At 59.4% G+C, this 54216-nt stretch carries 63 protein-coding genes, 1 tRNA gene and 1 pseudogene (2 of these 65 cut by a window edge); 19 read left to right on the top strand and 46 right to left on the bottom strand.

From position 1 onward, the window contains the following. Positions 1-22 carry the beginning of a hypothetical protein gene (locus PYH37_RS26095; RefSeq protein ID WP_280734352.1) on the bottom strand. Its footprint begins 371 nt before the window's first position, so the window shows 22 of its 393 coding nt (coding positions 1-22); it begins with the start codon at positions 20-22; its stop codon lies beyond the left edge, outside the window. A 194-nt stretch (positions 23-216) separates the two neighbouring features. On the opposite strand from PYH37_RS26095, the gene PYH37_RS26100 reads away from it, so the two are divergent. The 3 genes from PYH37_RS26100 to PYH37_RS26110 are packed head-to-tail and all read left to right on the top strand — an operon-like array spanning position 217 to position 1676. Beyond that, complete coding sequence (locus PYH37_RS26100; RefSeq protein WP_280734353.1) at positions 217-669, top strand: hypothetical protein; 453 nt, start codon at positions 217-219, stop codon at positions 667-669. 43 nt (positions 670-712) lie between these two features. Then, positions 713-925 carry a hypothetical protein gene (locus PYH37_RS26105; protein ID WP_280734354.1) on the top strand — a complete coding sequence of 71 codons (213 nt, stop codon included), beginning with the start codon at positions 713-715 and terminating at the stop codon, positions 923-925. A 40-nt stretch (positions 926-965) separates the two neighbouring features. Next, complete coding sequence (locus PYH37_RS26110) at positions 966-1676, top strand: SOS response-associated peptidase (protein ID WP_280734355.1); 711 nt, start codon at positions 966-968, stop codon at positions 1674-1676. Positions 1677-1831: 155 nt separating this feature from the next. On the opposite strand, the gene PYH37_RS26115 is transcribed toward PYH37_RS26110, so the two are convergent. Then, positions 1832-2005 carry a DUF3606 domain-containing protein gene (locus PYH37_RS26115; RefSeq protein ID WP_280734356.1) on the bottom strand — a complete coding sequence of 58 codons (174 nt, stop codon included), beginning with the start codon at positions 2003-2005 and terminating at the stop codon, positions 1832-1834. Between the two features lie 344 nt (positions 2006-2349). Here PYH37_RS26115 and PYH37_RS26120 point away from each other — a divergent pair, with 344 nt between their 5' ends. Further along, positions 2350-2796: a hypothetical protein gene (locus PYH37_RS26120; protein ID WP_280734357.1), complete on the top strand. Its 447-nt coding sequence runs from the start codon at positions 2350-2352 to the stop codon at positions 2794-2796. A 247-nt stretch (positions 2797-3043) separates the two neighbouring features. Further along, the gene (locus PYH37_RS26125; protein WP_280734358.1) at positions 3044-3700 is read left to right on the top strand and encodes a hypothetical protein; all 657 of its coding nucleotides are present in this window, start codon (positions 3044-3046) and stop codon (positions 3698-3700) included. A gap of 34 nt (positions 3701-3734) precedes the next feature. Here the strand turns inward: PYH37_RS26125 and PYH37_RS26130 are convergent, their stop codons facing one another. The 8 genes from PYH37_RS26130 to PYH37_RS26165 all read right to left on the bottom strand — a co-directional run bounded on the left by PYH37_RS26130 (position 3735) and on the right by PYH37_RS26165 (position 12558). Then, positions 3735-4055 carry a hypothetical protein gene (locus tag PYH37_RS26130; RefSeq protein ID WP_280734360.1) on the bottom strand — a complete coding sequence of 107 codons (321 nt, stop codon included), beginning with the start codon at positions 4053-4055 and terminating at the stop codon, positions 3735-3737. A 14-nt stretch (positions 4056-4069) separates the two neighbouring features. Continuing rightward, on the bottom strand, positions 4070-4456 hold the full coding sequence (locus PYH37_RS26135) for a hypothetical protein (protein ID WP_280734361.1): 387 nt from the start codon (positions 4454-4456) through the stop codon (positions 4070-4072). A gap of 298 nt (positions 4457-4754) precedes the next feature. Beyond that, positions 4755-5681: a glycoside hydrolase family protein gene (locus PYH37_RS26140; RefSeq protein WP_280734362.1), complete on the bottom strand. Its 927-nt coding sequence runs from the start codon at positions 5679-5681 to the stop codon at positions 4755-4757. A 125-nt stretch (positions 5682-5806) separates the two neighbouring features. Then, a complete protein-coding gene (locus PYH37_RS26145; protein ID WP_280734363.1) occupies positions 5807-6466 on the bottom strand; it encodes a hypothetical protein in 660 nt (219 codons plus the stop codon). A 96-nt stretch (positions 6467-6562) separates the two neighbouring features. Then, positions 6563-9235 (bottom strand): hypothetical protein, encoded by a 2673-nt coding sequence (locus PYH37_RS26150; RefSeq protein ID WP_280734364.1) that lies wholly within the window; start codon positions 9233-9235, stop codon positions 6563-6565. Between the two features lie 72 nt (positions 9236-9307). Next, a complete protein-coding gene (locus tag PYH37_RS26155) occupies positions 9308-11506 on the bottom strand; it encodes a phage tail protein (RefSeq protein WP_280734365.1) in 2199 nt (732 codons plus the stop codon). Beyond that, positions 11503-11925 carry a DUF6950 family protein gene (locus PYH37_RS26160; protein WP_280734366.1) on the bottom strand — a complete coding sequence of 141 codons (423 nt, stop codon included), beginning with the start codon at positions 11923-11925 and terminating at the stop codon, positions 11503-11505. Before PYH37_RS26160 ends, PYH37_RS26155 begins: the two co-directional genes overlap by 4 nt. A gap of 33 nt (positions 11926-11958) precedes the next feature. Continuing rightward, positions 11959-12558: a hypothetical protein gene (locus tag PYH37_RS26165; RefSeq protein WP_280734368.1), complete on the bottom strand. Its 600-nt coding sequence runs from the start codon at positions 12556-12558 to the stop codon at positions 11959-11961. Between the two features lie 107 nt (positions 12559-12665). On the opposite strand from PYH37_RS26165, the gene PYH37_RS26170 reads away from it, so the two are divergent. Beyond that, on the top strand, positions 12666-13031 hold the full coding sequence (locus PYH37_RS26170; protein ID WP_280734369.1) for a hypothetical protein: 366 nt from the start codon (positions 12666-12668) through the stop codon (positions 13029-13031). A 39-nt stretch (positions 13032-13070) separates the two neighbouring features. Here PYH37_RS26170 and PYH37_RS26175 read toward each other — a convergent pair whose 3' ends face one another. Both PYH37_RS26175 and PYH37_RS26180 read right to left on the bottom strand, forming a co-directional pair. Beyond that, the gene (locus PYH37_RS26175; RefSeq protein WP_280734370.1) at positions 13071-13799 is read right to left on the bottom strand and encodes a hypothetical protein; all 729 of its coding nucleotides are present in this window, start codon (positions 13797-13799) and stop codon (positions 13071-13073) included. A gap of 3 nt (positions 13800-13802) precedes the next feature. After that, positions 13803-16895 (bottom strand): phage tail length tape measure family protein, encoded by a 3093-nt coding sequence (locus PYH37_RS26180; RefSeq protein ID WP_280734371.1) that lies wholly within the window; start codon positions 16893-16895, stop codon positions 13803-13805. A 57-nt stretch (positions 16896-16952) separates the two neighbouring features. On the opposite strand from PYH37_RS26180, the gene PYH37_RS26185 reads away from it, so the two are divergent. Next, positions 16953-17438 (top strand): YbjQ family protein, encoded by a 486-nt coding sequence (locus PYH37_RS26185; RefSeq protein ID WP_280734372.1) that lies wholly within the window; start codon positions 16953-16955, stop codon positions 17436-17438. Here PYH37_RS26185 and PYH37_RS26190 read toward each other — a convergent pair. The 15 genes from PYH37_RS26190 to PYH37_RS26260 form a co-directional block, all read right to left on the bottom strand. After that, on the bottom strand, positions 17435-17605 hold the full coding sequence (locus PYH37_RS26190) for a phage tail assembly chaperone (protein ID WP_080726150.1): 171 nt from the start codon (positions 17603-17605) through the stop codon (positions 17435-17437). The two genes, PYH37_RS26185 and PYH37_RS26190, sit on opposite strands and share 4 nt — an antisense overlap. Before the next feature lie 32 nt (positions 17606-17637). After that, positions 17638-17970 (bottom strand): hypothetical protein, encoded by a 333-nt coding sequence (locus PYH37_RS26195; RefSeq protein WP_280734373.1) that lies wholly within the window; start codon positions 17968-17970, stop codon positions 17638-17640. 24 nt (positions 17971-17994) lie between these two features. Beyond that, positions 17995-18426 (bottom strand): phage tail tube protein, encoded by a 432-nt coding sequence (locus PYH37_RS26200; RefSeq protein WP_280734374.1) that lies wholly within the window; start codon positions 18424-18426, stop codon positions 17995-17997. A gap of 89 nt (positions 18427-18515) precedes the next feature. Beyond that, the gene (locus PYH37_RS26205; RefSeq protein WP_280734375.1) at positions 18516-18863 is read right to left on the bottom strand and encodes a DUF3168 domain-containing protein; all 348 of its coding nucleotides are present in this window, start codon (positions 18861-18863) and stop codon (positions 18516-18518) included. Between the two features lie 65 nt (positions 18864-18928). Continuing rightward, the gene (locus tag PYH37_RS26210) at positions 18929-19408 is read right to left on the bottom strand and encodes an HK97 gp10 family phage protein (RefSeq protein ID WP_280734376.1); all 480 of its coding nucleotides are present in this window, start codon (positions 19406-19408) and stop codon (positions 18929-18931) included. Next, entirely contained in the window at positions 19408-19764 is a 357-nt protein-coding gene (locus PYH37_RS26215) for a head-tail adaptor protein (RefSeq protein WP_280734377.1), read from the bottom strand. Before PYH37_RS26215 ends, PYH37_RS26210 begins: the two co-directional genes overlap by 1 nt. After that, on the bottom strand, positions 19748-19927 hold the full coding sequence (locus tag PYH37_RS26220; RefSeq protein WP_280734378.1) for a hypothetical protein: 180 nt from the start codon (positions 19925-19927) through the stop codon (positions 19748-19750). Before PYH37_RS26220 ends, PYH37_RS26215 begins: the two co-directional genes overlap by 17 nt. Then, positions 19927-20331, bottom strand: coding sequence for a hypothetical protein (locus PYH37_RS26225; protein WP_280734379.1), 405 nt, complete (start codon positions 20329-20331; stop codon positions 19927-19929). Before PYH37_RS26225 ends, PYH37_RS26220 begins: the two co-directional genes overlap by 1 nt. Positions 20332-20347: 16 nt before the next feature. After that, positions 20348-20920, bottom strand: a complete 573-nt coding sequence (locus PYH37_RS26230; protein WP_280734380.1) for a head-tail connector protein — start codon at positions 20918-20920, stop codon at positions 20348-20350. Between the two features lie 245 nt (positions 20921-21165). Further along, positions 21166-22410 (bottom strand): phage major capsid protein, encoded by a 1245-nt coding sequence (locus PYH37_RS26235; RefSeq protein ID WP_280734381.1) that lies wholly within the window; start codon positions 22408-22410, stop codon positions 21166-21168. A gap of 72 nt (positions 22411-22482) precedes the next feature. Continuing rightward, positions 22483-23097 (bottom strand): HK97 family phage prohead protease, encoded by a 615-nt coding sequence (locus PYH37_RS26240; RefSeq protein WP_280734382.1) that lies wholly within the window; start codon positions 23095-23097, stop codon positions 22483-22485. After that, positions 23094-24302: a phage portal protein gene (locus PYH37_RS26245; RefSeq protein WP_280734383.1), complete on the bottom strand. Its 1209-nt coding sequence runs from the start codon at positions 24300-24302 to the stop codon at positions 23094-23096. Before PYH37_RS26245 ends, PYH37_RS26240 begins: the two co-directional genes overlap by 4 nt. 62 nt (positions 24303-24364) lie before the next feature. Next, a complete protein-coding gene (locus tag PYH37_RS26250; RefSeq protein WP_280734384.1) occupies positions 24365-26062 on the bottom strand; it encodes a terminase large subunit in 1698 nt (565 codons plus the stop codon). A gap of 163 nt (positions 26063-26225) precedes the next feature. Beyond that, a complete protein-coding gene (locus PYH37_RS26255; RefSeq protein ID WP_280734385.1) occupies positions 26226-26615 on the bottom strand; it encodes a hypothetical protein in 390 nt (129 codons plus the stop codon). Positions 26616-26725: 110 nt separating this feature from the next. Then, positions 26726-27022, bottom strand: a complete 297-nt coding sequence (locus PYH37_RS26260) for an HNH endonuclease (protein WP_280734386.1) — start codon at positions 27020-27022, stop codon at positions 26726-26728. Between the two features lie 89 nt (positions 27023-27111). Between PYH37_RS26260 and PYH37_RS26265 the strand changes: the two genes are divergently transcribed. Further along, positions 27112-27462: a hypothetical protein gene (locus PYH37_RS26265; protein ID WP_280734387.1), complete on the top strand. Its 351-nt coding sequence runs from the start codon at positions 27112-27114 to the stop codon at positions 27460-27462. Positions 27463-27544: 82 nt separating this feature from the next. Here PYH37_RS26265 and PYH37_RS26270 read toward each other — a convergent pair whose 3' ends face one another. From PYH37_RS26270 to PYH37_RS26300, 7 genes are all read right to left on the bottom strand, one after another. Next, positions 27545-27910 (bottom strand): hypothetical protein, encoded by a 366-nt coding sequence (locus tag PYH37_RS26270; RefSeq protein WP_280734388.1) that lies wholly within the window; start codon positions 27908-27910, stop codon positions 27545-27547. Next, positions 27907-28362, bottom strand: coding sequence for a Panacea domain-containing protein (locus PYH37_RS26275; protein WP_280734389.1), 456 nt, complete (start codon positions 28360-28362; stop codon positions 27907-27909). Before PYH37_RS26275 ends, PYH37_RS26270 begins: the two co-directional genes overlap by 4 nt. Positions 28363-28931: 569 nt before the next feature. Further along, positions 28932-30107, bottom strand: coding sequence for a hypothetical protein (locus tag PYH37_RS26280; protein ID WP_280734390.1), 1176 nt, complete (start codon positions 30105-30107; stop codon positions 28932-28934). Then, entirely contained in the window at positions 30104-30328 is a 225-nt protein-coding gene (locus PYH37_RS26285) for a hypothetical protein (protein ID WP_280734391.1), read from the bottom strand. Before PYH37_RS26285 ends, PYH37_RS26280 begins: the two co-directional genes overlap by 4 nt. Further along, on the bottom strand, positions 30325-30735 hold the full coding sequence (locus tag PYH37_RS26290) for a hypothetical protein (protein WP_280734392.1): 411 nt from the start codon (positions 30733-30735) through the stop codon (positions 30325-30327). The genes PYH37_RS26285 and PYH37_RS26290 overlap by 4 nt, the downstream gene beginning before the upstream one ends. Beyond that, positions 30732-31040 (bottom strand): hypothetical protein, encoded by a 309-nt coding sequence (locus PYH37_RS26295; RefSeq protein WP_280734393.1) that lies wholly within the window; start codon positions 31038-31040, stop codon positions 30732-30734. Before PYH37_RS26295 ends, PYH37_RS26290 begins: the two co-directional genes overlap by 4 nt. A gap of 244 nt (positions 31041-31284) precedes the next feature. Further along, positions 31285-33339, bottom strand: a complete 2055-nt coding sequence (locus PYH37_RS26300; protein WP_280734394.1) for an AAA family ATPase — start codon at positions 33337-33339, stop codon at positions 31285-31287. A gap of 115 nt (positions 33340-33454) precedes the next feature. Here PYH37_RS26300 and PYH37_RS26305 point away from each other — a divergent pair, with 115 nt between their 5' ends. From PYH37_RS26305 to PYH37_RS26315, 3 genes and pseudogenes are all read left to right on the top strand, one after another. Continuing rightward, on the top strand, positions 33455-33832 hold the full coding sequence (locus PYH37_RS26305) for a hypothetical protein (RefSeq protein WP_280734395.1): 378 nt from the start codon (positions 33455-33457) through the stop codon (positions 33830-33832). Between the two features lie 507 nt (positions 33833-34339). After that, positions 34340-34483 carry a hypothetical protein gene (locus PYH37_RS26310; protein ID WP_280734397.1) on the top strand — a complete coding sequence of 48 codons (144 nt, stop codon included), beginning with the start codon at positions 34340-34342 and terminating at the stop codon, positions 34481-34483. After that, positions 34480-35532: pseudogene (locus tag PYH37_RS26315) on the top strand (recombinase family protein); the annotation flags it as partial. The gene PYH37_RS26310 and the pseudogene PYH37_RS26315, both read left to right, overlap by 4 nt. 198 nt (positions 35533-35730) lie before the next feature. Here the strand turns inward: PYH37_RS26315 and PYH37_RS26320 are convergent. From PYH37_RS26320 to PYH37_RS26335, 4 genes are all read right to left on the bottom strand, one after another. Further along, complete coding sequence (locus PYH37_RS26320; protein WP_280734399.1) at positions 35731-35985, bottom strand: hypothetical protein; 255 nt, start codon at positions 35983-35985, stop codon at positions 35731-35733. Between the two features lie 52 nt (positions 35986-36037). After that, a tRNA-Met gene (locus PYH37_RS26325) sits at positions 36038-36114 on the bottom strand. A 135-nt stretch (positions 36115-36249) separates the two neighbouring features. Then, positions 36250-37446 carry a tRNA 2-thiouridine(34) synthase MnmA gene (gene mnmA / locus PYH37_RS26330; protein ID WP_280734400.1) on the bottom strand — a complete coding sequence of 399 codons (1197 nt, stop codon included), beginning with the start codon at positions 37444-37446 and terminating at the stop codon, positions 36250-36252. Between the two features lie 196 nt (positions 37447-37642). Then, positions 37643-38389: a helix-turn-helix transcriptional regulator gene (locus PYH37_RS26335; protein WP_280734401.1), complete on the bottom strand. Its 747-nt coding sequence runs from the start codon at positions 38387-38389 to the stop codon at positions 37643-37645. A 455-nt stretch (positions 38390-38844) separates the two neighbouring features. Between PYH37_RS26335 and sciP the strand changes: the two genes are divergently transcribed. Both sciP and PYH37_RS26345 read left to right on the top strand, forming a co-directional pair. After that, positions 38845-39120: a CtrA inhibitor SciP gene (gene sciP, locus PYH37_RS26340; protein WP_003527546.1), complete on the top strand. Its 276-nt coding sequence runs from the start codon at positions 38845-38847 to the stop codon at positions 39118-39120. Between the two features lie 209 nt (positions 39121-39329). Continuing rightward, positions 39330-39611 carry a GNAT family N-acetyltransferase gene (locus tag PYH37_RS26345; protein ID WP_280734402.1) on the top strand — a complete coding sequence of 94 codons (282 nt, stop codon included), beginning with the start codon at positions 39330-39332 and terminating at the stop codon, positions 39609-39611. A 187-nt stretch (positions 39612-39798) separates the two neighbouring features. On the opposite strand, the gene PYH37_RS26350 is transcribed toward PYH37_RS26345, so the two are convergent. Next, the gene (locus PYH37_RS26350; protein WP_280734403.1) at positions 39799-40149 is read right to left on the bottom strand and encodes a flagellar export protein FliJ; all 351 of its coding nucleotides are present in this window, start codon (positions 40147-40149) and stop codon (positions 39799-39801) included. Between the two features lie 543 nt (positions 40150-40692). On the opposite strand from PYH37_RS26350, the gene ctrA reads away from it, so the two are divergent. Continuing rightward, positions 40693-41394, top strand: a complete 702-nt coding sequence (gene ctrA / locus PYH37_RS26355; RefSeq protein WP_280734405.1) for a response regulator transcription factor CtrA — start codon at positions 40693-40695, stop codon at positions 41392-41394. Between the two features lie 305 nt (positions 41395-41699). On the opposite strand, the gene PYH37_RS26360 is transcribed toward ctrA, so the two are convergent. Both PYH37_RS26360 and chpT read right to left on the bottom strand, forming a co-directional pair. Next, positions 41700-42062 (bottom strand): response regulator, encoded by a 363-nt coding sequence (locus tag PYH37_RS26360; RefSeq protein WP_280734406.1) that lies wholly within the window; start codon positions 42060-42062, stop codon positions 41700-41702. A gap of 362 nt (positions 42063-42424) precedes the next feature. Continuing rightward, positions 42425-43069 carry a histidine phosphotransferase ChpT gene (gene chpT / locus PYH37_RS26365; protein ID WP_280734407.1) on the bottom strand — a complete coding sequence of 215 codons (645 nt, stop codon included), beginning with the start codon at positions 43067-43069 and terminating at the stop codon, positions 42425-42427. Between the two features lie 348 nt (positions 43070-43417). Between chpT and PYH37_RS26370 the strand changes: the two genes are divergently transcribed. Both PYH37_RS26370 and PYH37_RS26375 read left to right on the top strand, forming a co-directional pair. Next, on the top strand, positions 43418-44020 hold the full coding sequence (locus PYH37_RS26370; RefSeq protein WP_280734408.1) for a DUF1134 domain-containing protein: 603 nt from the start codon (positions 43418-43420) through the stop codon (positions 44018-44020). Between the two features lie 163 nt (positions 44021-44183). Beyond that, positions 44184-45341, top strand: a complete 1158-nt coding sequence (locus tag PYH37_RS26375; protein ID WP_280734409.1) for a coiled-coil domain-containing protein — start codon at positions 44184-44186, stop codon at positions 45339-45341. Between the two features lie 51 nt (positions 45342-45392). Here PYH37_RS26375 and PYH37_RS26380 read toward each other — a convergent pair whose 3' ends face one another. Both PYH37_RS26380 and PYH37_RS26385 read right to left on the bottom strand, forming a co-directional pair. Then, a complete protein-coding gene (locus PYH37_RS26380; protein WP_280734410.1) occupies positions 45393-46229 on the bottom strand; it encodes a TrmH family RNA methyltransferase in 837 nt (278 codons plus the stop codon). Between the two features lie 4 nt (positions 46230-46233). After that, on the bottom strand, positions 46234-46617 hold the full coding sequence (locus tag PYH37_RS26385; RefSeq protein WP_280734412.1) for a hypothetical protein: 384 nt from the start codon (positions 46615-46617) through the stop codon (positions 46234-46236). Between the two features lie 28 nt (positions 46618-46645). Between PYH37_RS26385 and PYH37_RS26390 the strand changes: the two genes are divergently transcribed. Together PYH37_RS26390 and rpoH are read left to right on the top strand one after the other, a co-directional pair. Beyond that, positions 46646-47686: an RluA family pseudouridine synthase gene (locus PYH37_RS26390; RefSeq protein ID WP_280734413.1), complete on the top strand. Its 1041-nt coding sequence runs from the start codon at positions 46646-46648 to the stop codon at positions 47684-47686. A 198-nt stretch (positions 47687-47884) separates the two neighbouring features. Beyond that, positions 47885-48790 carry an RNA polymerase sigma factor RpoH gene (gene rpoH, locus PYH37_RS26395; RefSeq protein ID WP_280734414.1) on the top strand — a complete coding sequence of 302 codons (906 nt, stop codon included), beginning with the start codon at positions 47885-47887 and terminating at the stop codon, positions 48788-48790. Between the two features lie 132 nt (positions 48791-48922). Here the strand turns inward: rpoH and PYH37_RS26400 are convergent, their stop codons facing one another. After that, positions 48923-51217 (bottom strand): hypothetical protein, encoded by a 2295-nt coding sequence (locus PYH37_RS26400; RefSeq protein ID WP_280734415.1) that lies wholly within the window; start codon positions 51215-51217, stop codon positions 48923-48925. Between the two features lie 65 nt (positions 51218-51282). Then, positions 51283-52581, bottom strand: coding sequence for an adenylosuccinate synthase (locus PYH37_RS26405; protein WP_280734417.1), 1299 nt, complete (start codon positions 52579-52581; stop codon positions 51283-51285). 198 nt (positions 52582-52779) lie between these two features. Here PYH37_RS26405 and PYH37_RS26410 point away from each other — a divergent pair, with 198 nt between their 5' ends. Beyond that, positions 52780-53670, top strand: coding sequence for a DMT family transporter (locus tag PYH37_RS26410; RefSeq protein WP_280734418.1), 891 nt, complete (start codon positions 52780-52782; stop codon positions 53668-53670). Between the two features lie 91 nt (positions 53671-53761). Here the strand turns inward: PYH37_RS26410 and serA are convergent, their stop codons facing one another. Next, positions 53762-54216: the 3' portion of a phosphoglycerate dehydrogenase gene (gene serA, locus PYH37_RS26415; RefSeq protein WP_280734419.1), read on the bottom strand. 1141 nt of this gene lie beyond the right edge of the window; 455 of the gene's 1596 nt are visible here — the last part of the coding sequence; the start codon falls outside the window, past its right edge; its stop codon occupies positions 53762-53764.

Consider the following 54216-nt stretch of genomic DNA (forward strand, 5'->3'; position numbering starts at 1 on the left):
CGCTGAGGTTCGCGTTTTCCAAGCCTGTTAAACGCCTTGGCGCTTCAGAGGGTCCCTGCCGGCTGCAGACATTCGGCCTGCTATACGATCAAATTGACGCCATTGACTCCCTGAATGATGAGAACATAATAAGAACATTCACCGGCGCTGCGGCGCGCCACATCCGAAACTTAGGGGGACCGGACATCCGCTCATGCGGCATTTGAAAGGTGCGCCATGCGAACATTTGAAGATGAAATCACAAACCTGATCGCGGTCGACTTTGCCGTTCTCAAGCCCTTTCAAAGGCGGGCCATCGCCGGGCTCGATCAATATGGCCGCACGATCGAGGTTCGCGGCATCGAGGACATGGCGACGAAGATAGCCGCCTCTTTCGCGCCCTTTGCCATCTGGGATGGCGATCAGGTGCTGCGCTATCCGGCGATGACACCGCTCATCACGCAAACACTACATGCGATCCCGATCGAGCTGCGGCGCGAAGCCTGCGCCAGGGACCGGCTAAAGGCATCGGCCGCGCGCGACCGCATCGCCAGGCTGATATCGTCGGCGCTGCTCGGCCGCTATCGCTTCGAGCCGCTGAGCCGCACCAGCGCGGCATGCTACATCGACTGGGAAGCAGCCTTCGAGGCGCAGTTCGGCAGCGACGGCAAGAAGGTTGTCGGAGATTGACGCGGATCCGTTACGCCATAGCTTTCGCGATGGAGGACCGAATATGAGTGACGAGAATGGCGCCAAGCCGCACTTTGAAGGCGGCCCCTATCTTCACTACTGCGAGCATCCTGGCTGCAACAAGTGGGGCGGCTTCGGCTTTGCGACCGGGAAGGCCAAGCCGAACTGGTTCTGTTTCGAGCACCGGCCGGAGTGGAAACCGCGCGATGCGACGTCAGCGGGTGGTCGTCTAAACAATGAACACTTGAACAGCTAACGCCGGCGGCACGAACTTGTTTGGGTGAGAGAGGGAACATATGTGCGGACGTATCTATATCAAGACCAATCTGGACGGACTGTTGCGCGAGTTCTCTTTCGCGCAGCGCCAAGGCGTCGAAGGGCTGGCGAACCAGTTCCCGCGCTACAACGGCGCGCCATCGCTCGATTATCCGATCATCATCCGCGATGTGATCCGGGAGCCGAACCTCTTCGGCCCGGTCTTCGTCAGCGCCCGATGGGGCCTCATCCCACGCTGGATCAAGGGGAAACCCAACCGGCCGCCACCGGTCAACGCCCGCTGCGAGGGCATCTCAACCAGCGGCATGTTCAAGGACGCCTACCGCGTGCGGCGTTGTCTCATACCGATCGATGGTTTCTTCGAATGGAAGGACATCTATGGCACGGGCAAGAACAAGCAGCCCTACGCCATCGCCATGAAATCCGGTGAGCCGTTTGCGCTGGCCGGCATTTGGGACACCTGGCGCAACCCGGAGACGGATGAGGATATCCGCACCTTCTGCGTCATCACCTGCCCGCCGAACGAAATGATGGCGACAATCCACGACCGGATGCCAGTGATCCTGCAGCGCGAGGATTACGCGCGCTGGCTTTCGCCGGAGCCGGACCCGTTCGATCTGATGAAGCCGTTTCCGGCCGAGTTGATGACGATGTGGCCGATCGATCGGAAGGTCGGCTCGCCGAAGAACGACACGCCCGATATCCTCGATCCGACCGAACCTGTTGCATGAGTGTTCGCGAACCGATGGTCACGTGGAACCAAAACGCGCAGCTTAAGTTAACTTGATGCCGAGCAATTCGGCGTTCAGGTCCCCCAACCTGTCAGGAGTGCCCGTTCCAGTCCCCCTGCGCGGGCACTCGCATTTTTAAAGCCGCCTCGCCGCCCCTATTTCTTGCCGAGATATTCCATCACCTTGTCTCGGTTCGGCCCGGCCTCGCGAATTGCTTGAAGAGCCTTCTGCCTCGTCACCTTCGCCGTCCTCATGAGGTAGGCCACCTCGTGCTCCTGTTCGGACACCAGCTCGCGATCACGGCCTTTCTTCTTCGGATTATCCGCCATGCTCTCCTCCATGAATGAACAATGAAGGATAGAGGCGATTTACGTCGCGGCAAGATGACCACCCCAGTCTCACCCTAATGGTTCCCTACTCGTGCCGGACCTCAAACTACAACTTCCGACAGTAAAGCGGCGCTCACTATTAAAACGTAGGGTAGTTTTTGGGTGCGCTAGCGTGATAGCTAGGTGACGTTCGTGAGCGTGACTGAAAGGATTGTCAGGCTCGGTGAACTATCGATGCCAGCAGACGACCACGCCGCACCCCTTTTTGGACGACCTGACGCCGGCTCAACAGAGAAGCCGGGGTCCGCCTTACCCAATCCAACCGCGCAACAGTGGAGATCGTCATGACAGAAAACTCTAAGATTCCTCCGGCCAAGAGGACAATCGAAGATCCCCCCGAATACGCGGCCGCCTCCGGCGAAGCCACTTGGTCTGGCAGGGGTAAGGCTGCCGAGGCAGAATCTCAAGAAGGTCTTCGGGGCCAGCTTAAATGGAATGAGCAGCGTAGCGGCGAGACCGAAGCCGCTCCTTCCAGCTCGGATGCGGTCACCCAACCCAATTCGCCTCATGCCAGCGAAGCCACCATGCGATATAACCCACGTGACAGCGCCGAGGATCGGGCTCAAGAAGATCCCCCGGTTGCAGGTGATCCGATTAACCAGGCGGACCCGGCGGCTGGACAAAGCAGAGCGACGTCCGATGACCACCATCCGTCCACTAAGTTTGAAGCGGTCACCTCCGAGGCAGGTCATGTTGCCAGCGGCGGGATTGGTGGCATTAAGAATACGTAGAGCGCCGCGCTGATTGCGCGATTGTCCCTGGGAAGGGAGCATCCGGTAGCGCGAAACGGAAGTCAGGCGCCTTTTAGCCGTCCTCCTGGGAACCAGAACGAAGCGAAAGGTTGGGCATTGCGCAGGGTAGTGCGCAATAACCCGCCCTCCTCCACGAGGTGGCGTGTTTGCTAGGGGGTCTATCGCCCGGGAAGCGAATAGGCGGCAGTTCAGTGGCGACCAATATTGAAGGACAAGCGAGGAAATCATGACAAACGTCGATCAAATTGGCGCATCCGGCAATCACCTGCTTCTGATGGCGGGTCTTTCTAAGGATGATGTCGAATGCGTGACAATGACAGACCTTTGGATTCAAAGCGTTTTCCGCGCGACGCTTGCACGGCAGGGCTGGAGCGATGACAAGATATACGATCCTGCGATGCAGCAAAGCGATGAATACATCGCTACTCTGATGGCCTCTATCGCGGAAGATACGCGGTGGACATCAGTAATGGACTCCCCTCAGAAGTTCTCTGGAGAATGCAATAATCAAACTGCGGTGCAATTGTTGGAATTCTGGCTTGGGACGCTGGGGGAACCACTCGCCTATGTTTCAAGCACAATACACTCTGCTGGACCAGAAACCTATTCCGTTGGTGATCGTTTTTGGAAGAACAGCCGGAACAATTGCTTCGGGATGTCTGCTGCCATAAAGCCCGGCCCAATTCAGTACGCCTATACGGCTATGTCACTGTCGAACCCGATTGGAAACTGGACGGAGCTATTTAGCCCCTCTACTAATACAATTCAGGCAACATGCATTCAGATCACCATCGATCCAATCCTTTTTTCCGAACTGCGGCAAGATGTGGAAGAGCAGCTCGGTGACCGTGTAAACGCGATCATGACAGCCCCGTACCCATAGGTTTCCCAGTCTTGCTCGAACAGTTTAGTTTTTGTTATGTTCTGGTTGAGCGGCTTGATCGTTGTTCGAAAACGCGGTCGAGCCTTTCGCTGATCGCATCTACTCGGCTGCCGACGCCCTCGATCGCGCGCATAATCTGCGCGGTTTGGGCTTCCATTCCCGCCTTCGTGGCGTAGGTCTCAGCGGCCCGCAGCTTGAACCCTGCCAAGTCTTCGGCCACCTTGCTGGCCCGCTCCTCCGCCTCCCTAATCCGCCCCTCGGTGGATTTCTCGCCTTCCTTGACGCGGCTGTCGATCTTCCACCAAATGCCCCATCCGGCGCCCGCCACTGTAAGGAAGAAGAGAACTGCCTTCATTATTTCTTCTGGGGTCATCGCCGCCCCCTAATAGCCGCAGCGATCGACTGGATGCCGGCTACGCCAGCGCCTGAACCAAACACCGCGGCAATGATCTGCGTGGCGTAAGGCTTCACGCTCGGCGGCAGGTCGGTAATATGGCCAGAGAACAGGAAGACGCTATCAAGGCATATCGCCCCGAGCCAGAAGCCGACGGGGGCGGCGAAGAGCGCCCACACGCACCAGAACACGCGAGACTGCATCGCCGCGGCGCGCGTCTCCGCTTCGGTGGCGATGTATTTGGCGATGACGTCGCCCGCGACTTTCTGCCGTTCCGTTTCGTTGTCGATCGACTTGTCGAGCGACGTAAGGATGCGGTCGAGCGGGCCGTTTGTAGCCCATTTTAGTAAGAGGCTAAGCATTGCACCTCGATGTAGGTTGTGCTGCTATCTGCACTCAACCTGAGTGCTGCTATGTTCGATAGTGAAGAGATCGATATCCCCTGCCCCGAATGCGGCCACGAGGTCAGCAAGACGGTCGATTGGGTAAAAGAAAACGATGAACTCTCGTGCAGGAGATGCGGGAGCATCGTCGAGTTGGAGAACGAGAAACACTTTCTCATTATTGAGCACGTGACGCAGAGCATCACGAAACTCAGACGATCGCTCGCCAACTTTCCCAAGGACGCTCGAGGCACGCGGCCGCGGTGAGATTTATCCGCTAGACCGCAGCCTCCTTGCCGCGCCAGGTGTTCCAACGGCGCTGGATAAGGTCGCGATTTCGGTAAGCCACGTAGCCGAGCGCCAGCGCCAGCGCGCCAAGCGCAATCCACCCCCACGGCAAGCCAGCAGCGAACGCCAGTGCGCCAGAGCCAACGGCAGAGCCTGCGCCCTTGGTCGCTGCATCGCGGAGCGCTTTTGCGTCGCGCCGTAGCTGGCTCAAAGTTGCCGGCCCAAGAATGCCATCCGCTTCGAGGTGCGGGTGCGCCTTCTGGTACGCGATGATGGCGTCGCGCGTTTTCTCGCCCATCCAGCCGTCGATGGCGCCAGGATTGAAGCCCTTGCTGGTGAGAATTTCCTGCGCTTCCTTGACGACTGCGTCGGGCTTGCGAGGCGGCTTGTCGGTCGCCTCCTTCACTGCGCCGCCAACGGACGCGTAGCGCCCGCTCAGGAACAGGTCGGCCTCTTCCTTTCGACGCCGCACAAGGCCCGGCAGCCTCTTGCCGCCAGCCGTGTTGTAGTGGTTGCCGAGATAGGCTGCGGCACCCTTGATGTCGCCGGCACGCCAAAGATCGGCCCACGCCCACTGCATCGCGCCAGTGCCTAGGTTGTAGATTGCTGATACAGCGGCGTCCATCTGGTGCTGCGTGCGGCTCTTTGGCGACGACGCAACGACGGCAGGCTCGAATTCTTCAGCAAGCACCGCGGCGAAGATGGCGTCGGACTGCGCGGCCGTGATCTTCGTTTTGCCTGGCACGAGCTTGGTGATGCCCAAAGCGGCGAGCGCCTTGCGTACCGAGGCACTGCGCATCGTGAAGCCAGTGCCAATCGTGGCAACGCCGACAGGATCCAGATAACAGGTCAGCGGGTTTCCTTCGTGGCCACGCATGAAGGCAAGCCCACGCGGTGACGTGGTGGTGATGGTCATGGGGATTCCTGTAAAAGAAAACCCCGCTCAATGGCGGGGCTGGGTAGCGGTTCGTCGCCGACTAGTAAGGTTGTAAAGTTACGCGTGGATACCTTTTACAAAAGCCGCTGTTGGATGGCCGGCAGCTAGTGGGTCAACCAAAATATGAAGTCACTTTCAAACTTCTTCAGTTCGTCAAGGTTGCCATCTAACATAAGATCAGCAGCGCATGAGAGATAGCTGGCCACGATCTCGGGATTTTGCTCCATACCGGCCGCGACGTGGAAGGGCGGTCGCTCCAGCTTGGTTAGCGTAGCAAGGATGCGCAAATCTCTTAGAATGTCAGAACGGTGAACGCTCATGAACCCCAAGTAAATGCGGCGCTCTATGTCTCTTTTCTTGGTCCAATGTCTTGAGGTTGCTTCACTACCGCCCTCAAAAAAATCCGGAGTTTCCAAGTCAAAAAGGCCGTGTCTTTTTCTCAGGCTTTGAATGGTCTCTAGCATCTCCTGGGCCGACCTCTTCATGCGTGCGGCTGTTCGGGGAATGTCTATGGTTTGTGCCTTCTGCCTTAATACAATCGTGTGGACCGTATTGAGAAGATGCATGACCAATACTAATGTCGCCAGTCCTACTAAAATAATTGCCCACATAGGCAGCTGGGCTTGAAGCCACATCCAGCCGCCAAAAACAACTGCTCCAGCCACACTGGCTCCCACTGAAAGATATTGCCACAATCCCCACTGCGTCAGGATCGTTTTGATGGTGGTGGCGAGCTTTGCGTGTTCGAGTAATTTCTTAAACATACTTCGAACATGGACCAACCCTGAAAGGTTGTGAAGTCGCTCTGAAGCACTCTTCACAACCTTTGGGCATCGGGCCGGCGCTGTCGGCACTGATAGCTAGATTCGATACCATCCAGCCATCTTTAGAACGTGCTCCGCGCCAGACGTCATGTTGGTAGCGCCAATCGGTGACGTTCCGACGGCAGCAGCCAGACCGCGTATTTCAACGAACGTCTGCCCGTTCTGCACCGTCGGGACCAGCTCAACGCGGCTGTTCCACGAGGAGAAGTCGGCATCAGTTTCAATGATGCAGATGTTGTTGACGCCCCCATTACCGGCATAGGGCAAACCTGCGATACGAAGGTTGCCAGAACCTGTGCCGATCGTTGGCGTCATGGCGATACTAATCTCAACGAAGCAGCGGTCACCCTCTACCCAATAGCGGCCGCTTTGCGCCGAGTATGCCCAGGTGGATGTTCCAACGACGGCAAATGCTGCAGTCGGCGTGAACGTGCCGCGCTCTTTGATAGCGTTCACGAAGTCTGCATCTGCAGCGACGTTGGCATTGATCGAGACTTGGCCGGCGGTGTTGCCGCGGACAAAGCCCTCGATGCGAGAGGCAAGGGTCGCGTACGGAGTGCCTCCGTCCAATCTCGCGGTGACCTCGACGCCATAGCCGCCGTTATTCTGGCTGTCGATGTCCAGCACTTGGACGCCACGCCAAGTGTCATTTGACGCGGCCGCGTTGAGCAGCAAGCCGCTATCCACATTCTCGCGTGTGGCTACTCCACGTAGTTCTATTCGCTCCGGGGAAGTTCCCCCGCCAGACTGAATGACAACGCCATCAGTACGCGATTTTTCAGTGTCTATGTTGGACCCCTGGACGTAATTCGACCGCTCAATCCAAAGCCCAATCTGGCCGCTGTTTGCGTAAGCATTGGTTTTGTTAGAGAAATCCGAAAACGTCACATGCTGTGAATTGCGTATGGCGAGGGCCGACTTATTCCCGTCATTATCTGTTCCGGGCGTGTTTACGTAGTTGGTTCCGTCGTTGGTCGACCAGTTTTGATAGCCAGGATTGCCGAACCAGTTGTCGTGGCCGACATCCTCGAGATAAAGACCCTGGATGAGGACACGCTTGATGTTGAACGCATCCGCATCGTCCATTTTAAAGCCGCAGCCATACGGCCTGTAGTGGCGATGATTGATGAAGCTGAGCCGGTGGTTCGGAACGGACGTGCCCGCGGCCATAGCCCCGACGCGCACACCATGTTCAAGAATGTCAAAACTTTGCCAATTACTGAACGAACTGTCTGAGCAGCCAGCGAGAAGAAGAGAGTTCAGGCCCGGCGTCATCGCCCCTCTTGGGCGCGACAGTGCAGTCGCCTCGGCAAGCGTGGCGCCAGTCGTATAGCCAGCAAGGATATGTAGATCACGCGTGCCGTGGACATATCCGCCCATCAGCGTTTCAAGGTTGCGGATTTTGCCGATAATGACATCGGTGCTGTCAATGACAGTCCACCCACGATCGAAGCGGCTTAGATATATCTGGCCGATGCGAACGTGATCGCCATCAATCAGAACGGCGCCGGATATAAGGTCCGTCGATCCGCTCTCCGTCCGGTTGAGATTGATGTCGGCCGAGATGCACTCAACGTATCCGATTTGGCTGTAATCACCGAAACGGAAGCCCTTGCGGATCGTGTTGATGCCGGCGTCGAGCTGCAGCTTGAGATAGTTGATGTCCGCGCCGTTGCCGAAGTCGATGAGAGGATTGGCGCGGTCCGTCCCCGTCGGCTCGAATGTCGGGATGAATGTCGCGCCCTTCTCGGCACGGATCACGGCATTGTCGCGTACGGTGATGAAACCGTCGAACTCGTAGTTACCCGCAGGGATCCGCATCTGCGCCTTGGTGAATGTCAGCATCTCCCGGAATTCGGCGAACATGGCAGGCGTGATAACGTCCTCGGCGTTCTCCCAGCGCTTCAGATTGACGTTGGTCTTGAACTGACCTGGACCGAGCGGCGAACCGTCTTCCGTGATTTCGACCGCCTTGAACGCTCCCCCGTCGCCGTAAGTATCGCGTCCGAGCAATTGCAGAAAACGAACGTCATTGGGGAAAGTCCCCGCTTCCGCGACAGTAACCGTGTCAATGCCCGTCACGTACGCCGCCGCAGCCTCAGCCCGATCAGCAGCAGCCTCCGCAGCGGCAACAATCGCCGCGCTGGCCTGGTCGCTCACCAGACGAAACGTCGAGCCAGAAACAATGCCCATCACGATCATGCCGGCCGATAGTCCACCGGCGGCGACATCATTGCCGCTATTGGTCTTGATCGTGAGCGCAGATCCGCCGTTGAAGGAGACAGTCACCGGGGTCGCGGTATTCGCCTCGAAGATGTTCATCCAGATCAGCGACGAGGCCGACACAGGAATAGACGTCGTTGCCTGAATGGCGTTGGCCGTGCCCGCGCCTACGTCGCTCGCGATAATGAACGAGAACGGAAGGTCCGAGCGGCGTGTCCAAGAGCCAACGCCGGAAGCGCCGACTTTTCCGTAAACGCCGTTATTGGCGACGGTCGCATCTCCGATGACCCACGCCATGGTGTTGGCGGCGTATGCCAAGCTGGCGTCCAAAGATGCCTTGGAGGAGAAGATCAGGCCGCCGTTTGCGGTGAAGGCGTTGATGATACCCTCAAGCCATGTGCCCCACGCCCTTATCTGCGCTTTGTCCGGCCCATATGGGTCAGAGGTCGGGCCGTCTGCCCAGATGGTCGTGGCGAGTTCTACCATTTGTGATTTCCCATACGAAAACGCCCCGGCGCTAGGCCGAGGCGATTGAAAAGACTGCGTTTTGGATGAGGCTTAAGTAACCGTGAACGAATCCGTCGCGACGGCCGTGCCCTCGATGCCGGAATGGTTGATCGACACTATCCAGCCGAAATAAGTGCCAGCAACGAACGACCTTGCTGTCGAATCCGCACTTGACGACGCGCCGTATTCCGGCGGCCCAGCGTAGCTGGCCGTGGCGAAGTTATTGACTGTGTTCCAGTAGATCTTGGCGCCTGCATAATTGCCGCTATTCGGCGCAGTCCAGTTAAACGTTGCCGTGCCTACGCCACCGGTCGCCGATGCTCCGGTAACCGCGCCAGGCGGCGTTGGGTCAGCCGTCGATGTCACTTCTTCCGTGACGGACCAGTTTGAGTACTTCCCGTTGGAGGCTTTGAACGCAACCTGCACCTCAAGCTCTTGATCAACAGGAACAGTGTTTGTGTTCAGGTTGATGTAGCCGCCGGAAGGTGCCGCATCTGGAAAGCTCTGCTCAATCCACGCTCCCGGAGTTCCCGCGCCGATATCAGCAACGCGGTAGCGAACTACCGGGATAAAGCTGTCCTCCTCCGGATCAATGACAACCACTCGGATATAAACCGAGTTGTTGCTTGCCTTGGCCTGAATGAGGTTAATGACTGGCGTCGGTATGTTCGACGCGTTAACCGCTGGTGGAACTGGAGGCTGCTGCCCCTCTTCCGTGGACGGCGTCCAGTTGTCAATGCCGTCTGGATGCTCAACGAAATCCATCGAGAACCCGCCCTTGGTAAGGGCCAACACGGAACGACGATTCTCAATCAGCTTTCCGTCCAATCGCGGGAGGCGGTTTGGCGTTTCCAGCCTGACCCACCGTGCGTAAACCGCATTGATGCCGGAAAGGCGAACATCAAGGCTGCCTTTAACCTTCTGGCGCAACCGAAGCCAATCTCGTTTGCCGAGTCGTCTTGCTTGCCGCCACTGGTGGCACCACTCGTAACTGCCTTCCTGCGTTAGAACTCGTCCCGCGCTTAATTGCGCGGCCGTGTCCTCGAAAAAGTCGGTGTCGCAGCTTGTGTAGTTTGTGGCCGGATAGGTGAATTTCGGCACAAGCCGATTGCACTCATCCTCGAACAGCACGTCGTATTGAACCTGATGGCCGACGATGTCAGCATCAGAGAGCGTGGCCGTGCGGCTCTCGCGGAACTTGCCGACCGTTAGGGTGCGAGCTCCATCGCCGCGTGCGACCAAGTGACCGTCGCAGGTCGACAGGATTGCGTTCAGGCCCGACTTCGGCCCGTTCTCGGTCGTGTCCCAGCCGTTGCACTCATATCGCTTCTCAGTGCCGCCACCATTGAGCGGCACGAGCTCGTCGCAGATGTCTGCTTCCTCTTTCCATAAGTCTATGACCGGAAGCAGCGCCTTAGTGTAATCAAGGCCAAAGCCGAATTCGTTGAAGCAGAGATGCCAAGCGCAAATGATCGCAGAGTTGCGAGTCCACGTCCAAGTGTTCTGGTTCGTTGGGCTCTGCGCTGGGTCGCGGAAATCCCAGCAAACTGCCCCATCAATCTCTACTGATGGCGACGGTGCGCCGTATGGAAACGCTGTCTGCTGGTCCTGCGCGTCCGCGTTGTGCGCCCGCATGGCAAGCGATGCTTGCCCGTCTCCTCGATGGTTGTTGGTCCAGATGCCATCTGCGCCCAACGCCGAGACGAGCTCGGCGTACGGCGTTTCCGGATTGACGCCGAGGCGAGTGTACAGCCGCACATTGGCCGAGCCTGCGCCGTACCTGCCGCCTGTTGTAAGCGCCTGCACGACGTTATCAACGACCGTAACCTCGTCATCGTTGAGGTAAAAACGATTGAATGACTTGATCTTGTGGCCCGCAATGGCCTGCACGGAATAGAGATTAGATCCTACCGCTTCACACATCATGCGCGCGCCGGCCAGACGTGTGCGGCCGACTGCGTAGGTGCGGAAAGGGATTGCCTGATTGAGTGGCGACCTGCCGTCTTCGGGCTTTGGTGGCTTCGGCGTTTGCGCCAGGAGCGCCTGCAGTCCGATCGACAATGCAGTCGTTGCGATGGCCGACGCGATGGATGCATAAGTGATCGTTGTCGCGCCTATGGCGAAGCCGCCAGATCCGAGCACTGCGGTAAAGATCGGCGTGAAAATGGGGTCGAATAGAACCGTACTGTAAAGCGACGTCGTGTTGCCGAGGCCGTAGCGCTGCAGCATCATGCGGTGATGGAAACTCATTCTTTGCGATCTCCACCAGGCGCGCGCCACGCAGCAATATGGTCCAGTTTCTTGGCGACAACGCCAGACGGCGCAAGCAGTGCCCAAAGCGGTCCAAAACGAATTGCGCAGATTTCCTTGGTCTCGCCATCCAACCCTGCAGGCGCTTTCACAACGCCCACGTCGCCGTGTTGCGGGTGCTGGACGCGCTTGAAGCCTTGCGGCTCCAATGCTGCTGCGGCGAACGCAACAACCCCCCCGGCGCGCTCAAGAATGTCGTGCGCGCCCTTAGCCGTGCCGTATGTGCCGCGGTATTCCTCTGCCGGGTCTATCCCGATGCTCTCTTGCAGCCATGTTCCGCAGAATGTCGTGCAGTCATCGCCACCCATCCCGCCCCACCTAAACCGGTGCGGCAGGGCCAGAAATTCGTGCAATGTCATGAAACCCTCAGCTCTCCGCCGTGCCGTAGCAGATTAGAAGTTTGGCCAGACCGGCTGTACGCCCCTTGCTAACCGGCTAACGCCGTCGCAGAACTTGTCCGTCGGCGAGATCGCCTTTTGATGCGGGGTTGACCAAACAGAACGCGCTCCGCGCGAACGCGTCGCCTCCCCGGCGACTACCGCCAACGACAAGGCCAGCGTTACCGTTTGTCCGCTTGGTGTGGCAGGCGACGATTCCGACACATGCGACGCAGTACCAGTCCAGATCGGAATGACGTTGCTCATCGGCTGGTAATATTGGTCCAGCGTCGTAATGCCCATCTGCACAAGCGCGCCGCGGACGGCAGGAAGGCTGTCAATCATCTTCGCTGCAGTTGTTGGATCAATGCCCGAAAGCGTGAACTCGACGCTGTCGGCCGTGCCGTTTACCAGCACCTCGAGCGTCGGCACACCGACCAGCTTGCCGCCGCCGAGATAAACCGTTCCGCTGGGATCTATGCTGTCGAAATTCACCGGGATATCGTTGATGCCGAACCACATATGCAGCGACGGAGTGGTGCCGATGCGAAGGAATATCCCGAGCTGATGGCTGCCGCGAAGTTCCTCAATGACGTTATCGGGAACCCAGCCCATCAGAACTCCTCGAACAAAATGGAAGCCCGAGAAATCGAGCCATGTTAGTGAAGTGATTGCGCGCCGGGTGGCGGCAATCAGAAAAGATGACGAGAAGCGGAGTGGTGATGAACGAGTACAAGCCGATGCATTTTACTGTAATGGGCCTCGAGATTCCCGACGATGGAGACGAGGCGGCCATTCTTGGAATGGACATCGAAAATAACCTGTTGGCGATCACGGTAGACTTCGCCAGCGCGCTGAATTTGCTAGAGAACTCATCCAAGGCGATTGAAGTACTGAGTGTCCGTCAGCGCGGCAATCTCGCCCACATCCCAGTGAAGGCCGACGTCAGCCATGATCCAGAGGCACCGGAGAAAATTACTCTCGCTCTTCGTTTCGGGACGATAGGGATTTTGAACTGCGTGGTGACAAGTAAACAGGCTGAAGAGCTCGCCCGAGATATCGAACGCACCCTCTCAGCCGCAAGGTAGTGGTATCTGGAGTGTCCGCAGGCTTTCTCTCTTGATCCATCAGAACGCCTCGACAAACTGGATAGATTGCTGGGTGACGAAGAACGCCTCAACGACCGACGGCAACGTGAATTCAGACTTGAACTTCGCGACAAAGCGCGGGCGCGCAAATTCTACGCGCGTCCCGCCCGTTACCGCTTCGCGCAATGGCGGCGCGATCGCCAGCGTGTAGACAGGATTTTCTTCCGAGGTCTTGCTGATCACCTGCCAGTAACGGTAAGCGCGCCAGCCTTTCGTGGTGTGATAAATCGAAAACCAATCGGACCAGCGAAGCGGCCTATTAAGGCCGTAGACGCGCATCTTGATGATGCCTGCGTTCAGTGCTGCCGCCTCGGTAATCTCGCCGTAGACCGTTGCCTGGCTGTAGCCTGCGCCGTCGGAGAAATAAGACCCATCCGAGTGTGTGATGCCGCTGACGATGGGTGCCGGCAGCCGGTTGACCGTCGGAAAAGGCCCAAACCAATCGGTAATGATCGGCACATTGATGAAGCGGAACCCGCCATTGAGGCGGGCTCCAAGCCAATTCACGTACTCGTAATGCTCAGGGTTCTTGATCTTGCAGTCTTCGTATACTGCGGTGACGATGCCGCCACCGCTCATCTCTATCGTCTGCCCTTCTCCAACCCCGTTGCGGCCGCCATCGATTGAGGATCCGGTGACGTCATAAATAGTCTTCACCGGAGCCAGAAAGTTCGCCTCCAGTGTCGGCTGGTTTGTATAGACCGCCATCGATCAGCCCTTCTGGCTAGTGTACCTGCTCTGCATGGTGCCGAAGCCGCCACGGCGCTGGTTTTCGTTGTATTGGCTCAGCCCTTCGCCAACACCCTGCTTGACCAGCGTGCGGATGTGCTCGTCGCCGCTTGCGCCGCTGATTTGCACCTGCAGAATGCCAGGCTGTGCGTTGTTGTTTGCCGCCAGGCCGCGACCATTCAGACGAGGTGCGCGAGGTGCGGCAACCAGGCCGCCGTTCGCGTATCCGCGAAGTCGCTCGAGCGTAGGCACACCGATGCGGCTGACCGCAGTAGCGTCGAAAACGTACTCGCCCTTGTGCACAATGCCGGCAGGTGTGTACTTGCCGCCTGTGCCGGTGTAGCCGCCCTTATCGAACAGCCCTATCCCCCCACTTGCGGCTAGTTGTGCTGAGCCAGCGAATGGTGAGCCCGCAAGCATCGATAGCCATGACAGACCACCGCCGCCGCCAGAGTTTGCTAAGACGCTGCCGAACTGGCCAAGTCCCTGCGTTGCCTGTTGCGCCGACCCGCCGACCTTTGCGAGAGCGGCCGATGCCTCAGTGGCTCGACGCGCCTGTAACTCAACTGCATTGACCCACGTCTTGCTGACGCTGTTGCCGGAGTTGCCTGACAGCATCTCAAGCTGCAGGCCACCGTTCGCAACCCTAGACGCGCCCGTGGCAAAGCCAACGTGACCGCCGGTCTGCCCCGCGCCAAGACCGCGCGATTGCAGCAGAACGTCGCCACGCATAACCTGCGATGGGTCTATTTTCGTTCCCCAATTCTGGAATGAATTGGCGACAAGAGACCCGGACCCTTTCACGCCGATCTGCTCGAGCGATGAATTGACGAACGCTGCGCACCAAGCAGTCTGAGCGGCATTTATGTCGACGCCGCCCTGCTTCAGGAAACTGTTGATCGAGCTACCGTTGGTTCGTTCATTGGCTCCTAACAAGCCCATGGCTTTATCGACTGAACCACCGATGGCAGGCAAAGCCGAACGCGTCACGGCGCCCACAGGAGCCGCAAATGTCGATGCAGCAGAAGATGCGACGGCCGCAACGCCGCCAGTCTTACCGCCGCCACCAAGAAGGGCCGAAGCAAGCGCATTGCCAATCTGCTCAAACAGACTGTACAGCGACTTCTGCATGGCTGCGGCTGCGGCATTCTTGACCGCATCAGCGAATGCCTCGCCGATGCTCTTACCGCCAGTGAGGATGCCGCTGCTGAATTCAGAGAGGAACGACTTGGTAAGGTCGGACAACTCCTCCTGCTGGAATCTGTTGCGGATCATCGCCGCGTTGTTGCCGCCAAGGTCTTCATCAAGGCCGTAAGAGCGCAGCCTTAACTTAACTGCCTGCTCTTGCTTTGACATGCCGGCGAAGACTGAGTCGTCCAGCAAGTCTTGTTGCAGCTTGGCTTGGGCCAGCGCCTGCGAAAACTTGCTGTATAGTTCAACCTTCTTCTCAATCTCGGCTCGCTGCACGGCACTGAGCGATCGGCCCTTATCTTCCGCCTGCTGCAGCAGTTCCAGTCGGAATCGTGCGGCATCAGTCTGGATGCCGTATTGGCCCGTTAGTTCCGTTTCAAGTTGCAACTGCGCGATGCGATCGTCTGCGCTCTTAATGAGGTCGCGATAGGCGTTCGCGGCGCGCTGCGCGGCCGTTTCTTCTTTTTTGGTGTCTTCCGGTTCGTCGCCAAGCTGAATCGGCTTTGTGCCAGGTATCGGAACAGCTACGCGCCTGCCGTCTGGGTTGATGACGGTCGGGTTTTCGTTCGCCTTACGACGCTGTTCGTCAAGATAGTCGAAATACGCGTCTTGCTCAGGGCTATTGATGCGGAAGCCGCGCGAGGCGCTGGCCGCCTGCGCCGCCTCTTGGCGGTACTTCCCCGCCTCGGCTGACGCCCTGCTAATCGCCGGAATAAGAGCTTCAAAGACTTTTAGATACTTTTCAAGCTCGGGCGTCGCGTAGTCCCCGATGACCGCGGCGAGCTCCCGCTGCACTTTCTCGGCCATCTCCGCGGTCGCGTTGCCGTTATCAATGCCGGCAGTTAGTTCGTTGAATGCGCTCTGAAGGCTGGTGATTCTGTCAGTATCTTGCCCCAGTTGGCTGAGGCGAATGACGATGTCGCCAATCTGCGTATCGACATCGCCAAGCTGCTTTCGCAGTTCAGTCCACTGCTCGTCGGCGGCAATCTCTGCTGCCGCTTGCCGGTCTTTATTGTCCGCAAGCCGTTGTCGCTCGTCGTTATAAGCTTTGAGCGCCGGCAGCGCGTCACCCCATTTGGCGACAACCGCCTGAACGAGCTCGGCTTCTCGCTTCAGAGTCTCCTCTGACTTAACGCCGCCCCAGTCCATGGCGCTGAAATATTGAATCGCAGCAGCGCCGCCGGCTACAAGGCCGATCGTCACGAGTGAAACCGGGCTGATAAGTGACGTAAATGCCGCCGCTAGGCCGGTAATGACCTGCCGCCCGTTGCCCATTGTGCTGAGCACAGACGAAAGCTGCGTGCCCTGCTGCAAAGCGATCTGGAGCGGATTCATGCCCATCGCAGAAGTTACGGCGATGTCCTGAAACTGTGCCGCGATGTTGGCAGTTTCGAAACCGTTGTTACCTGCGCGGCTAATGGCGCGTGAAGGCGAAGCCGCCAGAGCCGCATTACGCCCCTTAATGGCAGCCGTGCTCGCCAGTGCAGCCTGGCGCTCGCGCTGGATGGCCGAGGTCATCTCATTAGCGGAGATGGCGCCGAGGGCGTGAGCCCGCTTAATGTCGGCAACGGCCGACTTGTAATTGTTGATCGTTGCGAACAGCGGCGAGTAGCGAGCGCGAAGACGCTCAAGTTCCTTGCCCTGGTCGACCAGAGCGCCGCTCCACTCCTTGGCGCCTCGCGTGCCGATCCCGACCATGCCGTCGATGCGCTTTTGCAGCGCAGACGACATGGAATTGTCGATACCGCGACCAAGATCATTGAACTGCTTTTCGACCTTGCCTGTGGTCGAAGATATGTCTGCCTCAAGGCGCTTCAGGCTCCTTTTGACCGTAGCAAGGTCAGTGCTGATGGAAATTACAAGATCATCTGTCTTTTCAACCATCAGGCGAATATCCTAGAAATAGAAAAGCCCGCGTGGTGACGGGCTGAGGGGGATGAGATGGCTTATTGCAAAGAGTGCGGAGCGGCGAAGCCGGACCACCAAGTGCAACTTGGCGTCTGCGATGAATGCTTCAATTACTCGAGTAGGAAACAGTCCACGGCGAGTGCGGCGAGTCCGCCGACCGCCGCCTCCAACCATAACATCATCCTGACGACGTCCATCGACGTTCCTAACCGATCAATCGAACGCGTGGTCTCGATCGTCGCGGCGGAGGCTGCGCTCGGAATGAACGTGTTTCGGGACATCGCAAACAACTGGCGCGACTTCGTAGGAGGAAGGTCTAACTCTGCTCAGGAGTCACTGAAGGAGGCGCGTACAGCATGCCTCAACGAGCTCAAACGAGAAGCCTCGGCGCTTGGCGCTGACGCGGTCATCGCCGTAGATCTCGATTACAATGAGCTTTCCACAGGTGGTGCCGGCATTTTGTTCGTCGCTGCTAGCGGAACTGCTGTAAAGCTGGCGCCGGTGCGACCGGCGCCCTAGCCATACTTCGCCAGCAGAGCATCCATCTCGCCCTTCGACGGCGGCTTCGGTCCCTCGTCGACGCCATTGGCCTCGTTACGTCCGTGGATTGCTTCGAAGAACTCGGTTAGCGTGGCGCCCCAGAAATCAACGGGACGCCAGCCAAGACCACCAAGCGCTATGCGCATCCACTCACGCCAGGGGAACGGATCGCCCTGCTCTAGTTGGCCGTCTCGTCGACGGCTTCGGCGTTTCCCTCGTCACCATCGAAGTGATGCGCAAGAGCAGTGTTGAACGCCGCAGCACAGTCCTTGAAGTGCTTCAATTTCAGCTTCTGGATCGCGGCGAGTCGATCGCCTTTGATCGTCAGAAGCTCAATGCCGGCAAGAACGGCAGCCGCTTCAACGCCAGAGAGGCGCATGAAAAGCTCTTGGAACGACTTGCACTCCAGCCGCGTAGATACCGCGGCTAAGCCAGACATCGTTGCAGCAATGACGAGCTCGACGTCGTCAATTTTGAGCGAAGCTTCGCCGCGGGCGCCATTTACCGACATGATTTTCTCCTCTTTATGCATAGATTACACTTCGGCCGTGAACGTCAGTTCGTCGGCAGCAACGAAGGTCGCGCTGAACTCCATGTTCGGCTCGACGTCGCCGCTGAATTCGAAGTCCGTCACCATCCAAGAGCCTTCGTAAGTTCCGTCGCCGGGAACGATCACCTGCGCGTTGAAAGCAGTGGAGCCGCGGACGTAGCCCATGAACGCACTCATGGCTGCGCCGGCGACGAATGCGCCGGAGCCGCTGAACGTGCGGTTGGAAATGCCGGGGCGGCTGGTTTTCTGCACCGGGCCGCCAGGATTCGTGCAGCTCGGGATGGTCGTGTCGACTTCGTTTGCCGACATATTGAAACTGCGCGTCTTCAGACCGCAGAGATTGCTGAAGACTTCCGGCGTGTTGCCATCACCGATCTTAATCAAAAGAGAGCGGCCGAGCTGCTGTCCAGTTGCCATGTGTTAGGTTCCTTCATATGAAAAACCCGGCACATGGCCGGGATGGTGGTGTGATGTTTGCTTCCCGCAGCGACGCTTCGTATCTGCCGCTAGGGCTTCTCGACGTTGGCCACGAAGTCGATGACGGCGTGGCTAGTCAGCCCGTCTGGGTCGCGAAAAACTCGCGTCTGACGGTGCATGATTGAGATTAGGCGATTTGTTGCGAGCGTGAACGGCGCCAGATGCAGGCTTTCCGCGACTGCGTCGGCTATTTGCTTTGCTACGGGGTATCCAACTTTGCGCGACCAGGCGTGAAGCGTCAGGTAAACTTCGCCGCCGCTAATGCATGTCGCGTCGTCGCGTAGAAACTGCGCCTCGCCGATCGTGACATACGATTCCTTTGGCGTGCCGAATGCCGCATCGGGTGGTTGATCGTAAACACCGTTGATCAGCGCCATCAAGCCGGCGTCAGCCTTTAGGCGCGCAATTATAGCGCTCTGCAGCTCCAATTCTGGACTGGCCATCAGCGCTTACCCTGTGCTTCCCGCACGCCCTTGTTGACGGCTGCCAACAGCTTGCGTCGCGCCGCCTTGCGATAGGCTCGCCACGTATGAAAGACGTGCGGTTGCGCCGCTGTGCCGGGATGCATGTGTGCTTCGCCGCTAAAACTGATGTTGCCGCCACCCGGCGCGACATTGTGCGGAGCAGTCCCGAACTCCAAAAAACGCCAAATGAACTTGGCAAAGATGCCGGCAGCGTCCTTGTCTTTCGTCTGTGTCACGCCGACCTGCCGCTTGTCTGGGTTGTCGGATAGCCGCGCTCCTTGAATACTGGCAGCATAGTCGCCAGTTGCGCCGCGTGGCGCCTTAGCGGCAATCCGCGTGGCGGCTTCCTTCGCGATCTCGAGCTTTGCCTCCGCTGCGTACTTCTCGACAGCGGGCGCCAACTCGTTCAACCTGCGCGTAAGGGCCTCGCGGCCCAGGACCTTCGCCTTCAGCGCCATTATGTGGCCACCCCATCGTCGACAAGCAGATCGAGCCAGGCATTCTTCTGATCTGGGTTGGTAACGGTCCTGATATTCATGACGCGCGACGCGTTGCGAGCATCTACGATGCGCCATGATGGGGTCACCTCACGCGCAGCAACACAACTGCGAATTCGAACCGTGTACGGCTGCACGCCAACCAGCCTGGCCGCCTGCACAGGTTCACCACCTCGCAGCGGGATCAGTTCGGCGGCCGTGGTGAAGACAGTTTCAAACGGCCCCGCGACCTCATTGCCGTAAGAATCATCAACGATTTCTCGTTTTTGAAAGTGCAGCTTCTCGCGCATGCGGCCGATGCTAGGCTTCTTGGCCATCTGCCTTCTCCCGCTTGGGCTTCGGCAACTTCACCGCAACGCCCTTGGCCTGCGCCTCGTCGGCGCAAGCCCTCGTAACATTGAGCGTCATTCCAGCTTTGTAGGCTATGGTGAAGCCAGGCTGGACCCAGTTGAAATCCCGCTTGAACTCCACCCAGCTCATTAGAGCGTTACACCCGGATCCTGAATATCGACGGCGAGAACGGTCGTGCTTTTCGCAATGCCGATCTGGATCGCGTCCATGCCGGTCGTGACGTCGGCGCGGGGGCAGATGCCGCCTGCGGTCGCGCTGAGCCAATAGTCGGTGCCAGCCACAAGTGTTGCGCCGATGGTAATGTCACCAGACTTCAGCATCGAAACAGGCTGGTCAAGCGAGGCGCCGTTCAGCGCGAGGCCGTGGACCGTACGCGTTCCAGTCCCGTTGTTGTCCGACTTCATCCACTTGTTCGTGGTGGAGTTAAGAAAGATAGCCTGACCAGCGGTGATCGTCTCGCCGGCGGTGCCGGTGTCGCGTGTGGAATTGGTGCCGCCCACTACGAGGGCGGAATTTATACTCAAATCGGCCATGTTGTGTCCTTTTCAGTCAGGCCACCCGGCCGACTCTGTAGCGTTCAAGAATTGATGCGACGCCCAGCGGCAAATCTGACAAGCCGCCGTCCGCCACCGCTTCCCGGTTCTCATAGAAGTGGCCAACAAGGAGCAGCAGCGCCCATCGGAGATCCTGCGGCAACGTTTGGTGACCGCATTCAAATGTGACCTTCACCGCCCCCGGTTCGCACGCGACTGACGGCCACGATGTGTCTCGCGCAGGCCAAATCCGCAGCGGCTGCTGGTCTAGGTCGTAACGCAAACCCGACACAGACTGGTCGACGCCAGCACCGTCACGGTACGTGACTGACGTGACGCCGGTTACCGGGCCAAGCGGAACGACGATCTCACATGGAAAGTGGTCAAGCGACAGTCGCCAGGTCTGCGAAAGCAGGGCGATACCGATGCCGTTAGGGCCTTCGATGGTCGCCTCCGCGGCGGCGACCATAGACGTAATGTCAGCGTCGTCATCGTCGTGGAAGACGCGCAGATGGCGCTTCGCCTCTGCAAGGGTCACGGCCGGTCCTGCCGGCGCAACCGTCCTTACCAGCCGTGTCCATTCGTTCATTTGCGTCGCCTTTTAGTGGCTGTCTCGAGTGGCGGCCGCACAACGGCAGCTTCTGTGGCGGGCGCAGCGGCAGCTGCCTCTTCAACGGGCTCGCACTTGCGCTCCCATCCAGCGCCAACCTTCGCGGCAAAAACGTCTGCGTCGACGACCTGCCCCCAGCCAAAGGTGAAGCCATCCCCGGCCAGGCTTGATGTAACTCGTACGTTCATGAGGTGGTCGGGCGGCGCTTGGCCGCCCGCTCCCTATTAGGATGCAGCGTGCTGTAGAACTTTGACTGCGCCGGCATCGAGCAGCTCGCCGTCGAGGCGAGTGAAGCCGATGAAACCGGTCTGGTCGTAATTAGCATAGCGCTCGACGAGGCGGCGGATCGCGAACTCACGAACCATACGGACGACGTAGCGATTGAACGCGCCAAACGCGACGGACTTGTTGGATGCGCCGATTGCAGCCATCGCCTGGTTGATTGAATATGGCTTGTCGAGAATGGTCGCCGGGGCGCCAGTCCTCACATCGGCCGGCTGCCAGATATAATTTCCGGTGACCGTATCTTTGATCTTCCGAAGCGATTTAAGTGTGCCGTCGTTGAACATGAAGCGAACCGACGGGTCGTCGCGGTACGCCGGATCGACTGCGTGGAACAGTTCGATCATGTCGTCGAAGGTGAGCGCAGCGGCAGCAGCAACGCCGGTCACAGCGGTGGCTGCCGTGACGATGCCGTTCGGCTTCGCGGAACCGTCGCCCACAGTCAGGTGGCGGTTGCCGATGCGCCCGATGCGCTCCGCCATTGCGGAACGTACGGTCCCTTCGACGTCGATAGCCGAATCCTGCAGAAGCTCTGCCGAGACCAGCACGACACCAGAGGTGTACTTGTAGGCCTCGAGCGTCTTCGTGCCGAATGCCACTTCCGTCTCGCTGACCTGCGTGTTTTCGCCGATAAGCGCGCCCTCGTTAGAGGTGTCGTCCATCGTCGGCCACGGAATTGAATTGCCGGCAGTGGTCGTGAGCACACGCGTAACGCCTGGATCCAGCATGGGACCCCAAGCCTTGAGCGACTTGACCAGTTCGGCCATGAAGCCTTCCGGCACAAGGTAGCCGCCCTTGGAATCAGTACCAACAGCCTGAGCGCGCATCTCGCGAACGACCTTCCGCTCCTCAGCGGGCATGTCTTCGAGGCCATGACGGAGATAGCTCCGGAAGGCCGCAGCGCGGGCTTCGTCTACATTCTCCTGCCGGCCACCCTGAACCGATCGATTTTCACCCGTCGGGCGGCGATCGTCAGCGGCGTTCAAGTCGCGCTCGCGCGCTTCCAGAGCCTCTTCGCGCTTGATGCGCGCTTCAAGGCGGTCGTACTCGGCCATAGCGGTGTCGTGCTGAGATTCGAGCTCAGAAACGCGAGCCTCCGGAGTATCGTCCTTGATGTCGGCAAGGAGGGCGCGAGCGTCAGCAACGAGTTTCTGCTGCTTTTCGCGCAGTTCAGTAATCTTGGACATAGAGTCTCCATACGAAAAGAGCCCGCGCAGGCGAGCTCAGTGGGATCAGTTTTGGTGGGTGACAGCGCTTGGTCAGCGCGTGCTGCGGACCCTGAGATCAAGGCCCATTTTCAGGCGGGCTCTGTGGGCCGCCCTGCTTACCGGCGCTGCCGCCGGATCTGTGTTTTCTTCGTTAGCAGAACGAGCGTCCCGCCACTCTTGCAGCGAACGCTTTCCGAGCTCGGTATCGTCGTAGGCTGGCCACGCGACCGCCGACACCTCGTAGAGTTCGACCTTGTGAATGGTGCGGATTGGCATCTCGCCAGTTTCATCCCACTCATCATGCTTCACGGCAAAGCCGAAGCTCATCCCCGAAATATCGCCCCGCTCGACAAGTTCCCAAAGATCGTTGCCATCGGTCGTGTTCGGAACATCGACCTCGACGGCGAGCCCACGCGAATCCTCCGACAAGCGAAGGGTACCGCTCTTCGTGCGCCCAATGACGCGGCCGGCATCGTGGTCGACTAGCGCTCTGACGTCGCCTGCGATCGCTTCGGCAAAGGCACCAGGCGCGATGCGCTCCGTCCACCAGCCACCGATATCGGCGTCCGAATTAAAGATTGCTGCGTACCCGACCAGCGTGCGCTTTTCATCGGCGGCACGCGTTTCAACTCCAAGCGTGCCGCCACGCTTCTCAATCTTGGTCATGCGGCGTTGGCCTCGTCGTCTGGATTGTTATCGTTGGCTGGCGGCGCTGCTGCCGTGCTTTGCATGCCGAGAGGGACTGTAGCGCCTTGGATGTGAAGCTTTTCAGCCTCTCCGCCATGCGCTGGCCAGTTCTCCATACCGCGCACCTCATCGGGTGTGTTGATGGCATTCTGGATGGCCGTAGCGTAGCCTTCCATGCGCGTTTTGAAGTCGCCGCGCAGGAGGCCGTCGATATTGAACGATACGAATTTGGTACGGTTCCGCGCCGTGAACAGCTTCAGATTTAACTCCTGCTCCCACGCCTTAACCCACTGTGAGATAAGGTGTTTCACAAGATTCAGATCCTGTTGTTCCGTATTGCTGAACGTGCCGTGGGTAAGATCCTGCAGGAACACTGGCGGGATGCCGTAAATGCGGGCGATCTCTTCGATCTGCATCCGCCTGGCCTCGACCATCTGCGATTTCTGCGGATCGACGCCTACAGCTTTCAATTCATGCCCTGTCGGCATGATCATGACGTTTCGACGCTCGGCGTTGGCGTCTCGAACGGCCTTCTCGACGTCCTGCGATGCTCTCGTTGCGGCTGCGGGTGAAGGCATCGGGCCATAGAGTGCCAGCGGAGGAACCCCGCCGTTCGCGAAGAATTTGCGAGCATACTCGTCGAGTGCAAGCGAAAGTCCGACAGCACCTCTCAACTTCGTCACCGGATCGACGTGCGAGACGCCGTCTGGTTTCAGCATGAAAGTCAGGTCGAGGACTTCGTTGGCTGCATAGGTGACTTTCCGCCCGCCGTCATCGTAGTGGTAAAGCTTGCGGCCGCTCTTGCGCTCAATCGTCAACTTGTCGGTGTCGAGGGGCCAGATGTTCATCACCCTGCCGGCCTTATTTCGCTCGATGAACGAAACACCGCGACCACGCAGCAGGACGTTGATCATCATGCCCTTGCGCCACATGAACGAAGTAAGCTCGTCGTTAGGAGCATCATGCAGGATGCCGTAGAGCGGGTCAGACTCGACGGTGTCGCGCCCCTCTCCGCTCTTTCTAAACACCTGCAGCGGAAGACTGGCGATCGTGTTGGCAATGAAATTCACCGCACACCACACTGCCGGCACCTCAAGCGCCGTTTCGTGCGTCACGACAACTCCAGCCACACCGTGCCACTCGCCCATCAGCGTGCGCCAGGCATTGACGTCGGAGAGCGGCACGCTCGGATTTTCCAGGCTCGCTCGCGTTTCCGCGGCGGCCTGCCTGTTATTGAATGGCCACATTAAACCACCGCTATTTTGAAGTTAGGATCTTCCCATGGGGAAGTGGCAACTACAGGCGCAGCGACGCTGTCGGTCGCCAGACCGATTGCGATTGCAAGTGCCACCGCGGCATCGATACGAACGGTTGCCTTCGATTTCACGAACCAACGATTATCCTGTGGGTCGTGATCGAAGGTGGCGCCCATTAACGCCGTGATCAGGACGGGACTGCGACGAAGTCGGATGCGACCGTCGATGATCATATTTTCGAGCTCGGAAACCGAGCCAGGCATCCACAACCCCTGAGGTGGCGGCAGCCCCGCGGCCTTCGCCGCATCGACTTTGGCCGGTTCTGGCCGCGCCCTCACCTTCCCGCCTTGCGGATGAGCGATGTGCTCAACCACCACGCCTAGAGCGTCGACTTCCTCGCGGAACTTGTCATACGCGTAGCGGTCGTACGCTATGCCCTTGATGTCGAATATCTGATGCAGTTGCTGGACACGTGCCGCAACGAAGTCGAAGCGAATACGCGGTCCCGGCGGAGCATTTAGCCAGCCTTGGTCGACCCAAAGATCGTAAGGCGCTTTGTCGGCCGCCGCCCTAACCTTCAGCGTGTCACCCGGCGTCCACGCCTCCACCCATGCATCGAAAGTTGGCAGGCTCACCAAAGTGCCGTCTTCCCGCTCCATCTCCTTAAAGCCGGTGGGCACCACACAAGCCAAAACTGTGATGTCCTTGCTGCCCGACAAGTCGGCGCCGCAGAACAGTTCCTTTCCGGCATGTTCTGCCTCTGGGTCGAAGTCATCCATGACGCTTTCGACAGTTGAGCGAGTCATCCAGGCCTTGTCGGCATCTGTCCACCTGCAGAAATGCAGCCGCAAAATGCCGTTGAGCTTGCCCGGCATCTGCTTCGCCTGCGCTACAACACCGGCCAGATACTCCTCGGTCAGAATGGTGCCGAGGAGAGGATTCGCCTTCCTCCAACACGACGGATTCTCGAGCGGATCGTCATCCTGATCGAGCGCGCAAACATAGGCGAAAGTAGTGTCGTCGATGACTTCGCCGACGTACGTAAAATCATCGTCGGGCTCGCGTGTGCCGGCCGCCACGCGCACCGCGTGCTCGTGTTCCTCCCAACAAACCGAATTCCGATCGCTGCCAGAGTTCGTGATCATCAGCAGCAGCGGTTGCTGCCGAAACTTGAAGCCGCGCTCGAGCATTTCCATCGTGCCGCGGTCTGGGTGTTCGTGCACCTCGTCGCAGAGCGCGAAATGCGGGCGCAACCCAGAGCCAGTCTTGCCAGCCTCTTTTGAGAGAGGGCGAAAGAACGATTGGCTGCGTAAATGCGCGATGTTGTATTCCTTGCCAGGCCCACCGCTTGTCGTTGTACGACTCAAAAGATCGGGAGACTGACCTCTCATCTTGACCGCATCTCGGAATAGAATCTGGGCTTGATCCTTTGTGGCTGCGGCCGCGAAGCACTGCGCACCGGGCTCCTTGTCGGCAGTTAGCCCATAAAGACCGATGCCACCCGCGAATGGGCTCTTGCCATTGCCTTTGCCTTCCTCGATGTAGACGCGACGAAAGCGGCGGTATCCGCTCGGCCCCATCCATCCGAATATCGAGCCAATCTTGAAGGCTTGCGACGGGTGGAGAAGGAACGGCCGGCCTTCGAACTGGCCTTCGCTTAGCTTCAGCTTCTCCTCAAAGAAGCGCATGGCGCGCTGTGCCGCTGCGTCATTCCACTCGAGACCGCGTTCTGCGCCAGTGCGCAAATCATCAAAGTGACGACGGCAAGCGTTCCGAACGTGCGGACCTGCGACTTCAACTCCATCAACAACAGACTGCGCGTATGCGCTAACCCGGTTAAGTGCCGGCGTCTCAGTCGTCGAAGATATCGTCCTTCTCTTCGTCGCCATCGGGCACCGTGATCTTTGAAGCATCGGACGGCGTGGCGCCCATCTGGCCCAGCATTTGCCGAAGGAGATTCATGGATTGAATCCCGACCTCCTGGCCGGCCATGATCCGCCCTTGGATGTTGGCAGCCATACCAACAAGGATGCGGTGCGATTCCGTCAACCAAGGAATTTCGCGCTGAAACAGCGCCCAGGCCGATTTAGCTTTGTTCGTGTCACTGTCGGTCACCCACTTCGGCGGATCACCCAAAGGCCCATTTGCCTTCGGCTCCTTGCGATGTTTGAAACGTCCAGCGTTGATTTTGTCTCGCCCCTCGGTTTTGGCTTTGCCGAGGGGATTTCTCGGCCTCGCCATATGCGGAAATCCTATTCAGTGGTCATATTTTGAAATGCAGATGCGTGCGTTGTGGTGGGGCACAGGTAGGGCGTTCGGAACAGTCGGAGCGATCCGACCCGCCCCTCCCGTCAAACGGGCCAGCCGTCAGCCGAAAACCGGATGACATCCTTGCCGAGCTCCATGCGCCGCTTGTGGGTGTCGTGGCAGCTCTTGCAGAGCGATTGAAGGTTTGATGGTTCGAAGAACAGTTCGACGCTGCCCTTGTGGGCCTTTACGTGGTCCACCGTGTCCGCCGCTGTGACTTCTTCGACTTCGAGACAGAACCGGCATAGGGGCTCAGCCGTCAGTTGCCCTTCACGCAGTCTCTTCCATTTGGCAGTGTCGTAAAGGTGGTGCCATGCGGCGCGTGCGTTTCGCGTTTTCATTGAGCCTTCAACGAAACCCTTGCGCGAATCCAGAACAACCACCAACTATGGCGGCAGCGCTCCGCGCATGCTTTACACGAGGGATTAAAATGGCAACGGTGGAAGAGTACAAAGCTGCAATGAACGAGCTCGCGGAGGCGACACAGGCATTTAGGCCGGTGGCTCAGTTCCTGAAGAGCCTCAATGAGGCGACGAATTACGCGCTCAATAGTTTTCTAGAAGCCACCTTCGGTATGGCCAACCAATCCGGCCGGAGAATGGGATCGCACGACAGCAAGTATCGGATAGATATGGCGAAATGGCCGTCTAGCGAGGAGGTCAGTGCAGCGGGTACTAGGTTGGCCAAAGCGTTCAATGATGCTCACAAGATCTACAATGAGCTTTCGCAAGAAGACCGGGAATATCTGAAGTCGCCGCCTTATCAGCCCGAGCTTCGGTAAAGCTTTGGCAAAAGCGGTCGGCTCACTATCGAGGATCCGGCCGCTTGAATGCTCGTCCACATACGGAAGAGAGGCGACAGGGTTACTCCATGCGCTTCTTGAAGTGACCAGAAACGATAGACAGCAGAGCGCCCGCTGTGAGGATAGTCTGGATGGTCCAAAGGTCCTTATCGTCTAGCCAGCGATAGGGCTGGGGAGACACCAGATGCCACATCCAAACTGCCGCCATCAGAGACAACGCGAAAGCTGCAATCCAAACGGCGCCTATGGCGATGCACTCAAAGTGCTGACGGAAACGTTCCGTCCGCCCGTCTTCGGCTTCCTGGCGTAATTGCTCACGGGTTTTCCCTTGCTGCAGAGACGCGACTTCTAGAGCCGCCATGTCTACAGGGGCGGTCTCTGCCGCGCGCTGCTCTGACTCGGACAGTGCGACCTTGCCTGGACTCACGCAGTGGCACTCGCCTTCCGCCTGTAGTGCTCTTCGATAAGGTCATCCGAAATTCGACGACCGAAGGCACCAGGTTCGTAAGTCATGTGCCAGGGGCTGCCTGGGGCATGCGTCATGTTGGAGAGCTGCGGGCCTGTGAATTTGCCGTAGACATCATAGACTTGCTTAACGATATCTTTTTCGTCAGCGTCTAGCTGATCTGGCCGCCACCGCGGAATCTTCGACGTTATCGCTCCGCCGCGATACCGCTTTATTTCGTCGTACAGCCGAGGGATAACCGGCCCATACTGCCACGCCTCTACGGGGTCGCAAATGAGCGGTCGACCTTCGATACCGTAGAACCATCCATGGGCTATGTACGTCAGCTTCAAGAGCTGCATCGGGGTGACGGAATCACCGCGATCATGGGCCAACTGAAGGATGTAGTTGGCGACGTCACGAGAATCCTTCATGGAATCGCCTCCTTTGTTCCAGCTTCGTTCAAAGCCATACATGGTGCAAAGTTGCATGATCCGCAACAAGAAAGCGTAAATCCTTCGGATAAAAGAAAACAAGAAGCGGCCAGCTCAACCAGTTAAGGGAGCCGGCCGCATGATCGCCCGTCGCCAGAGGAGGAGAGCGCCAGGCAATGGGGACCAACGCGTGCAGAGCAGAGGCGCTGGGCTATGAGCAACCAGACGGGGTGCGCTATTGCTAAGCGTGTCTGGTCTTGTAGGTAGCAGGCGGCGCCCATGCGGTGTGCCTTTGGGTATCCGCACGGCATAGCCTCGCGGTCCTGCCTGACGACAAGCGGGTTCCTAGCGGGTGTACAAAGTGCGCATCGTCCAGCGCCTGTCATCAATCGAGGTTGGCAGCCACCGCAGGACCGAAGCCGGTCGACGAGGCGATGTCGCGGGTCAGACCCCAGAACTGCCAATAGTTAGCCCCGGCTCATCGCTGGCCGAGGCTCCGTCGCAACTATCTGTGCGCCCGGAAGGATGGGGATGGATCTGGACTCCATCCCTTCACCTCCATAGGGTTTTCAACTGCGAGAAACTTCCCGCTTCTCTGGTTCGGCGCCGTATTCCGCCAATTCCATGGCTTTGAGGAAGTTGTCGTTGGCCGCGCGTAGAAGGCGCCGACCAGCGTCAATTGCATGCCGTCCCTTGTAACCTCGCGTCTCTCCGAGCTCGGCTAGGCTCTTGGCGCTCATCGCCTCGGTGAGCACTCGAACGTGAGAGTCTTGCATTGCGTCGAGGCCTCGTTGGAATCGATCACGCTCCTGTTTTTCGCTGTAGATATCCTGCCAAGCTTGTGAGCCGCTTTCGCCGTTTTTGCCCTTCCGTCCTCCGATGAACAACTGCCGCAGGTTCGTAGGGCTCGCCGGGAAGCTGTCTGGGCACTTCATGATCGACGGCAGAATCGGCGTGTTGGCGTAAGCGTCTGCGAGCATCTGCCGATCCTGGGTTTTAGTTGTCACCTCGCGCTCTTGCTTTCGAGGGCGGAGTTTTGGCGGATTGGCCGTGCGGGCGGCGTCGACCATCCAGCGGTAATGGGCATTGCTGCCCGAGCTGTCCTCCGCCGCGCCTTTGTCCCTCGTAGACTTCTCACGGCAGCCAAGCATTGCGCCAACTGGCATTCCTATTTGCGCTTCGACGACTTTCTCCAGGACCAGCTTGTGACCGCGCTCCGTCTGCGTTCCGTCACTGAAACGCAGCTTACCCATGCGGGTAATAACCTTGTGCTGGTTACCGTCCTCGTCGACGTGTGTGCCGTATGCGAAGTCACCACCAACCGGAATGGCATGGATCTCCCTGCTCGCCCGCTGCGCCTCATGCCGACCACCGGCGAGCATCATCGGCTCCTGGCGATACCTCAGCGTGACTTTGGAGAACGAATTTTCGAGCTCCTGTTCCGAGGGGATAATCTCCACGGCGCGCTCATTCCCAAAGCCGTCCTCGGGCTGCTGTTTGTTGTCGTTCGCCGGTGTCAGGCGCCAGTTGCTCGATATCTGCGGAGGTGGCTCAGCCGGCACACCTTCTGCGACACCTGCCGGCCTACTGCGCATTGCAAGAAGCGCTGACAGTTCGGATAGGTCTCGATGGCGCGGCTTCTCGGCCTTCGGCTTCCTGCCAAATATCTTATGGTCGTGCTTCGGTGCTGTGGCGCGCCAAGCTTCAACAGCTGCACGGTGTTCGGCGGTCGTGCGTTCGGTCATGGTTTTCCCCTCTCGCTCCATTGCTTGATAGCCGCTTCACCCTTGGCGCTGAGGCCGCGGTAGTAGGTGCCGTCGGCTCTCCGCCTCCAGGAGAGCATCCGGCGGGCTTCAAGGATGATCTCGGTTCGATCCTGAACTCGTTGATGGACGCTACTTTGACCGGAAAGCAGATAGGCGGCCTGCACTCTCGTGAGCCTAAGATCGCGACGAGACCAGTTCATTCGGCCACCCGAATTTCTGGCTCCGGCAATTCCACCTCATCGATGTCGACCGTGATCTGGTTGGGCTGGCCGGGTAAATCCTCGAACTTCGAAACGATCTTCTGCCGAACGATCTCGCCGTGCCGCCGCATCTCCTCGAGCGCTGCTTCTCGAGGAATTGTGGTTTCGCGCAGCGGCAAGACAACGTTCTCGTGGGAGGCCTCGAAGCCTCGACGAAAGGCGTCGTCGGCGATGAAGCGAATGGCGTCCTCGGCGGCTTCTAGCGCTTCATCGATGTCGCATACACCGTCTGCATCGTTGTCGAGGCGCGCGATCATTGCGGCGAAGGCGCGGAGATAGCGATCGGCGTCGCGCTCCTCTTTGACCAGATGCGGGATATTCGCGAGGTGATGTTCGTAGGTGCTCACGAGTTGATCACCTCGTCGAGCAGCGGCGACAGATGGTAGGCGACGCTCGCTCGGTACTTCGGCGGCCACGTTTCGGGCATCTCTGCCAGCACCATCGAGACGCCCATTCCTCCCCATAGATCAGCCTGACGTGCAAGAGCAGCGCGAACCGAGTCACCATTGTGCAGTTGGATGTAATGATGGCCAGGTCGGTCAATCTTCTCGACGGCGCTGTAGAAATTCCGAAGTTGACGGTTGATTCGAGCGACGTCGGCCGGGACGGCGCAGAGGTTGTGTTCTTCTGCGAATGTTTCTGTTGGCGTCATGCTGTCCTCCTGTTGCTGCTCAATTCCCCACACCCATCGGGGGAATGTTCTTGGAAACCATTCCCCCTTTAGGGGGTAGAAAGTGGAAACCCGGAAATCTGAATGTTTTCAATGGCTTGGAGCGTTTCCATTTTTGTTGGAAACGCCGGAAAGGTAACATTAAGCAATTGAAAATAAACGTCTTTCCATTTCCGCATTTCCGGAAATCTCCGGAATTCCGACATTAGTGGAAACGCATATTCGGTTATCGTGCGGCTCCCTTCCTGAACTCACCGAGACCAATGGCGAACTGGCCACCCGGCACATCGAGCCACTTCGCAGTGGTGCCGGTGGCAAGGCAAAGCTGGATTCTGCCGCTTTCGATCGCCGTCGCAGCGAGCCCCTCCAGGCGGTGTCGCGATACGTCACGGAGCTCGGTGGGGAGGCGATCGCGCATGGCGTACAGCCCGGTTGCCCCGGTCCTGGTGAAGGGGTGACCCGACGCCGCGGCCGCCTCAACGGCAACGATCAAAGCGCCGAGGAGGTCATCTTGTGCCGGCGCCGCGGCACCGATGCCCGAAGTCCTGTCGATTAGCAGGCCGAACTCGTTCCGCACTAAGGTGCTGACCATTCGCTTGGCGGGACCGTTGGCTTTTACGACGCCACCGAGAACGACTTTGTTGGCCACGTATTCTTGACCCAGTGATTTGCAGACCCTCTTCGCCCTCGCCTCGTCAGCAGGCCACATCGCGTATGCCAAGCGGAGTCCATCAACGAGTGCGGTACTGCCGCGAATCGCGTCACGCGCGTCGCCGAGATTTTCGATTGGTTTTTGCGTCTTACGCATGTGGTGCGCGACGAGAACCGTCGCGCCCGTTTCCGTTGCCAAGCGACTGAGCGACGTGCAGACGAACTGGCCAGCCGCCGGGTCTTCGTTCAGCGCGAGATGGGCAAAGCTCGCTAACGGGTCGAAAGTCACCAGCCGGAGATCATTGATGGTGCGTAACTGGTCGCAAATGCGGAGGAAGTCGTCTGTCTCGATGAGACCCTTCTTCTTATCGTCGCGCCAGAACGCCCTCGCGCCACCGGCAGAAGGGAGCGGGACGACGATCATCTTTTGTCCCGCGGGGCCGAACCGTTCCGCTTTCGCGTCAAGCGCTGAAATGCGCCGATGCACTTCGCCGGCGTCGTCCTCGCTGGTAATCATCACTGACGTGCCTATAGCCGTAACCTTGCCGCCGAAGACGTCGGGAGCGAAGGTGCCCTGCCCGAAGGCGACGCGCCGATGAAGCTCGAGAAGAGCGAACGACTTCCCAGTATCCCCCATGGCGGACACCATGCCGGGAACGCCAAGCGGGATTACTCCATCGACAAGATAATCAACCGCTGGCGGTTCGCCGACGAAGCGGCTAACCGGCCATTCGAAAATCGACAGCGGTGCAGCAGGAAGCGGATCATTGTCGTTAGCGGCAATGGGCGGGGCTGACGAACAAATGCTCTCCAACTCCTCGACGGTGTGTCCGGCATCTAGCCAGTCACTCACGTCGCCTTTCGGCGGCAAGCCAGGAAGGTCGATGCGCGCGACAACGGCGATGCCTTGTAGGTTTTGGAGTGCCGTCTTCGCCTTCTTGTCACCGGCAGCGTCATTGTCCGCCAGCACGTAAACCTTGCGACCGCTTAGGGCTGTCAGGTCCTCTGGCCACGAACCGTTTGGCACCGTCGTCGCCAAATATCCAAGCGAGGCCAGGCGATCGGCGTCCTTTTCGCCCTCCACGGCGAAGACGGGATCATCGGTGTTGGTTGCAAGTTCGTGCAGGCGATAGAGAAGCGGCTCGCCTCGCCCAGAGAGATAGCCGCCATCTCCGTCTGGTCGACGTTGCAAGAAGGATTTTGGCTGGGTTGGATGCTCGTACCGAAGAACCTCAAACAGTACCTCGCCGTCAGCGCTCGTGTAGTCGTAAGTGGCAACGTGGCTAAACCCGCGAGAAGTCAGGTGCCAATCAGAGAACGCCTTCGGTGGCTCGGCTTTCTTGACCAAGCGTAGGTGCGCCGTCGGCTGCGGTTTTGCGGCGTGCTCCGGCTCCCAGTCGGGCAAACCGGCCCTGGTGCGCACGTAGTCTCGCATCTCGATCGGATCCTCACCTGCAAGCGGATGAACGATGAAGCCCTCGGGGGCAGTAGGGTCGAGAAGGACGCGGAGCGAGCGATCGCGCTTTGAATGGCCTGGCGCGGGGGCGGAGATCTGGTTGCCGCGGGCTGTGCCGCCAAGCGCGGCGGCAATCGCTCGGGGGTCAAGCTGAACGGCGGGTCTGGTCTGCATCGGCGGTGTCGCGCTCCGTGTAGGATTGAAGGGCTGCTGCGGTGATTGCCTCCGCAAGCGAACGGGAGAATGTAGCGGACCTTCTGCCGCCCAAGGCCGTGGGGGCGTAGGTGACATGCCGACCATCTGGTGTGCGGCAAAGGCGCATACCGTAGAATGCAACGTCGTCAGTCAGTTGCAGGTCAAAGCTTGCAATGAGCCTCACCTGCCCGCCGCCCGGATTGGCGGCAGGTTTGATGTCGAGGATTCGCATGGATCAACCTATCGCCAGACCGAGCCGACCGAAGTCGGCTGCCGCTCGCCCACGATTTCGCGTAGCGAAGTACCTGCCCTCTATCTCGCGAGTGTCCTCTACGCGTTCGCGGATGCCGCAGGCACAAAAGAACGCGTCCAAGCGCGCAGACCGCCGGGTACCCCTCTCGTCAACGAGGAACTCATAAGTCACCGGGTCGGGGCGATATCCGGCACCAACAGGCTCGGCATAGACTTTTAGACGAACGAGCTCATCAGCATCGTTCTCGACATCAACTGTCACGACACGCCATCCCACCCATCCGCGGACAGACGCCATGCGGTTTGCGGCCGCGCGTTCGACTCGGGCGACATCCTCCGCTGATTCGATGATCGTGAATGCGAGAACTTCGGCCAGGGATGGCCCCTTTGTTGCGGTAGAAATACGCAAAAATCCTCCTCGCCGGCGCGCGGCCGGTCGTGCTGTTCATCAACGTTGCATGGTTCACATCATTAACCGGCGAAGGTCGCCGAGCGTCAAGGGTTAGGCGGCTCGGTCGACCGACCGACGACAGCATTTAAATAAGATGTAAACCACAAATTTTCCAACTAGTTTATTCGCGATACCTGAAGATAAACTACTTGACGCGTTTGGTTACAGTAGATGTTTACAGCAACGACTGTCGCTTTTTGCTTGGTTACGGCGAACTATTGACATCGTTGGCATGTTTACACTTAGATGCATACCGAACAGCAAGAAGGAGGATGAATGACCGCGCAACTGGCAATTACCAGCAACCCGAATACCCACGCGCGAGAGGCCTTTCTGGCTTTCGTCAGAGCCTTGGCCGTAAGGCAGGCGCGGCTCGACGCCATGATGTCATCAGCAGCCAACGACAATCGCCCATCATGAGGCGCGCTGTTATATACGCACGGTACTCCACGGACCTACAGAACGATCAATCCGTCGAGGACCAAATCAGATTGTGCAAGGCTCATGCCGAAAGACTGGGCCTTCAAGTCGTTCAGGAATACTTCGATCGTGCCAAGTCAGGAGCGTCGATGTTTGGCCGTCCTGGCTTGTCGACCCTTATGCAGGCTGCCGAGCTAGGGTCATTCGAGGTGCTGGTATCGGAGGCGCCTGACCGCATCTCACGCGACATTGCCGACCTCGCGCATATTCATAAGAGCCTGTCGTTCCGCGGTGTCGAAATGAACTGCGTCAACGGCGGCAAGATGGATACCGTCCAGATCGGCATGTATGGCGTAATCGGCCAAATGCAGCGCGAGGAAGGCGCCAAGAAGGTCAAGCGCGGCATGGTGGGCGTCGTGCGCTCCGGTCGAAACGCTGGCGGCAAGGCATATGGTTATCGCCCCGTTCTTGGCAAGAAAGGTGAGCTCGAAATCGTCGAGGAGGAAGCCGCGACGGTGCGGAGAATATTTGAGCTCTACGCCACCGGCATCGCCCCGCGCACGATTGCCGCGACATTGAACGCCGACGGCGTCCCGGCGCCGCGTGGGCTGCGCTGGAACGGCTCGACTATCAACGGCAATGGCCAACGCGGCAACGGTATCCTGCGAAACCCCATCTACGCCGGTAAGCTGATTTGGAACCGCGTTCACATGGTGAAAGATCCATCCACCGGCCGCCGCATATCGCGCATTAATCCAGAGAGTGAATATGAGGAGATCGACGCGCCTCACCTTCGTATTGTCGACCAGTCGCTTTTTGATGCTGTGCAGGCACGGAAAGAGGCGACAGGAGGCGCACGCGCGCGCGACGTTCCGAAGTCCAAGCGGTTGCTTTCCGGTCTGTTGCGTTGTGGCTGCTGTGGCGGCGGTATGGCGCTTATGGGGGTGGACCGCAGCGGCCCGCGCATCCAGTGCAGCACCTATCGGGAATCCAGAAGTTGCACCAACGGCGCCCGCTACTACATCGAAAAAATCGAGCGTCAGGTTCTCGACAGCCTGCGCATCCAGTTTGCCGACACGGCCATCATTGACGAGTACGTGAAAGCCTATCGCGAAGAACGCCGCCGAATTGAAGCCGAGGCACGTAGAAACCGAAGCACTTCCGAGAAAGCGCTTGTCGATGCCAAGGCCGGCATTACGCGAATCGTCGAGCGAATCGCAAAGGGTCTGATCGAAGACGACGAGGCTTCAGCGCTGCTGCTGCCACTGCGGCAGGAACGCGATCGACTGGAGCGAGAGCTCGCCGCAAGCGAGGCGCCGTCGAACGTCATTGAACTCCATCCGCAGGCCGTGAGGCGCTTCCGCGAGAATGTGGAGCAACTCTCCGACATCGTCGCAACAAAGACCGGCACGGTTGACGTTGGCGCGGCAAGCGCCTTCCGCCAGTTGGTGGCGGCCGTTATCGTTCATCCAAGGGAGAAAGGAGAGCCGTACACGATCCAAATCAAAGGATACTTGTCGAGCCTGATTGATTCCACACGGTCGGCTAAATCGTTGGTAGCGGAGGAGGGATTCGAACCCCCGACACAAGGATTATGATTCCTCTGCTCTAACCTACTGAGCTACTCCGCCGCCGGGTGCCGAGCCATGGATTCCGCGAGGAGCGGGTCGGCTGGACGGGCGGCTTATAAGGTGCTGTTCCGCCAGGTGTCAAGCAATGTCTGCAGGAAAGTGTGAACTTTTCCCATTGCTCCCGACCGCGGCTTCTCAAGCCGCCGCCGGCGCCTGCAAAAGCGCCTTCAGAGCCGCTTCGGCGCCGGGCTCGCGCTCGGACTTGCGGATGAATCCGCCGCCGTAGACACGGGCGTCCTCGCCAGTGCCGGAATAGAGAGCGCAGGCCTGGCCCGGCGCGATGCCGGCCTCCCCTTCCGCAAGCTCGACATAGAGGCCGTCAGCGTCGCTCTTCAACACGGCCGGCGCCGGCTGGCGTGTGGAGCGCACCTTGGCAAAGCAAGCAAAGCCCTCTGCCGCCGCCTCTTCGAGCTCGCCATCGCCCAGCCAGTTGACGTCGCGCAAATAGACGCGGCGGGTCTCGAGCGCTTCCCTGGGGCCAACGATGACGCGGCGCGAGCGGGCGTCGAGATAGACGACATAGAGCGGCTCGCCGGTCGCAACACCGATGCCGCGCCGCTGGCCGATCGTGTAGTGCAGAATGCCTTCGTGCGTGCCGAGCACACGGCCATCGAGATGGACGATTTCGCCCGCGAGCGCGGCATTGGGCTTCAGCTTCGAGACGATGTCGCTGTATTTGCCCTGAGGCACGAAGCAGATGTCCTGACTGTCGGCCTTTTTGGCGACAACGAGGCCCATGTCTTCGGCGAGCGCTCGCGTCTCAGTCTTGGAAAGACCGCCGAGGGGAAAGCGCAGATAGTCGATCTGCTCCTGTGTGGTCGCAAACAGGAAATAGCTCTGGTCACGCTCGGCATCGGTCGGCCGGTAAAGCGCGCGCTGGCCGGCATAGCGTGGCTTCGGGCTCGGCCGCGAGCGGATGTAGTGGCCGGTGGCGAGCGCATCTGCACCAAGCTCCTTGGCGGTCGCCAGCAGATCCGCGAATTTGACCGTCTGGTTGCAGGCGACACAGGGAATCGGCGTTTCGCCCGCGATATAGCTTTCGGCGAAGGGATTGATCACCGTCTCGCGAAAGCGCGCCTCGTAATCGAGCACGTAATGGGGGATGCCGAGCGTCTCGCAGACGCGACGCGCATCGTCGATATCCTGGCCCGCGCAGCAGGAGCCGGCGCGATGCACGGCCGCGCCATGGTCGTAAAGCTGCAGCGTGATGCCGAGAACGTCGTAGCCTTCGCGTTTGAGCAGGCCTGCCACGACGGAAGAATCGACGCCGCCGGACATGGCGACGACGACACGCGTATCTTCGGGCTTGCGGTCAAAATCGAGACTATTCACGGGATCCAATCCGGCATCCGGGCGCGGCCTGAGCCTCGAACGCCCTGTTTCACGCTGAAACCGCAGGACCTCGTAACGGCGGCGCCGGCGGCATTTCCTTCGGCTTTCTGTGCCGCGACATATAGAAACTTGTCCGGCGCGCGGCAAGAGCGGAAGCTTTCGCTTCGGCTGGACCGCGTTTGAGACAAGGCAATCTTCAGATCAATTTCATCCGCATGGCGCGGGCAATCGCCTGCATCCGGTTGACGGCATCGAGCTTTCGGGTCGCGCTCTTGAAATAGCTGCTCACCGTATAGGTCGAGAGGCCGAGAATGATCGCGATTTCATCGCTGCTCTTGCCGGCCGCGGCCCAGCGCAGGCACTCGATCTCGCGACCCGACAGTTTTTCGCGCGCCACATTGCCCGTATCGAAGGTGCGCTCGAGACATTCGAGAAGTTGCACCAGGGTGAAATAGAGCATCGCCCTTTCCGTCCCGATCGGCTCGTCCCGTTTCCCGGAGAGCATGACGACGAACGGCTCGCCATAGGTCGTGTGCAAAAGCACGGCGAAGTGGCGCGCCATATCGGGAGGAGGCTCGATGCGGCGGGCGGGTACCCGGTCCGCAGCTCTACGCGCAGCCTCCAGAAGCTCCGCGCCGCCGGTGACCGGCAGCTTCGTCTGGCGCAGTTGCTCGACAAGTGCGCTGGTCTGGAAAATCTCACCGGCATCGTACTGACGCACCAGCTCGGAAGGCCAGTTGCTCAGCACCAGACGTTCGGAAAAGCGCTGCTGCTCGGCCAGCGGCAGGCGCGCGATCATGAAATGGGAGAAGCCGTAGAGGGCAATCAACCGCCGCATCAGACGAAGGAGTTCGTATTCCGTGCGCACCGATGCCGGATCGATCTCAAAAACCATCTCTGCGTTGGCATCGCGCCGCAAGGCCGGTTCATTCGATTCCTTCATATCTGGTCACCATATTACGGGCGCGCTAACGCCTGGTCAGAAGAGAACTGGCTTCCGCGCACAGAGACCCAGTTTCACGTCGCCGTTGAAATACGGCTGCCGCTGGCCGCTTGCGGAAGCAGCGCGGCCGGTCACTCAAACATGTGATGCCCTAGGGTGAAATCCGGGAGCGTGCACACGGACGCTCATTCTTATGAGGCGCCCCAGTACCAAGAATTCCAGTCGAAGTGAAATGTGGTAATTGCATGGCTCCCCTGCCGAAACCGCGCAAATCTCGGGTTTTCCCGTCACTGCCTGGCGACAGGACGATGCGGCTGTCGCTCTTTTCGCCCGTCACCTCGTCGCCTGGAAGTGTCTCAAATTATGAGCAAATCGTTACTAACGGCTTAGGCAAATGTTAAATGTGGCAAGCTAAGGTCGCACCCATATGGTCTTGAGTTTGTGTAGAGAGTCCCATGACCGAAATGATGCGACCACGGGTAAAATATGTCATCGGCCCCGATGGCAGTCCTCTGACGATCGCGGATCTGCCGCCGGCCAATACTCGGCGCTGGGTGATCCGCAGGAAGGCGGAGGTGGTCGCCGCGGTGCGCGGCGGCCTTCTGAGCCTCGAAGAGGCATGCGAACGGTACACTCTGACCGTTGAGGAATTTCTTTCCTGGCAATCGTCCATCAACGACCACGGCCTGGCAGGCCTGCGCACCACGCGCATTCAGCAGTATCGCCACTGATCACCCGCAACAGGCCATAGTTCGAACCGGCGGCTCGGGAGTATCCCGCAGCCGCCGGTGTCGTTTCGTCGTCCGGAATCCCGGCCGGCCCCGCACAAGCGCGGCGTTGCGGTCCTTCAAGCTGCATGGAGCGCTGCGTCTTTTCAGATGCGTGGAGATCGCTGTAGCATCGGCGCAAGCAGCGACAGGATGAAAGCGAAGGAAGATTGATGGAGATCGCCCACGAGGAGACGAAGACGAAAGGCCGCTACACGGCAACGATCGAGGGGTGCACGGGCGAGATGACCTATTCCAGGTCGTCGCCGCGCCTTATCATCGTCGATCACACAATGGTACCGGACGAACTGCGCGGTAAGGGCGTGGGCCAGGCGCTTGCCAAGCATGCCATAGACGAGGCCCGAAAAGGCGGCTGGAAAATCATTCCGCTCTGCCCTTTCATGCGCGCGCAGGCCATGCGCCATCCGGATTGGCAGGACGTAATCCAGGCCTGAATCTCTGCCGAAACGAAAGACCCGCCCCGCCGGAACGGCCAGAGCGGCATGAGAAAATGTGTGCGGCTTTTCGCCCGCATCCCGCCTAAACGATCAGAATGGATCGATGATTTTGGGTCGATTCGACCCAAAATCATCGTGATCTAGGCGGGTTCGTTCGTAAAGGCGCCTACAGAGGCGCGCCTTGTCACGCGCGCAACCGGGCGGTCGTGTCCCGTTCTTCGAGCGCCGCCGCTTTCGCATATTCGGCCTGGACCTCCTCAAGCGCCAGTTCGGCCGCATCCTGTTGCGCCTTCAGCTCGCGAATCGACACCTGAAGATTATCGGCTCGCTGGCGGGCGGCCTTGGCGAAGGTCGGATAGGCAAAGTGCGACGGATCGGAAATCCCCGATTTTTTCTCTTCGAAAACAATCTGATTTTCCAGATCCTTGGTCATTCGCTCGAACTCAGACATCATCATCTGAAGCTGGGTCAACTGACGCTGCTTCTCCCGAACCTGAAATTCCTTCAGGCGGACAAGGCTCTCACGTGCTTTCATACGCAATACTCCCGTGGATACCGAGACCCCGGTTACTGATCCTACAGCGGCCGAGCGTCTTTCCAGACGCACGAAGGTCGCTGTAGCACTTGGAATTCCTGCATGTTTTATCCTTAAATCGGCTCCGATCTAAGGAAACATGCGCCCGTCATGCCGGCCCCGCGCGGGCCGGAAACAAAAAATCGACAGCACCTTAACAAATGCCTACCGCTGGTAACCTTTCGTTTACGGGCATCGTTAATCATAGGTGCGATGATTTAAGGCTCCGTAAATGCTGAAGCATGAAATATGGCACTTCACCCATTTACGAGTCGGAAGAGTCAGATAACGGCGCTTCCTCATGTATCGCGTGAAGAACGCCATTTTCAGATTCGCGTTTGGAATCAGGAGACTGCTAAAAATATTTAACATTCTCGATACACCTTGCCAGAGTGAATCAGAATTTGTTAACCATTTCGTGGCAGCCTCCAAATCAGGCAACGACTGGATCCGTATCGCGTAAGGGTGCCACGACGACCTTGGGCGGCGGAAAAGGGGAAGAATATGCGGGTTCTATTAATCGAAGACGACAGCGCGACAGCTCAAAGTATTGAGCTCATGCTTAAGTCCGAGAGTTTCAACGTCTACACCACCGATCTCGGAGAGGAAGGCGTCGACCTCGGCAAGCTTTATGACTACGACATCATTCTTCTCGACCTGAACCTGCCGGACATGTCCGGTTACGAGGTGTTGAGAACGCTGCGTCTGTCGAAGGTGAAGACCCCGATCCTGATTCTCTCGGGTATGGCCGGGATCGAAGACAAGGTCCGCGGTCTCGGCTTCGGTGCTGACGACTACATGACCAAGCCCTTCCACAAGGACGAGTTGGTGGCACGCATTCATGCGATCGTGCGCCGCTCCAAGGGCCACGCTCAGTCGATCATCTCCACCGGCGAACTGATCGTCAATCTCGACGCCAAGACTGTTGAAGTCGGCGGCCAACGCGTGCATCTGACCGGCAAGGAATACCAGATGCTCGAGCTCCTGTCGTTGCGCAAGGGCACGACGCTGACGAAGGAAATGTTCCTCAACCACCTCTATGGCGGCATGGACGAGCCGGAATTGAAGATCATCGACGTCTTCATCTGCAAGCTGCGCAAGAAGCTCGCGAACGCCGCGGGCGGAGCCAATTATATCGAAACGGTCTGGGGCCGCGGTTACGTGCTGCGCGAACCCGAGGGCAACGACTACCTGGAAACGGCCTGATCTTCCGCCGACTCGCGAGACGTCCAACCCGCCCTCAATCTGGGCGGGTTTTTTGTTTGAATGGACGTTCCGTCGTGGTGGGCCAGCCTCGGCCTACTGCATGTTTCCTTAAATCGGAGCCGATTTAAGGACAAAAACATGCAGCAATTCAAAGTGCTACAGCGACCTTTGTGCGTCTGAAAAGACGCACGACGCTGTAGGCGCCGCGGGCATTTTTTCAGCGAAGTCCTCTCGAGAGAGATGGCAACGAAAAAGCCGCAGCAATTTGCCGCGGCTGTTCTTCCATACATACTGCTTCGGTTCGGTCAGGCGGCCATCGATTGGCTGGCGAAGACGCTCGTCAGGATCTTGCGGTCGAAAGGCTTCAGCAGGAAATCATCGGCACCGGCGCGTTTGCCCGCCATCATCTTCTTCAGGTCCGCTTCGACGACGCAATAGTAGATGCGCACCGAGGTGCCCTCGGGCAGGCGGCGAATGTTTGCGATCAGATCGAGAGCCCCATCGAGCCCGGCGTCAACGATCAGGATGTTCGGCAGTTCTGCTTCGCAGCGCAGCAACGCTTCAAGGCTGCTCGGCGCTTCGAGAACCAGGAAACCCATGCCCGAAAGGATGCGTTTTCCGACCTTTCTCACGACGTCCGAGCCGTCAGCAATCATCAAGCGCCGCATGTTCCCTCCTTCACGCCTCGGACCACGACGACGTTGGGCTAAATCCACCAAAGTCATAAACGTGATCGGTTTCAACAGGTCAGAGCGGAAAGCGGGCGGAAAACCGCTGATACGTTCTCATCCAGCTCTGCGCATGCGAACCACAACCATGAAACAACCCTATACAGATTTGGCGAAGAAACCGTTACCAGCGCTGCTTAACGCTTCCTTTTCCTTCGATGCCAAGCTCGTGAATCCGTTAACGTTTCCAAATAGCCGAGAAGAAAAAACCAGCTTTCGTCCGGCGCGAAACGAAAAGTCCTCCGGCAGGCGCACCCGCGGAGGACCTTGTTCGTACCATTTCAGCGGGCGACGCGCTTAGCTCAGGCTTCGACCCGTGCCGTGAAGATGATTTCTTCGCCGGTCGAAGCCACCTCGATCGCCATGCCTGCCTCTTCGCCCAAAAGAACGGTGTAATAGGGCTGGATCGAATGTGCATCGACCGCCTCCTCCGGAGTACCGGAAAGCAGTTCCACCAGCTTCGGCGGCACGCGCATCATCCGGCCCTTGGCGACGAGGGTGAAGGTCGCGTCGAGTTCCGGGTTTTCCAGCGTGATATCGATCGATCCGCCGCGCGGGATCGCACCATAGGCGATCAAGAACAGGTTCAGGAGCAACTTGACGCGATTCTTGGCGATGATCGCACGTGGGCCATTCCAGGTGATCTCGGTTTTCTTATCGGCGGCTGCGAAATCCTTGGCGGCCTTTTCGGCTTCACCGGTGTCGATTGACGCACCGACCGAACCCGATGCACCGAAGGCAAGGCGGGCGAATTTTAGCCGAACAGAGGCGTTGAGCGCACTCGTGCGGATCAGGTCCATCGCATCGGCATCTGCGCCGCCTTCGTCCAGAAGCTCAAGACCGTTGTTGATGGCGCCGACCGGCGAGATGATGTCGTGGCAAACGCGGCTGCAGAGCAGCGCGGCCAAATCGGGCCCCGTCAATGTCAGGTTCGGATTCTTTGCCATCGTTCTTCCTTGTTCGATTCCCAGCCGGGCCAGCGGCTCCAGAGTGTGCCCGATAAGAGCTCCCACGCGACCATGAACCGCGCAGGCAACAGCCGCCTGTCAGAAGGCCATAATGACATCACATTTGGTAAACCGATTGTTAAGATGATCGGTTCAAATTGGTGACGCACCCTGGTTTCGGTCGGATTTACTGGAAGCAGATGAGGTGCGCTAGTTCCAATTGGCGGAGCGTCCCATGCGTGCTCACTTGAAGCGTGGGCCTCTCGAAACGCCCAGACCCGCGCGGGCCGCGCAGTCCGGTCATGATGGCCGGCGCGCGAGCCGCTTTCGCGCCTGACGGAGGAAACGATGCAGCCGATCATGAAGGCAACCTCAATGGCTGTCCGCGCTATCCTGACCACGATGCTGCTGATAGCAGGCGCTCTGATGACTGGCGCCCTGTCCGCCGCTCACGCCCAGTCTCCGAACAGCCAGTATACGATGCAGGAGATCGTCGATGCCGGCCACGGCTTCTTCGGCGAAACGTCGGGCGGGCTGGCCAAGGTCGTCGAGCGCGCTTTCGAACGCTATGGTCTGCCGAACGGTTATATCCTCGGCCAGGAAGGTTCCGGCGCCTTCATCGCCGGCCTCACCTACGGCGAGGGCGAGCTTTACACGAAGAACGCCGGGCAGCACAGCGTCTTCTGGCAGGGGCCTTCGCTCGGTCTTGACTGGGGCGGCCAGGGCAGTCGCGCCATGATGCTCGTCTACAATCTCTCGAGCGTCCCGGCTCTTTACAAGCGTTTCGGCGGCGTTTCCGGCTCCGCCTATGTCGTCGCAGGTGTCGGCATGACCGTGCTCACGGACGACCAGGTGGTGGTCGTGCCCATCCGCACCGGCATCGGCGCGAGGCTCGGCGTCAATGTCGGCTATCTCAAGCTGACCCAGCAGCCGACCTGGAATCCCTTCTGAGATGTCTTGAAGCAGGCCACGGCGATATTCCTGGATCTGAAAAGCTATGCCGTCTTGCAGTAATGCTTGCAGCTTTGCAGGCGTCATGTTTACTGCGGGAAAAGGAAATGACTGCCCGACGGGTGGGATGTCCGGATCCGGTCGAGTTTGAAATGGCCAGCACGTGATTGAATATGCGCTTCTCTTTGCCCTCGGTTTCCTGACGGCAGTTGTGATCGGCCTTCTGGTCGCGCCCGCCATTCAACGACGGATCGTCCGCTTTGCCGAGGACCGGCTGAAGGCGACGATGCCTTTGAGCCCCCAAGAAGTGCGGGCTCAGAAGGACGCTGCGCGGGCGACCTACGCCGCCGAAAGTGCCAAGACGCTGCAGGCGCTCCGCCGCGAGCGCGACAAGAGCGTCACGCTGATGCTGCAGAACGAAAGGACCCTCCAGGAGGCTCGCAGGCTCACCGGCGAGAATGCCGATCTGCATGCCCAACTCGCGGACATGAACGTCGAAGCCGCCGACATGCGCTCCGTCATCCGGCAGCTTGAGCAACGTCTCGAACGCATGAAGGCGACAAGTGAAACCACCGAGCGCGATCGCGGGATCAAAGACAAGGCGATCCGCGCCTTGAACGGCAAGCTCGACAAGCACGCGGCCGATCTCGACAATCATCGGATAGACCAGGCTGCACGCGAGACCGAAATCGAGCATCTGAAGAGCCGGCTGGCCGTGCTGCGCGACGAGCGTGAGGCGCTGCGCGCCGATTTGAAGGCCGAAAGTGCGCGCGCACGGGAAATGGAGCTGCGTCTCGGCAAAGACGAGAACCTTATTCGTCAGCTCGAGAGCAGGCTTGCCCGCGAAACGGCGGCCAATGCCGACCGGGAGAGCGCGCTTGAACGACGGGGCGAAGAGATCGAAAGATTGAAGACGAAGCTGAAGGACGTGACCCAGGAGGTGCGGGAGGCGACAAAGGCGCTTCGCGCAGCCGGCGTGGCTTTGCCGAGACGATTGGAACAGAAAGACGCCGCCACGGACGCCGTGAACAGTGAACCGAAAAGGCCGGCGCGGGATCTCGATACCGACGGGCTTTCGGAGGACCTGAGGAACCGCGCGACCGCGCTTTCCGAACGTCTCGCCAACTCGAAATCCGGCGCCCATGACGACGCGCTCCGCGAGGAAGTCGCCGAGATTGCCGCCGGCATGGTCGCCCTCACCGCTATGCGCGAGGGCAAGCCCTCCCCGATCCACGGCCTTCTCGCGGCCGAAAAGGCCAGAAAGCAGGGCACCCGGAAGAGCCTGGCAAGTCGGGCAAAAGAAATTCTGTCTCCCAAATGAGAATGGCGGCGGCCGAGCGACGAGCCATCAATGGCGAGCCGCCGTCCAAGCTCAAATTCGGCCGTTGACGCTTGCAACCTGATACAGCGCTATGCCCGCGGCCATGGCCACGTTCAGGCTGTCCAAGCCCGGCCGCTGGCGTATTCGCGCCGTATGGACCGACGACAGAATAGCCTCCGGCAGTCCCTCGCCTTCTGTGCCGACAAGCAATGCCGTGCGCGGTGCCGGCGGTATCCCGGCAATATCGGTTTCGCCGCTCGGCGACAGACCCCAGATCTCGAAGCCCGCGGCTCGCAGCCGCTCGATGAGCGATGCCGCGGTACCCTCCCGGGCGAAGGGCAATGTCAGCACCGATCCGACCGAGACGCGGATCGCCTTGCGATACATCGGATCGCAGCTTGATGCGTCCATCAGCAAGGCGTCGACGCCGAAGGCAGCAGCATTGCGAAACAGCGTTCCCATATTGTCGTGGTTCGATATGCCGCAGGCGGCAAGAACGAGGCTCGACGCGGGAAGACCGGCGATGAGCGTGTCCATGCCGGGCATCGCGTCGCGTCGCCCGAGCGCCAGCACGCCGCGATGCATGTTGAAACCCGCGATCGCGTCGAAGACTCTGGCTTCCGCCGCAAAGACCGGGACGTCGGCCGGAAATTCGGCAAGCACGTCTGCAAGGCCGGCGATCCGATTCTCAAGAAGCAGGATAGCCTCGGCGGCGACGCCGCGCCCGGCGCGATGCGCGGCCGCCAACATGCGCAACACCACGGTACCTTCGGCGATGAACCGGCCCTGTCGCCCGGTGAGGTCACGCTCCCTGATCGAAACGAACCCGGCAATGCGCGGATCCGACGGATCCTCGATGCGGACAGGATGCCTTGGGGGCCCGGGCATGGCGTCAATTGGTCCTGACTGTGATGTCCGCGATAATGCGCCCGGCCTTCATGTCGAAGACGATCGCGCGCGGTTCGGCACCCGGCAGACTGCCATAGAAGAGCAGTTGCGAGCCGGAAAGCGCGATATCGCTCACGGAGAAGCCGGCCGGCAGCGCCGCAATGGCGCTGACAGGAGCATCGCCCGGCACGGTCGCCATGGTCTCGGCCGGATCAGCGCCGCCTTCCGTCCGCGTCAGCTTGTAGACAATCGTCCCGAGGACGGCCATAAGCATGACCAGCATCACGCCCGCCGAGACGAGTTGCAGGCGCACCATCTTGCGGCGGACGTTCTCCATCGCCGGATCAAGCGGCTTGTCTTCCTGGTCATCGGGGTCGATTGCAGTCATGGCTGGCTTTCTATCGGAATTGAGTGGAATGAACGATCCCTTTAAACAAGCCACCGGCAATAGGAAAGTCCTGAGGGCGGACGAGCACGCCGCCGGACGTCTGGACGCCTTCCTCACAGACGCACTTTCCGGCGAATTTTCCCGCAATCGCATCAAGAGCCTGATCGAGCAAGGCGCCGTTTCGCTCAATGGTGCAACGATTGTCGAACCGAAGAGAAAGGTTCGCCCGGGTGACGCCTTGGAGATCCACTTGCCGGAACCCGAGGATCCTGAACCGAAGGGCGAGGATATCCCGCTCGACGTGCTTTACGAGGACGACGACCTGATCGTACTCGTCAAGCCGCCTGGCCTGGTGGTGCATCCGGGCGCCGGCAATTGGACCGGGACACTCGTCAACGCTCTCATTCATCATTGCGGCGATAGTCTTTCTGGGATCGGCGGCGTCAAAAGGCCGGGCATCGTTCATCGATTGGACAAGGAAACAAGCGGCGTCATGGTCGTGGCGAAGAATGACGCCGCCCATCGCCACCTTTCCGACCAGTTCGCCGATCACGGTCGCACGGGGCCGCTCGAACGCGCCTATTGGGCGGTGGTCTGGGGACGGCCGCGCCAGTTGAAAGGTACGATCAACGCCCCGCTCGGTCGGGCCGGAGATCGGACGAAGCGTGCCGTCAAGCGCGAGGAAAGCGACGACGCGCGCGAGGCCATCACACACTACGAGGTTGTCGAGCGCTATCTCGAAAAGCCGGACGGAACCAGCCTCGCCTCGACCGTCGAATGCCACCTCGAGACCGGCCGCACCCACCAGATTCGCGTCCACATGGCCCATATCGGCCATCCGCTGATCGGCGATCCCGACTATGGTTCCGCGTTCCGAACCAAGGCCAATCTCCTGCCGGAATCGGCGAAAGCCGTCGTCAACGGCTTTCGCCGTCAAGCGTTGCACGCCTTCATGCTTCAGTTCGAGCACCCTTCGACAGGCGAAACGATGCATTTCGAGGCTCCGATGCCGGCGGATATGGAAGCATTGATCGCCGCTTTGCGCGCAGAAGAGCGATCAAGCCCTTGAATTCGCGAGACAGGATTCCAATCTTATAGAAGCTTCAATGCGCGACACGCCCTTCCTCTGGTCTCACGACAGCGTGAAACCGGAGTCCTTGAATCATGCTTTCGCCGTACTTATCTTCTAGGATCGTGGGGTCTTGACGAAGACCCACATGCCCGGCCTGCCGTCTTGGAGGCTGGAGATGCACAAAGGGGGTGCTTCATGGCCCGCAATACTTTGCCGACCATTGCCGCTGGAGAGGGCGGCCTTAACCGCTATCTCGATGAAATCCGTAAATTTCCGATGCTCGAGCCGCAGGAAGAGTACATGCTCGCCAAGCGGTATCAGGAGCATGACGACCGCAACGCCGCACACAAGCTGGTGACAAGCCACCTTCGTCTCGTCGCCAAGATCGCGATGGGTTATCGCGGTTACGGTTTGCCGATCGGCGAAGTCGTGTCCGAAGGCAATGTCGGCCTGATGCAGGCAGTCAAGAAATTCGAGCCCGATCGCGGCTTCCGTCTGGCGACCTATGCGATGTGGTGGATCAAGGCCGCGATCCAGGAATATATCCTGCGTTCATGGTCGCTCGTCAAAATGGGCACGACTGCCAATCAGAAGCGGCTGTTCTTCAACCTGCGACGGCTGAAGGGCCGCATCCAGGCGCTGGATGAGGGCGATCTCAAGCCCGAACAGGTGAAGGAAATTGCCACGACGCTGAAGGTCAGCGAGGACGAAGTCGTTTCGATGAACCGTCGCCTGTCCGGCGATGCTTCGCTCAACGCGCCGATCAAGGCAAGTGAGGGCGACTCCGGACAATGGCAGGACTGGCTTGTGGACGATCACGACAATCAGGAAGAGATCCTGATTGAACAGGACGAGCTCGAGAGCCGCCGCGCCTTGCTCGCCAACGCCATGAAGGTGCTGAACGACCGCGAACGCCGCATCTTCGAGGCTCGTCGCCTGACCGAAGAGCCGGTAACCTTGGAGGAGCTTTCCACCGAGTTCGATATCAGCCGCGAACGCGTCCGGCAGATCGAAGTCCGTGCCTTCGAAAAGGTGCAGGAAGCGGTCCGCAAGGCCGCGCTGGAACGTGCCAGTGCTCTGCGCGTCGTCGAAGGCGCATAACAACAAAGTTACTGGTTTTACGGCAGCAAACAAAATCCCGGCTGGGTGAACCTCCAGCCGGGATTTTTCGTATTCTTATTCCAGTTCTGCTACACCTCGCGTCTGTTCGGACGCGCGGCGGAATAGCAGCAACTACTGTCCGCTGGTCGCGGTGCTGCCGAGAGCGCCCCAGGCCTGCATGGCCTTGGTGAAGGCCTCCGTGCCGCTGGCCCCCTTCTCCAGGGTCAACAAGGCGCGACGCCCATTCCTGTAGGTGATCGGAATATCGATCCAGCTGCGGCTGCGCAGGAGCTCGGTATTGTTGCCGACCGCCTCGGCGAAATCATTGAGCGCGATCATGTGAAAATCGTCGGTGATTTTCGCCGGAACCGCGATCAGCGGATCGCCGCGATCCTGCTCGGTGCGCTTCATCGAGACGCGCTGGACGCCGTCGATGCTGCCGCCTTCGAAGTTTTCCGGCAGCGAGAACACGAACTCGATTACGTGGCTCGCCGGCAATGACGGATCGGCGTTGCGCTTGATCGTCATCAATGCGGTAAGTCCGCGATCGGGAACGGTAATCTGGGCCTGGATCGCTGGCTCAGGCTTCGTATCGCCACCCGGCGATTCCTCCTTGATCGACCAGGCAACGGTGCCGGGAATCGCCGTCGGCGAGGATTGGCCGAGCCTCTCCTCATAGAGGAACATTTTCTCGCCGTCCGCGACGGAGATCTCCGGCTGCGCGGCCGGGCCGGCGTTCTGGTCCGTTGCCGGTGCGGAAGCCTGACCGGCTGCTGCCTGTTGTGCGCCTGGGCCAGCATTCTGGACCTGTCCGGTCTCCGTTTGCGGCGCTACGGACTTGCCTTCCTGCGAGGCTGCAGTGCCGTTCATGCCCGCGGCGCCTTCGTCCCGTTCGGATCCGTCGGCAAGCAGTCGTTGCGTAAACTTGGTCGAACCGGCCTCCGGCGGAGCGGTATCGTCTTGCGTGCCGGACTGCTCGGTAGAGCGGTCCGCCGGATCGGTCTGGCCGGCAGGTGTCTCGGGCGTATCGGGTCCTGCTGGCATGATTTTGGCAATCATAGCCGACAGCCAGGCGTTACCCGCCTCCCTGTTCTGCCAATAGGCATAGCCGCCGCCGCCGAGAAGAAGCGCGATCACCAGACCGATGACCAAGCGCTTGATGTTGAACCGGGCGGGCTTGGGCGTGGCGCGATAGGATGTGGGCCGCACCGGCGCAGAAGCTGGCGGCTCGCCGATGCTGCTTTCGTCTTCCTTGGCGGATCCCGCCGCGCCATTTGCAGTGCGCCCCCCGTTATCAAAGCCCAGCAAATCATCGATGTGGTCCCAGGTGCCGGCGCGCTCGTCGTGACTGGCGGCTGCAGGCGCCTTTTCCACCGGCCATGACCACTCGGAGATGTCGGCCTCGGCAGCCTTGTCCTTCTTGCTCTTCGGTGCGGTTGCAAAGGGATCGCTATCGTCGAAGGACCAGGAGCGCGCAGTCTCCGCTTCGGCTGGGCGTTGCTCGGATTCCGTCTCCTCGTGCTCGACCGGGTGCATCCCCAGCCGCTCCGGCGCGCCGGCAGGTTCTTCGTGCTCAGGTGCCTCGGCTGCACCTTCAGGTGCATCTGTCTTTGCAACAGGCGCCGTCTCTTCCCATTCGGGCAGCTCCCATTCAGACGGTGCCTCTTTCGGCGGTGCGGCTTCGAGCGGGGGCTCCGAGGGGGGCGGCTCTATGGCGTCGGCCTGCGTCTCGCCATGCTCCCGATGGAAATCTTCCTCAGCCGGCTCGGCAGCCATCTGCTCTTGGCTGGCGTCGACCTCGCGCTCGATCGGCGGTTCCTCGGCAGGCGAGACCCACCGCGGCACCTCATCAGCCTCGTCGATCGGTCGTTCGCCCTGCACCGAGGGCTCCTGCTCCGGTTCCGTCGCGGGCGCATCGGCGGCAAACGTGTCTTCCTCCGCCATCCCGTGTGCCGCATCCTCCTCGGATGAAGCGGCTTCGGTGATCTCGGCATCGTCTGCGCGGGGGGCGGAAAGCGCCGGCTCGTTAATACCCGCCGTTTCCTCGGTGGGCTCGTCGACGGGTGTCTCGGGCGCAACCTCTTCAGCTTCAGCCTCAGCCTCGGCAGCCGCTGCGGGCTCCGCGTCCTGATCAGCCGGCGCAGGTTGCTCCTGCTGGGCAGGCGTTTCGATCACGCTCGGTTCGACCGCCTCAGTCTCCTCGACTGCTGGCAGAGCCTCGGCGTGCTCGCTTTCGACCTCATTGATTGCCTGTTCCAGCTTGTTGAGCTGGCGGTTGATCATGTCGTCCGATGGCCGCGGGTTCATGTTCTCGAGCTGACGGCGCACGGCACTGCGCGCCTTCTCGTACACCCGGTCTCGCATCTCGGGTGTGTTTTCCGACAGGCCGTCAACCGTCCTGCGAATAACTGCAACAAAATCCGCCATCAGAACTTTCTCATACTCTCAGGCAATGCATATGCAATGTAATGCGACTGTCATTTGCGCCGACACTAGTCCTCAAAAGGGTCCGTCACAAGTATCGTGTCGTCGCGTTCGGGGCTGGTGGAAAGAAGCGCAACGGGTGCGCCGATCAGCTCCTCGACCTGGCGAACATACTTGATCGCCTGCGCCGGAAGATCGGCCCAACTGCGGGCGCCGACGGTCGATTCTTTCCAGCCTTCGAGCGTAATATAGACCGGCTTCACCGAAGCTTGCTGCGCCTGGCTTGCAGGAAGATGGTCGATCTGTTGTCCATCCAGGGTATAGCCGACGCAAATCTTCAGCTCATCGAGACCATCCAGCACATCGAGCTTCGTGAGCGCGATGCCGGTTATCCCGTTGGCGGCAACTGACTGGCGCACGAGTGCGGCGTCGAACCAGCCGCAACGGCGTTTGCGCCCGGTGACCGTCCCGAATTCATGGCCGCGTTCGCCGAGAAACTGGCCGATGTCGTCGTTGAGCTCGGTTGGAAACGGCCCTTCGCCGACGCGCGTCGTATAAGCCTTGGTGATGCCGAGAATATAGCCGAGCGACCCCGGCCCCATGCCGGAGCCGGCGGCCGCCTGACCGGCGACCGTATTGGATGAGGTGACGAAGGGGTAAGTACCGTGATCGATATCGAGCAGCGTGCCCTGCGCCCCCTCGAACAGAATGCGCGCGCCCTTGCGGCGCTCTTTGTCGAGCAGCAGCCAGACCGTATCCATGAACGGCAGCACCCGTGCCGCGACGGAGGACAGTTCGTCCATGATCGCATGGTGGCTGATTTCCACCTCGCCCAATCCGCGCCGCAGCGCATTGTGATGCGTCAGCAGGCGATCGACCTTCGCCGGCAGGGTGTCCAGGTCGGCGAGGTCCATGACGCGAATGGCGCGACGGCCGACCTTGTCCTCATAGGCCGGACCGATGCCGCGGCGGGTCGTGCCGATCTTTGTCCCGCTGTTCGAGGCCGCGTCCTCGCGGAAGCCGTCGAGCTCACGATGCAGCGACAGAATGAGCGTGGCGTTGTCGGCTATGCGCAGGTTGTCAGGGGTGACCTTGACGCCCTGATTGGCAAGCTTGTCCATTTCCGCAATCAGCGCATGCGGATCGACCACGACGCCGTTGCCGATGACCGCAAGCTTCCCGGGCCGGACGACGCCTGACGGCAGCAGCGACAGCTTGTAGCTGACGCCGTCGATCACCAGGGTGTGGCCGGCGTTGTGACCGCCCTGGAAGCGCACGACGATGTCGGCGCGCTCCGAAAGCCAGTCCACAATCTTGCCTTTGCCTTCGTCCCCCCACTGGGATCCGACCACCACGACATTCGTCATAATTCTCTTCCTGTTCACGCGCACAAGGAATTGTGCTGTTCTCAAACCCGCGCATCTATACTGTGTTGTCTTGCGGAAAGCGACCCCGTTGTGACCCGCAGCCAGGCCTTTTTGCATGACAAGCTATGGCTTTACCGCCTATACCTGCAAACTCTTCCGCCTCCCCCGGCACCCTCCACTTTCCCGCATGGATCGCTCGTGAACTCCAGGGCCTATCTCTATCTCTCTGTCACAGCACTCTTTTGGGGCGGCAATTCAGTTGCGGGCAAAATGGCTGTCGGGCATGTGAGTCCGATGATGCTGACCTCGTTGCGCTGGCTGATCGCGCTCGCCGTCATCCTGGCACTGATGACGCCGCAGATCCGCCGCGACTGGGATAAGATCCGCCTGCACTGGCTGCAATTGCTGGCCTATGGCGCCGTCGGCTTCACCCTGTTCAACGCGTTTTTATATTCGGCGGTGAAGTATACGAGCGCTATCAATGCCGTGATCATGCAGGCCGGCATTCCGATGCTGATCTTTCTCTTCAACTTCGCGCTTTTCCGCACGAAAGCCTCGATTGCACAAGTTATCGGCTTCACGGTGACGCTGATTGGAGTGCTGACCACGGCCGCGCACGGCGATCTTGCCAGCCTCCTGCAGTTGCGGTTGAATTTCGGCGATGCGCTGATGATCCTCGCTTGCATCGTCTACGCTGCCTATACGGTCGCGCTACGATGGAAGCCCGCGATGCACTGGCAAAGCTTCATCGCCGCTCCGGCATGCGGTGCGCTCCTCAGCGCCATTCCGCTGCTCATCTGGGAGTTCGGGAAGGGCAATGCAATCGTTCCGGACGCAACCGGCTGGGCGATCGTCGTCTACGCAGCGATCTTCCCGTCACTGATGTCGCAGGTCCTCTACGTGCGCGGCGTCGACATGATCGGCGCCAATCGCGCCGGCCTGTTCATCAACGCCATACCTGTATTCGGAACGCTTCTCTCCGTACTCCTCGTCGGAGAAGCCTTCCGTCCGTTTCACCTGGTGGCGTTGCTGCTCGTCCTCGGCGGCATCGCCATCGCCGAGCGCGGCCGGCCGAAACCGCCGCGGTGACAACGCCAAATTCGCAGGCTTTCCATCATGTAAAAAAGAACGCGCCGGAAATCCGGCGCGTTCTGAACAGTCCACGAAGCCGGGCGAGCGCTTATTCGATGTTGAACACCAGCGGCTTCGCCTGGCGGACCGCCGGGTTCGCACGCAGCTTGTCGAGCACGATTTCAGAAACCGGACCGTCGACGTAAAGCAATGCGATCGCATCGCCGCCTGCCTTGTCGCGACCGAGCTGGAAGTTGGCGATGTTGACGTTGGCATCACCAAGGGTCGTGCCGATGAAACCGATCATGCCGGGAACGTCGGTGTTGGTGATATAGACCATGTGGGTTCCGACATCGGCATCGAGATTGATGCCCTTGATCTGGATGAAACGCGGCTTGCCGTCGGAGAAGACCGTACCGGCAACCGACCGGGTCTGGTTCGCCGTCCTTACGGTCAGCTTGATGTAGCCGTCGAAGACACCCGTCTTGTCGCGCTTGACCTCGGAAAGGATGATGCCCTTCTCTTTGATCATGATCGGCGCCGAGACCATGTTGACGTCCGCTA

It is taken from the genome of Sinorhizobium numidicum (genome assembly GCF_029892045.1).
Classification (GTDB): domain Bacteria; phylum Pseudomonadota; class Alphaproteobacteria; order Rhizobiales; family Rhizobiaceae; genus Sinorhizobium; species Sinorhizobium numidicum.

What these genes read in the sequence shown, in the direction of transcription:
- PYH37_RS26100 (WP_280734353.1), top strand. Translation starts at nt 217, where the DNA reads ATGCGAACATTTGAAGATGAAATCACAAACCTGATCGCGGTCGACTTT.
- PYH37_RS26105 (WP_280734354.1), top strand. Translation starts at nt 713, where the DNA reads ATGAGTGACGAGAATGGCGCCAAGCCGCACTTTGAAGGCGGCCCCTAT.
- PYH37_RS26110 (WP_280734355.1), top strand. Translation starts at nt 966, where the DNA reads ATGTGCGGACGTATCTATATCAAGACCAATCTGGACGGACTGTTGCGC.
- PYH37_RS26115 (WP_280734356.1), bottom strand. Translation starts at nt 2,005, where the DNA reads ATGGCGGATAATCCGAAGAAGAAAGGCCGTGATCGCGAGCTGGTGTCC.
- PYH37_RS26120 (WP_280734357.1), top strand. Translation starts at nt 2,350, where the DNA reads ATGACAGAAAACTCTAAGATTCCTCCGGCCAAGAGGACAATCGAAGAT.
- PYH37_RS26125 (WP_280734358.1), top strand. Translation starts at nt 3,044, where the DNA reads ATGACAAACGTCGATCAAATTGGCGCATCCGGCAATCACCTGCTTCTG.
- PYH37_RS26130 (WP_280734360.1), bottom strand. Translation starts at nt 4,055, where the DNA reads ATGAAGGCAGTTCTCTTCTTCCTTACAGTGGCGGGCGCCGGATGGGGC.
- PYH37_RS26135 (WP_280734361.1), bottom strand. Translation starts at nt 4,456, where the DNA reads ATGCTTAGCCTCTTACTAAAATGGGCTACAAACGGCCCGCTCGACCGC.
- PYH37_RS26140 (WP_280734362.1), bottom strand. Translation starts at nt 5,681, where the DNA reads ATGACCATCACCACCACGTCACCGCGTGGGCTTGCCTTCATGCGTGGC.
- PYH37_RS26145 (WP_280734363.1), bottom strand. Translation starts at nt 6,466, where the DNA reads ATGTTTAAGAAATTACTCGAACACGCAAAGCTCGCCACCACCATCAAA.
- PYH37_RS26150 (WP_280734364.1), bottom strand. Translation starts at nt 9,235, where the DNA reads ATGGTAGAACTCGCCACGACCATCTGGGCAGACGGCCCGACCTCTGAC.
- PYH37_RS26155 (WP_280734365.1), bottom strand. Translation starts at nt 11,506, where the DNA reads ATGAGTTTCCATCACCGCATGATGCTGCAGCGCTACGGCCTCGGCAAC.
- PYH37_RS26160 (WP_280734366.1), bottom strand. Translation starts at nt 11,925, where the DNA reads ATGACATTGCACGAATTTCTGGCCCTGCCGCACCGGTTTAGGTGGGGC.
- PYH37_RS26165 (WP_280734368.1), bottom strand. Translation starts at nt 12,558, where the DNA reads ATGGGCTGGGTTCCCGATAACGTCATTGAGGAACTTCGCGGCAGCCAT.
- PYH37_RS26170 (WP_280734369.1), top strand. Translation starts at nt 12,666, where the DNA reads ATGAACGAGTACAAGCCGATGCATTTTACTGTAATGGGCCTCGAGATT.
- PYH37_RS26175 (WP_280734370.1), bottom strand. Translation starts at nt 13,799, where the DNA reads ATGGCGGTCTATACAAACCAGCCGACACTGGAGGCGAACTTTCTGGCT.
- PYH37_RS26180 (WP_280734371.1), bottom strand. Translation starts at nt 16,895, where the DNA reads ATGGTTGAAAAGACAGATGATCTTGTAATTTCCATCAGCACTGACCTT.
- PYH37_RS26185 (WP_280734372.1), top strand. Translation starts at nt 16,953, where the DNA reads ATGGCTTATTGCAAAGAGTGCGGAGCGGCGAAGCCGGACCACCAAGTG.
- PYH37_RS26190 (WP_080726150.1), bottom strand. Translation starts at nt 17,605, where the DNA reads ATGCGCATAGCGCTTGGTGGTCTTGGCTGGCGTCCCGTTGATTTCTGG.
- PYH37_RS26195 (WP_280734373.1), bottom strand. Translation starts at nt 17,970, where the DNA reads ATGTCGGTAAATGGCGCCCGCGGCGAAGCTTCGCTCAAAATTGACGAC.
- PYH37_RS26200 (WP_280734374.1), bottom strand. Translation starts at nt 18,426, where the DNA reads ATGGCAACTGGACAGCAGCTCGGCCGCTCTCTTTTGATTAAGATCGGT.
- PYH37_RS26205 (WP_280734375.1), bottom strand. Translation starts at nt 18,863, where the DNA reads ATGGCGCTGATCAACGGTGTTTACGATCAACCACCCGATGCGGCATTC.
- PYH37_RS26210 (WP_280734376.1), bottom strand. Translation starts at nt 19,408, where the DNA reads ATGGCGCTGAAGGCGAAGGTCCTGGGCCGCGAGGCCCTTACGCGCAGG.
- PYH37_RS26215 (WP_280734377.1), bottom strand. Translation starts at nt 19,764, where the DNA reads ATGGCCAAGAAGCCTAGCATCGGCCGCATGCGCGAGAAGCTGCACTTT.
- PYH37_RS26220 (WP_280734378.1), bottom strand. Translation starts at nt 19,927, where the DNA reads ATGAGCTGGGTGGAGTTCAAGCGGGATTTCAACTGGGTCCAGCCTGGC.
- PYH37_RS26225 (WP_280734379.1), bottom strand. Translation starts at nt 20,331, where the DNA reads ATGGCCGATTTGAGTATAAATTCCGCCCTCGTAGTGGGCGGCACCAAT.
- PYH37_RS26230 (WP_280734380.1), bottom strand. Translation starts at nt 20,920, where the DNA reads ATGAACGAATGGACACGGCTGGTAAGGACGGTTGCGCCGGCAGGACCG.
- PYH37_RS26235 (WP_280734381.1), bottom strand. Translation starts at nt 22,410, where the DNA reads ATGTCCAAGATTACTGAACTGCGCGAAAAGCAGCAGAAACTCGTTGCT.
- PYH37_RS26240 (WP_280734382.1), bottom strand. Translation starts at nt 23,097, where the DNA reads ATGACCAAGATTGAGAAGCGTGGCGGCACGCTTGGAGTTGAAACGCGT.
- PYH37_RS26250 (WP_280734384.1), bottom strand. Translation starts at nt 26,062, where the DNA reads ATGCGCTTCTTTGAGGAGAAGCTGAAGCTAAGCGAAGGCCAGTTCGAA.
- PYH37_RS26255 (WP_280734385.1), bottom strand. Translation starts at nt 26,615, where the DNA reads ATGGCGAGGCCGAGAAATCCCCTCGGCAAAGCCAAAACCGAGGGGCGA.
- PYH37_RS26260 (WP_280734386.1), bottom strand. Translation starts at nt 27,022, where the DNA reads ATGAAAACGCGAAACGCACGCGCCGCATGGCACCACCTTTACGACACT.
- PYH37_RS26265 (WP_280734387.1), top strand. Translation starts at nt 27,112, where the DNA reads ATGGCAACGGTGGAAGAGTACAAAGCTGCAATGAACGAGCTCGCGGAG.
- PYH37_RS26275 (WP_280734389.1), bottom strand. Translation starts at nt 28,362, where the DNA reads ATGAAGGATTCTCGTGACGTCGCCAACTACATCCTTCAGTTGGCCCAT.
- PYH37_RS26280 (WP_280734390.1), bottom strand. Translation starts at nt 30,107, where the DNA reads ATGACCGAACGCACGACCGCCGAACACCGTGCAGCTGTTGAAGCTTGG.
- PYH37_RS26285 (WP_280734391.1), bottom strand. Translation starts at nt 30,328, where the DNA reads ATGAACTGGTCTCGTCGCGATCTTAGGCTCACGAGAGTGCAGGCCGCC.
- PYH37_RS26295 (WP_280734393.1), bottom strand. Translation starts at nt 31,040, where the DNA reads ATGACGCCAACAGAAACATTCGCAGAAGAACACAACCTCTGCGCCGTC.
- PYH37_RS26300 (WP_280734394.1), bottom strand. Translation starts at nt 33,339, where the DNA reads ATGCAGACCAGACCCGCCGTTCAGCTTGACCCCCGAGCGATTGCCGCC.
- PYH37_RS26305 (WP_280734395.1), top strand. Translation starts at nt 33,455, where the DNA reads ATGCCGACCATCTGGTGTGCGGCAAAGGCGCATACCGTAGAATGCAAC.
- PYH37_RS26310 (WP_280734397.1), top strand. Translation starts at nt 34,340, where the DNA reads ATGACCGCGCAACTGGCAATTACCAGCAACCCGAATACCCACGCGCGA.
- PYH37_RS26335 (WP_280734401.1), bottom strand. Translation starts at nt 38,389, where the DNA reads ATGAAGGAATCGAATGAACCGGCCTTGCGGCGCGATGCCAACGCAGAG.
- sciP (WP_003527546.1), top strand. Translation starts at nt 38,845, where the DNA reads ATGACCGAAATGATGCGACCACGGGTAAAATATGTCATCGGCCCCGAT.
- PYH37_RS26345 (WP_280734402.1), top strand. Translation starts at nt 39,330, where the DNA reads ATGGAGATCGCCCACGAGGAGACGAAGACGAAAGGCCGCTACACGGCA.
- PYH37_RS26350 (WP_280734403.1), bottom strand. Translation starts at nt 40,149, where the DNA reads ATGAAAGCACGTGAGAGCCTTGTCCGCCTGAAGGAATTTCAGGTTCGG.
- ctrA (WP_280734405.1), top strand. Translation starts at nt 40,693, where the DNA reads ATGCGGGTTCTATTAATCGAAGACGACAGCGCGACAGCTCAAAGTATT.
- PYH37_RS26360 (WP_280734406.1), bottom strand. Translation starts at nt 42,062, where the DNA reads ATGCGGCGCTTGATGATTGCTGACGGCTCGGACGTCGTGAGAAAGGTC.
- chpT (WP_280734407.1), bottom strand. Translation starts at nt 43,069, where the DNA reads ATGGCAAAGAATCCGAACCTGACATTGACGGGGCCCGATTTGGCCGCG.
- PYH37_RS26370 (WP_280734408.1), top strand. Translation starts at nt 43,418, where the DNA reads ATGCAGCCGATCATGAAGGCAACCTCAATGGCTGTCCGCGCTATCCTG.
- PYH37_RS26380 (WP_280734410.1), bottom strand. Translation starts at nt 46,229, where the DNA reads ATGCCCGGGCCCCCAAGGCATCCTGTCCGCATCGAGGATCCGTCGGAT.
- PYH37_RS26385 (WP_280734412.1), bottom strand. Translation starts at nt 46,617, where the DNA reads ATGACTGCAATCGACCCCGATGACCAGGAAGACAAGCCGCTTGATCCG.
- PYH37_RS26390 (WP_280734413.1), top strand. Translation starts at nt 46,646, where the DNA reads ATGAACGATCCCTTTAAACAAGCCACCGGCAATAGGAAAGTCCTGAGG.
- rpoH (WP_280734414.1), top strand. Translation starts at nt 47,885, where the DNA reads ATGGCCCGCAATACTTTGCCGACCATTGCCGCTGGAGAGGGCGGCCTT.
- PYH37_RS26400 (WP_280734415.1), bottom strand. Translation starts at nt 51,217, where the DNA reads ATGGCGGATTTTGTTGCAGTTATTCGCAGGACGGTTGACGGCCTGTCG.
- PYH37_RS26405 (WP_280734417.1), bottom strand. Translation starts at nt 52,581, where the DNA reads ATGACGAATGTCGTGGTGGTCGGATCCCAGTGGGGGGACGAAGGCAAA.